General features: G+C 73.7%; 56 protein-coding genes (2 of these 56 only partly in view). 33 read left to right on the top strand and 23 right to left on the bottom strand.

Annotation, left to right across the window (positions count from 1 at the left end):
• Positions 1-189 carry the 5' end (the start) of an Orn/Lys/Arg decarboxylase N-terminal domain-containing protein gene (locus SMD11_RS32210; RefSeq protein WP_087929793.1) on the bottom strand. Its footprint begins 2,208 nt before the window's first position, so the window shows 189 of its 2,397 coding nt (coding positions 1-189); it begins with the start codon at positions 187-189; its stop codon lies off the left edge, out of view.
• Positions 190-450: 261 nt separating this feature from the next.
• Positions 451-903 (bottom strand): winged helix-turn-helix transcriptional regulator, encoded by a 453-nt coding sequence (locus SMD11_RS32205; RefSeq protein ID WP_087929792.1) that lies wholly within the window; start codon positions 901-903, stop codon positions 451-453.
• Positions 904-1,005: 102 nt separating this feature from the next.
• On the opposite strand from SMD11_RS32205, the gene SMD11_RS32200 reads away from it, so the two are divergent.
• Together SMD11_RS32200 and SMD11_RS32195 are read left to right on the top strand one after the other, a co-directional pair.
• The gene (locus SMD11_RS32200; protein WP_107421988.1) at positions 1,006-2,325 is read left to right on the top strand and encodes an MFS transporter; all 1,320 of its coding nucleotides are present in this window, start codon (positions 1,006-1,008) and stop codon (positions 2,323-2,325) included.
• Between the two features lie 219 nt (positions 2,326-2,544).
• A complete protein-coding gene (locus tag SMD11_RS32195; RefSeq protein WP_087929791.1) occupies positions 2,545-2,922 on the top strand; it encodes a peptidase inhibitor family I36 protein in 378 nt (125 codons plus the stop codon).
• A gap of 66 nt (positions 2,923-2,988) precedes the next feature.
• Here the strand turns inward: SMD11_RS32195 and SMD11_RS32190 are convergent, their stop codons facing one another.
• The gene (locus SMD11_RS32190) at positions 2,989-3,162 is read right to left on the bottom strand and encodes a cytidine deaminase (protein WP_199844003.1); all 174 of its coding nucleotides are present in this window, start codon (positions 3,160-3,162) and stop codon (positions 2,989-2,991) included.
• On the opposite strand from SMD11_RS32190, the gene SMD11_RS32185 reads away from it, so the two are divergent.
• From SMD11_RS32185 to SMD11_RS32160, 7 genes are all read left to right on the top strand, one after another.
• On the top strand, positions 3,161-3,721 hold the full coding sequence (locus SMD11_RS32185; protein WP_087929790.1) for an NUDIX domain-containing protein: 561 nt from the start codon (positions 3,161-3,163) through the stop codon (positions 3,719-3,721). The two genes, SMD11_RS32190 and SMD11_RS32185, sit on opposite strands and share 2 nt — an antisense overlap.
• A 334-nt stretch (positions 3,722-4,055) precedes the next feature.
• Positions 4,056-4,622, top strand: coding sequence for a fascin domain-containing protein (locus tag SMD11_RS32180; RefSeq protein ID WP_159395424.1), 567 nt, complete (start codon positions 4,056-4,058; stop codon positions 4,620-4,622).
• A 231-nt stretch (positions 4,623-4,853) separates the two neighbouring features.
• Positions 4,854-5,021: a hypothetical protein gene (locus SMD11_RS36030; protein ID WP_199844002.1), complete on the top strand. Its 168-nt coding sequence runs from the start codon at positions 4,854-4,856 to the stop codon at positions 5,019-5,021.
• A gap of 218 nt (positions 5,022-5,239) precedes the next feature.
• Positions 5,240-6,229 carry a type II CAAX prenyl endopeptidase Rce1 family protein gene (locus SMD11_RS32175; RefSeq protein WP_199844001.1) on the top strand — a complete coding sequence of 330 codons (990 nt, stop codon included), beginning with the start codon at positions 5,240-5,242 and terminating at the stop codon, positions 6,227-6,229.
• 141 nt (positions 6,230-6,370) lie between these two features.
• Positions 6,371-7,903 (top strand): APC family permease, encoded by a 1,533-nt coding sequence (locus SMD11_RS32170; protein ID WP_087929788.1) that lies wholly within the window; start codon positions 6,371-6,373, stop codon positions 7,901-7,903.
• Positions 7,904-8,085: 182 nt separating this feature from the next.
• Positions 8,086-8,910, top strand: coding sequence for a DUF1206 domain-containing protein (locus tag SMD11_RS32165; RefSeq protein WP_087929787.1), 825 nt, complete (start codon positions 8,086-8,088; stop codon positions 8,908-8,910).
• Between the two features lie 872 nt (positions 8,911-9,782).
• The gene (locus tag SMD11_RS32160; RefSeq protein WP_234366269.1) at positions 9,783-10,298 is read left to right on the top strand and encodes an ATP-binding protein; all 516 of its coding nucleotides are present in this window, start codon (positions 9,783-9,785) and stop codon (positions 10,296-10,298) included.
• A gap of 45 nt (positions 10,299-10,343) precedes the next feature.
• Here the strand turns inward: SMD11_RS32160 and SMD11_RS32155 are convergent, their stop codons facing one another.
• The gene (locus tag SMD11_RS32155; RefSeq protein ID WP_234366268.1) at positions 10,344-11,060 is read right to left on the bottom strand and encodes a TetR/AcrR family transcriptional regulator; all 717 of its coding nucleotides are present in this window, start codon (positions 11,058-11,060) and stop codon (positions 10,344-10,346) included.
• A 201-nt stretch (positions 11,061-11,261) separates the two neighbouring features.
• On the opposite strand from SMD11_RS32155, the gene SMD11_RS32150 reads away from it, so the two are divergent.
• From SMD11_RS32150 to SMD11_RS32140, 3 genes are all read left to right on the top strand, one after another.
• The gene (locus SMD11_RS32150) at positions 11,262-12,887 is read left to right on the top strand and encodes a CocE/NonD family hydrolase (protein ID WP_087930865.1); all 1,626 of its coding nucleotides are present in this window, start codon (positions 11,262-11,264) and stop codon (positions 12,885-12,887) included.
• A gap of 115 nt (positions 12,888-13,002) precedes the next feature.
• Positions 13,003-14,001 (top strand): ADP-ribosylglycohydrolase family protein, encoded by a 999-nt coding sequence (locus SMD11_RS32145; protein WP_087929784.1) that lies wholly within the window; start codon positions 13,003-13,005, stop codon positions 13,999-14,001.
• Positions 14,002-14,026: 25 nt separating this feature from the next.
• A complete protein-coding gene (locus SMD11_RS32140; RefSeq protein WP_159395423.1) occupies positions 14,027-14,233 on the top strand; it encodes a hypothetical protein in 207 nt (68 codons plus the stop codon).
• Between the two features lie 33 nt (positions 14,234-14,266).
• Here the strand turns inward: SMD11_RS32140 and SMD11_RS32135 are convergent, their stop codons facing one another.
• Entirely contained in the window at positions 14,267-14,584 is a 318-nt protein-coding gene (locus SMD11_RS32135; protein ID WP_087929782.1) for a hypothetical protein, read from the bottom strand.
• Between the two features lie 352 nt (positions 14,585-14,936).
• On the opposite strand from SMD11_RS32135, the gene SMD11_RS32130 reads away from it, so the two are divergent.
• Positions 14,937-16,946, top strand: a complete 2,010-nt coding sequence (locus SMD11_RS32130; RefSeq protein ID WP_087929781.1) for an ABC transporter ATP-binding protein — start codon at positions 14,937-14,939, stop codon at positions 16,944-16,946.
• Positions 16,947-16,949: 3 nt separating this feature from the next.
• Here the strand turns inward: SMD11_RS32130 and SMD11_RS32125 are convergent, their stop codons facing one another.
• Positions 16,950-17,678 (bottom strand): SDR family oxidoreductase, encoded by a 729-nt coding sequence (locus tag SMD11_RS32125; RefSeq protein ID WP_087929780.1) that lies wholly within the window; start codon positions 17,676-17,678, stop codon positions 16,950-16,952.
• Between the two features lie 190 nt (positions 17,679-17,868).
• Here SMD11_RS32125 and SMD11_RS32120 point away from each other — a divergent pair, with 190 nt between their 5' ends.
• From SMD11_RS32120 to SMD11_RS32110, 3 genes are all read left to right on the top strand, one after another.
• Entirely contained in the window at positions 17,869-18,525 is a 657-nt protein-coding gene (locus tag SMD11_RS32120; protein WP_234366267.1) for a response regulator transcription factor, read from the top strand.
• Between the two features lie 395 nt (positions 18,526-18,920).
• Positions 18,921-20,084, top strand: coding sequence for a serine hydrolase domain-containing protein (locus SMD11_RS32115; protein WP_087929778.1), 1,164 nt, complete (start codon positions 18,921-18,923; stop codon positions 20,082-20,084).
• Positions 20,085-20,187: 103 nt separating this feature from the next.
• Positions 20,188-22,947 carry a SpoIIE family protein phosphatase gene (locus SMD11_RS32110; protein WP_087929777.1) on the top strand — a complete coding sequence of 920 codons (2,760 nt, stop codon included), beginning with the start codon at positions 20,188-20,190 and terminating at the stop codon, positions 22,945-22,947.
• 8 nt (positions 22,948-22,955) lie between these two features.
• Here the strand turns inward: SMD11_RS32110 and SMD11_RS32105 are convergent, their stop codons facing one another.
• The 4 genes from SMD11_RS32105 to SMD11_RS32090 all read right to left on the bottom strand — a co-directional run bounded on the left by SMD11_RS32105 (position 22,956) and on the right by SMD11_RS32090 (position 25,305).
• On the bottom strand, positions 22,956-23,366 hold the full coding sequence (locus SMD11_RS32105) for a rodlin (RefSeq protein ID WP_087929776.1): 411 nt from the start codon (positions 23,364-23,366) through the stop codon (positions 22,956-22,958).
• A gap of 165 nt (positions 23,367-23,531) precedes the next feature.
• Positions 23,532-23,987: a hypothetical protein gene (locus SMD11_RS32100; protein ID WP_087929775.1), complete on the bottom strand. Its 456-nt coding sequence runs from the start codon at positions 23,985-23,987 to the stop codon at positions 23,532-23,534.
• 109 nt (positions 23,988-24,096) lie between these two features.
• A complete protein-coding gene (locus SMD11_RS32095) occupies positions 24,097-24,744 on the bottom strand; it encodes a CatB-related O-acetyltransferase (protein WP_087929774.1) in 648 nt (215 codons plus the stop codon).
• A gap of 126 nt (positions 24,745-24,870) precedes the next feature.
• The gene (locus SMD11_RS32090; protein WP_087929773.1) at positions 24,871-25,305 is read right to left on the bottom strand and encodes a hypothetical protein; all 435 of its coding nucleotides are present in this window, start codon (positions 25,303-25,305) and stop codon (positions 24,871-24,873) included.
• Between the two features lie 161 nt (positions 25,306-25,466).
• Between SMD11_RS32090 and SMD11_RS32085 the strand changes: the two genes are divergently transcribed.
• Positions 25,467-26,375 carry a phytoene/squalene synthase family protein gene (locus tag SMD11_RS32085; RefSeq protein WP_087929772.1) on the top strand — a complete coding sequence of 303 codons (909 nt, stop codon included), beginning with the start codon at positions 25,467-25,469 and terminating at the stop codon, positions 26,373-26,375.
• 365 nt (positions 26,376-26,740) lie between these two features.
• Complete coding sequence (locus SMD11_RS32080) at positions 26,741-28,048, top strand: vanadium-dependent haloperoxidase (RefSeq protein WP_234366265.1); 1,308 nt, start codon at positions 26,741-26,743, stop codon at positions 28,046-28,048.
• 34 nt (positions 28,049-28,082) lie between these two features.
• Here the strand turns inward: SMD11_RS32080 and SMD11_RS32075 are convergent, their stop codons facing one another.
• Positions 28,083-29,045, bottom strand: a complete 963-nt coding sequence (locus tag SMD11_RS32075; RefSeq protein ID WP_087929771.1) for an isopenicillin N synthase family dioxygenase — start codon at positions 29,043-29,045, stop codon at positions 28,083-28,085.
• A gap of 212 nt (positions 29,046-29,257) precedes the next feature.
• Here SMD11_RS32075 and SMD11_RS32070 point away from each other — a divergent pair, with 212 nt between their 5' ends.
• Positions 29,258-30,244, top strand: a complete 987-nt coding sequence (locus tag SMD11_RS32070; protein WP_234366264.1) for an Lrp/AsnC family transcriptional regulator — start codon at positions 29,258-29,260, stop codon at positions 30,242-30,244.
• Positions 30,245-30,307: 63 nt separating this feature from the next.
• Here SMD11_RS32070 and SMD11_RS35615 read toward each other — a convergent pair whose 3' ends face one another.
• Positions 30,308-30,712, bottom strand: a complete 405-nt coding sequence (locus SMD11_RS35615; protein WP_159395422.1) for a hypothetical protein — start codon at positions 30,710-30,712, stop codon at positions 30,308-30,310.
• Positions 30,713-30,732: 20 nt separating this feature from the next.
• Positions 30,733-30,915 (bottom strand): hypothetical protein, encoded by a 183-nt coding sequence (locus SMD11_RS32055; RefSeq protein WP_159395421.1) that lies wholly within the window; start codon positions 30,913-30,915, stop codon positions 30,733-30,735.
• Positions 30,916-31,092: 177 nt separating this feature from the next.
• Between SMD11_RS32055 and SMD11_RS32050 the strand changes: the two genes are divergently transcribed.
• The 4 genes from SMD11_RS32050 to SMD11_RS32035 all read left to right on the top strand — a co-directional run bounded on the left by SMD11_RS32050 (position 31,093) and on the right by SMD11_RS32035 (position 34,368).
• Positions 31,093-32,364, top strand: coding sequence for an aromatic acid exporter family protein (locus SMD11_RS32050; RefSeq protein WP_087930862.1), 1,272 nt, complete (start codon positions 31,093-31,095; stop codon positions 32,362-32,364).
• A 144-nt stretch (positions 32,365-32,508) separates the two neighbouring features.
• Complete coding sequence (locus SMD11_RS32045; protein WP_087929767.1) at positions 32,509-33,126, top strand: hypothetical protein; 618 nt, start codon at positions 32,509-32,511, stop codon at positions 33,124-33,126.
• 114 nt (positions 33,127-33,240) lie between these two features.
• Positions 33,241-33,696: a Crp/Fnr family transcriptional regulator gene (locus SMD11_RS32040; protein ID WP_087929766.1), complete on the top strand. Its 456-nt coding sequence runs from the start codon at positions 33,241-33,243 to the stop codon at positions 33,694-33,696.
• A 150-nt stretch (positions 33,697-33,846) separates the two neighbouring features.
• Positions 33,847-34,368 (top strand): DM13 domain-containing protein, encoded by a 522-nt coding sequence (locus SMD11_RS32035; protein ID WP_087929765.1) that lies wholly within the window; start codon positions 33,847-33,849, stop codon positions 34,366-34,368.
• An 86-nt stretch (positions 34,369-34,454) separates the two neighbouring features.
• On the opposite strand, the gene SMD11_RS32030 is transcribed toward SMD11_RS32035, so the two are convergent.
• The 3 genes from SMD11_RS32030 to ligD all read right to left on the bottom strand — a co-directional run bounded on the left by SMD11_RS32030 (position 34,455) and on the right by ligD (position 36,823).
• Entirely contained in the window at positions 34,455-34,994 is a 540-nt protein-coding gene (locus SMD11_RS32030; RefSeq protein ID WP_087929764.1) for a hypothetical protein, read from the bottom strand.
• 235 nt (positions 34,995-35,229) lie between these two features.
• On the bottom strand, positions 35,230-35,616 hold the full coding sequence (locus SMD11_RS32025) for an SH3 domain-containing protein (protein WP_199844000.1): 387 nt from the start codon (positions 35,614-35,616) through the stop codon (positions 35,230-35,232).
• A 118-nt stretch (positions 35,617-35,734) separates the two neighbouring features.
• The gene (gene ligD / locus SMD11_RS32020) at positions 35,735-36,823 is read right to left on the bottom strand and encodes a non-homologous end-joining DNA ligase (protein WP_087929763.1); all 1,089 of its coding nucleotides are present in this window, start codon (positions 36,821-36,823) and stop codon (positions 35,735-35,737) included.
• Positions 36,824-36,935: 112 nt separating this feature from the next.
• On the opposite strand from ligD, the gene SMD11_RS32015 reads away from it, so the two are divergent.
• Positions 36,936-37,997: an ATP-dependent DNA ligase gene (locus tag SMD11_RS32015; RefSeq protein ID WP_087929762.1), complete on the top strand. Its 1,062-nt coding sequence runs from the start codon at positions 36,936-36,938 to the stop codon at positions 37,995-37,997.
• A 54-nt stretch (positions 37,998-38,051) separates the two neighbouring features.
• On the opposite strand, the gene SMD11_RS32010 is transcribed toward SMD11_RS32015, so the two are convergent.
• On the bottom strand, positions 38,052-38,711 hold the full coding sequence (locus tag SMD11_RS32010) for an NADPH-dependent FMN reductase (RefSeq protein ID WP_087929761.1): 660 nt from the start codon (positions 38,709-38,711) through the stop codon (positions 38,052-38,054).
• Between the two features lie 221 nt (positions 38,712-38,932).
• Between SMD11_RS32010 and SMD11_RS32005 the strand changes: the two genes are divergently transcribed.
• Positions 38,933-39,685 (top strand): SDR family oxidoreductase, encoded by a 753-nt coding sequence (locus tag SMD11_RS32005; protein WP_087929760.1) that lies wholly within the window; start codon positions 38,933-38,935, stop codon positions 39,683-39,685.
• Positions 39,686-39,912: 227 nt separating this feature from the next.
• Here SMD11_RS32005 and SMD11_RS32000 read toward each other — a convergent pair whose 3' ends face one another.
• Positions 39,913-41,778, bottom strand: coding sequence for a glycosyltransferase family 2 protein (locus SMD11_RS32000; protein ID WP_087930860.1), 1,866 nt, complete (start codon positions 41,776-41,778; stop codon positions 39,913-39,915).
• 425 nt (positions 41,779-42,203) lie between these two features.
• On the opposite strand from SMD11_RS32000, the gene SMD11_RS31995 reads away from it, so the two are divergent.
• Complete coding sequence (locus SMD11_RS31995; protein WP_087929759.1) at positions 42,204-43,745, top strand: AMP-binding protein; 1,542 nt, start codon at positions 42,204-42,206, stop codon at positions 43,743-43,745.
• Positions 43,746-43,926: 181 nt separating this feature from the next.
• Positions 43,927-45,447, top strand: a complete 1,521-nt coding sequence (locus tag SMD11_RS31990; protein WP_087929758.1) for a carboxylesterase/lipase family protein — start codon at positions 43,927-43,929, stop codon at positions 45,445-45,447.
• Between the two features lie 30 nt (positions 45,448-45,477).
• Here the strand turns inward: SMD11_RS31990 and SMD11_RS31985 are convergent, their stop codons facing one another.
• A complete protein-coding gene (locus SMD11_RS31985; protein ID WP_159395420.1) occupies positions 45,478-46,323 on the bottom strand; it encodes a hypothetical protein in 846 nt (281 codons plus the stop codon).
• Positions 46,324-46,464: 141 nt separating this feature from the next.
• On the opposite strand from SMD11_RS31985, the gene SMD11_RS31980 reads away from it, so the two are divergent.
• From SMD11_RS31980 to SMD11_RS31960, 5 genes are all read left to right on the top strand, one after another.
• Positions 46,465-47,625: a methyltransferase gene (locus SMD11_RS31980; protein WP_087929756.1), complete on the top strand. Its 1,161-nt coding sequence runs from the start codon at positions 46,465-46,467 to the stop codon at positions 47,623-47,625.
• Between the two features lie 987 nt (positions 47,626-48,612).
• Positions 48,613-49,419 (top strand): hypothetical protein, encoded by an 807-nt coding sequence (locus SMD11_RS37145; protein ID WP_324614791.1) that lies wholly within the window; start codon positions 48,613-48,615, stop codon positions 49,417-49,419.
• 216 nt (positions 49,420-49,635) lie between these two features.
• Complete coding sequence (locus SMD11_RS31970; RefSeq protein ID WP_087929755.1) at positions 49,636-50,166, top strand: hypothetical protein; 531 nt, start codon at positions 49,636-49,638, stop codon at positions 50,164-50,166.
• A gap of 83 nt (positions 50,167-50,249) precedes the next feature.
• Positions 50,250-50,585 (top strand): winged helix-turn-helix transcriptional regulator, encoded by a 336-nt coding sequence (locus SMD11_RS31965; protein WP_199844106.1) that lies wholly within the window; start codon positions 50,250-50,252, stop codon positions 50,583-50,585.
• Between the two features lie 170 nt (positions 50,586-50,755).
• On the top strand, positions 50,756-51,379 hold the full coding sequence (locus SMD11_RS31960; protein ID WP_087929753.1) for a TetR/AcrR family transcriptional regulator: 624 nt from the start codon (positions 50,756-50,758) through the stop codon (positions 51,377-51,379).
• 70 nt (positions 51,380-51,449) lie between these two features.
• On the opposite strand, the gene SMD11_RS31955 is transcribed toward SMD11_RS31960, so the two are convergent.
• Both SMD11_RS31955 and SMD11_RS31950 read right to left on the bottom strand, forming a co-directional pair.
• Complete coding sequence (locus SMD11_RS31955; protein ID WP_087929752.1) at positions 51,450-52,670, bottom strand: FAD-dependent oxidoreductase; 1,221 nt, start codon at positions 52,668-52,670, stop codon at positions 51,450-51,452.
• Between the two features lie 146 nt (positions 52,671-52,816).
• Positions 52,817-53,302, bottom strand: coding sequence for a YidB family protein (locus SMD11_RS31950; protein WP_267896876.1), 486 nt, complete (start codon positions 53,300-53,302; stop codon positions 52,817-52,819).
• Between the two features lie 186 nt (positions 53,303-53,488).
• On the opposite strand from SMD11_RS31950, the gene SMD11_RS31945 reads away from it, so the two are divergent.
• Positions 53,489-54,301 (top strand): NAD(P)H-binding protein, encoded by an 813-nt coding sequence (locus SMD11_RS31945; protein WP_087929750.1) that lies wholly within the window; start codon positions 53,489-53,491, stop codon positions 54,299-54,301.
• Between the two features lie 248 nt (positions 54,302-54,549).
• On the opposite strand, the gene SMD11_RS31940 is transcribed toward SMD11_RS31945, so the two are convergent.
• Together SMD11_RS31940 and SMD11_RS31935 are read right to left on the bottom strand one after the other, a co-directional pair.
• On the bottom strand, positions 54,550-54,705 hold the full coding sequence (locus tag SMD11_RS31940; RefSeq protein WP_234366263.1) for a zinc-binding dehydrogenase: 156 nt from the start codon (positions 54,703-54,705) through the stop codon (positions 54,550-54,552).
• Between the two features lie 188 nt (positions 54,706-54,893).
• On the bottom strand, positions 54,894-56,062 hold the 3' portion of the coding sequence (locus SMD11_RS31935) for an MFS transporter (protein ID WP_418952498.1). 79 nt of this gene lie beyond the right edge of the window; 1,169 of the gene's 1,248 nt are visible here — the last part of the coding sequence; its start codon lies off the right edge, out of view; its stop codon occupies positions 54,894-54,896.

Genomic DNA, 56,062 nt, shown 5'->3' with positions numbered 1-56,062 from the left:
GTCCACCACGGCGGCGGCCAGACCGGCCTCGGTGCGCAGCACCGCACGGGCGTCCTCGCCCGTGGAGACCCAGCGCACCTCGAAGCCGTCGGCTTCCAGTTCCTTGTGGATCCTGCGCAGTTGCTCGGCGCCGGTACCCCCGCTTCCCGGGAGGTCGCGTACCGCGAACAGGACGGTTCCGTCTGTCATCGTGCCCCTCTGCGCATCTCGGCGTACGGTCGGCCGGCCCGCACCTCGCGTGCGGCACCGGAGTGACAAACGGATGACCTTCGGGACCGATTACCCGGCTGGGCCGAAACCACCCTGACGGGGGAATTCCGCGCGGCGGGGGGCTGTTGCCGTGACGCGCCGGGCGGCGGGGGCCGCGCGGGGGAAGGGCTTCAGGGGCGTGGCCCGTGACGGGACCGGGTCACGCGGGACGCTTTCCCGGGCATCACACCGAACGCTGATTCACGGGGCGGAGACCTTGTGGACGGTGGTGTCGTCGGGGTTCAGCCGGCGCCCGTCCGCGGACAGCACTTCCAGCGGGCGGAGGCGTCGGCCCTCTCGGCTGTCGAGCAGCTCCGAGTGCGGTTCGCCGGGGGCGAAGAAGTTCCGTTCGCCCCACTGCCGCAGTGCCACGATGACGGGGAAGAGCGCCTCACCCTTCGGGGTCAGGACGTACTCGCGGTAGGCGCTGCCGTCCGAGGCGGGGACGGATTCGAGGACGCCGCCGGCGACCAGGGTGCGCAGGCGCGCGGTGAGGATGTTCTTGGCCACGCCGAGGCCGCGCTGGAACTCCCCGAAGCGGCGGCTTCCGTCGAAGGCGTCCCGCACGATCAGCAGGGACCACCAGTCGCCGATCGCGTCCACCGACCGGGCGACGGGGCATTCGCTGTCGTCGAAGCGCGTCCTGGTCACCATGGCGTCGTCCCTCACTCTCACAGTGGTTGCAACACGCTACCAAGATGACTACCGTCACCGCCATCGGTGGCAAGATGAAACCAGATATGCGGAGGAGTGCTGATGCCCGGCAACTGTGAGGCCGTGACACGACCGGCCGAGGCCCCGAGCGGGGCAGGCTCCGCGTTCGTCCTGTCTCGTCGCGTCGTCATATTCTTCGCCGTCGCCTGCGGGGCCGCGGTGGCCAACGTCTACTTCTCCCAGCCGCTCCTGGTGACCATGGGTCACGACCTCGGCATGAGCCCGGCGCTCGTCGGCAGCGTCGTCACCCTCACGCACGCCGGATACGGCCTGGGGCTCTTCTTCCTGGTGCCGCTGGGCGACGTGGCCGACCGCAGGCGGCTCGTCGTGGCCCAGCTGCTGCTCCTGGTGGCGGCGCTGGCCGTGGTGGCCGTCGCCCGCACAGCGGCGATGCTGCTCGTGGGCATGGCCGCGACGGGGCTCCTCTCGGTCGTCACGCAGACGCTGGTGGCCTTCGCGGCGTCGCTGGCCCCTCCCGCCGGGCGCGGACGGGTCGTCGGCCTGGTCACCAGCGGCGTGGTCAGCGGGATCCTGCTCGCCCGCACCGCATCCGGCCTCATGGCCGACCTCGCCGGCTGGCGCTCCGTCTACCTCGCCTCGGCGTGCCTCACCGCGCTGCTCGCCCTGGTCCTGCACCGGGTGCTGCCGCGTCACAGTCCCGTCCCGGCGGCCACCCTGCGCTACGGACAGCTCCTGCGCTCCACGGTCACCCTGTTCGCACGGGAACGGCTGCTGCGGCTCCGGGCCCTGTTCGGGCTGCTGGTCTTCGCCGCCTTCAGCACCCTGTGGAGCAGCGTCGCGCTGCCGCTCAGCGAGGCCCCGTACTCCTGGTCCCACAGCGCGATCGGGGCACTGGGGCTGATCGGTGTCGCCGGCGCGTCGGCCGCGACCGTGGCGGGCCGCCTGAACGACCGCGGACTCTCCCGGCGGACCACCGGCATCGCCCTGGCACTGCTCACCGCCTCGTGGCTGCCCCTGGCCTTCACCCGCGGTTCGCTCTGGGCCCTGGTCGTCGGGGTGATCGTCCTCGACCTCGCCGTGCAGGCGGTCCACGTCACCAACCAGACCCTGATCTACGCGCTGCACCCGGACGCGGGCAGCCGGCTCATCGGCGGGTACATGGTCTTCTACTCCCTCGGCAGCGCCACCGGCGCCCTCGCCTCGACCTCCCTCTACGCGGCGGCCGGCTGGGGCGCCGTATGCGTGCTGGGTGCCACGTTCAGCTGCCTCGGGCTCGTGCTGTGGGCCTTCACACGACACGGCGGCGCGGCGGAACCGCTCCGGGCGCGTGCGCGGCACGAGGCGGCGCTCGGCCCGGCCGCGCCTCCGGTATGCGCGCCTCCGCACACCGGCGGGCGGTGACTCAGGGGACGAATGAGCTGAAGAGGGCCACAGGAGCGGACCATACTGAGGGCGTTTTCACACGGCCGGCCGACTGAACCCGTCGGCGGGCCGTGTTCTCCCGCTCGCGCGCGGTCCTTCTCAGCCGGTTCCGAGCAACAGCCGGTTCGGAGCGGCAACCAGGTCACTCCCGGCCGCCCACGAGGAACACCAGGAACACCAGGAAGAGGAGTTTCATCCATGCGCCGTATCCGCTCGTTCGCCGTCGCCGCGGTCGCCCTGGCCGCCACCCTCGGTGTCGTGCCCACCGCTACGGCCGCCCCCGCGGCGCCCGCGCGCCAGGCCGCCTTCACCTGCGCCCCCGGGCACTTCTGCATCTACAGCGACTGGAACGGCGGGGGCACCCGTTGTCAGTGGTCGCAGGAGAGCAAGGCGAACACCGCCGACGACTGTTCCTTCATCCAGCGGGGCCAGAACGTCCGTTCCGTGTGGAACGGCACCAGGCACCGTGTGCAGTACTACACGCAGACCAACCACAACAAGCGCGTCGGCTCCACGCCCGCCATTTCCGGCGGGAACCTCCAGGGCAGCTACCAGATCCGCTCCTTCAAGGCCTAGCCGGCCCTCGCACCCACCGCCCCGCCCACCGAGCCCGTGGGCGGGGCACCCCACGACCGGCTTCGGTCACCCGGAGGCGCGGGCGTTCCCCAGGGCCACCAGTTCGGCGCACGGCCCGCCGGTGAAGTGGTAGACGTTGACGCCGCCGTACAGTGCGCCGTCGGCGGCGCGGACGGCGGCGCCCATGGTGTGGACGCCGCCTTCGCCGTCGGTGTTCTCGTCCACGAGGAGGCGCCCCATGTCCACCCCTGCGCACGAGCCCAAGGACCCCGAGCTGGTCCGCTTTCTGCGAGGCCTGCCCTCGCCCCTGGTCGCCGTGGACGCGCTCGTGCGGGACGAGAGCGGCAGGCTGCTGATCGTCGAACCCACGTACAAGCCGGGCTGGGACATCGTCGGCGGCTTCGTCGAGCACGAGGAGCTGCTGGTCGCCCTCGCCAGGGAGGCGGAGGAGGAACTCGGCCTGCGGGAGCTGCGCGTCGGCCGCCTGCTGGCCGTGGACAACCTGCCCGCCGCCGGTTACGGGCGCCCCGTGGTCGTCCTCATCTTCGCCGCGCGCCTGGAGGGGACGGTACGGGCCGAGGATCTGACCCTGCAACAGAACGAGATCCGCGCGGCCGAGTTCGTCACCGAGGACGTGGCACTGGAGCGGTTCCCGGGCCCCCTGCGCCGCCGGGTCGTCGCCGCCCTGGAGGCCGAACGCGGCGCGCACACCGCCTACCTCCGCGACAGTCATCCCGTGGCCCTCGGCGACCACGGCCACGACGCGACGCCGCCGCCGGCGCGCGAGGACGGCCGGTGAACGCCTAGGCCGCGCGGCGGACGGGTTGTACGTTGCCTGGTGCTGCCACGGCTCCCCCGGCAAGGGGCGGCCGGTCATCTCGGAGGTCCTTCCCGGCAGTTCGCACAGCCGGATCGCCCGACAGAGGTCGGGAACGCGCGGCAATGCCACCAGCCCTACGGTTCGCACGAGTCGAAGACCGAGCGGAACGCTGTCCCCGGGTCACGGGGATCGCCCGGTCGGACCCGAGCCACCGGGACAACCGCACGCCCGGAAGGGAACTCACAGGCACTCCGGAAGGGGAATCATGGCAAGACCGTTTCGTGTCACAGGCGCCGCGAGACGTATGGGCGTCGTGGCAGCGGCTCTCCTGGCTCTCGCGGGCGTAGCCGCCCCGACCGCGTGGTCGTCGGCCGCGCCCGCGAACCGCGGCACGACGCAAACCCTGGCGGACGTGGTCGCGGACCGCGCGAAGACCCAGGTGTCCGCCGCCTGTTATCACCATGTGGTCATCACCTCGCACACCAACGCCCGGCTCGTCTCGGCCGAGCTGGGCTACGGCGGCGACAGTTACGGCATGCTGAGGGCACGAGCGACGGCGATCGGGCCCTGGGAGCGGTTCACCGTCTGCTTCAACGACTGGCACTGGACCATCCAGTCACAGGCCAACGACCGGTACGTCTCGGCAGAGCTCGGATACGGCGGTGACAGCTACGCGATGCTGCGAGCGCGGGCGACCGCCGTAGGCCCCTGGGAGCGGTTCTCGCTCAACTACTGCGGGCAGGGCTGCACGACCATCACCTCGCAGGCGAACGACCAGCTCGTGTCGGCCGAGATGGGTTACGGCGGCGACAGCTACGGCATGCTGCGCGCACGGGCGACGGCCCTGGGACCGTGGGAGCGGTTCTCGGCCCCTCTCTAGAGCCTCTCCAGATCGCGCGTGAGGGGCCGGCCGGCCTCTCACGCGCCGGCTTAGGCAGGCGGCGGGCTCGTCGCAGGCGGCGGTCCGTGCCCTCCGCGGCCGGGCACGACAGCGGCGGCCACCCGACGCGTCCCTCAGGTCACGCCCCGTAGCCGACATGCGCCCTCCGCCCGCACACGCCAGTCTGGTGGTAGCCGATCCTCCGAGATCCCCGTAACAGGAGGCAGGACCGTGGGCAAGAAGCAGACCCGGCAGAACCGCGGCGCGCGTACCGGCGGACACGAGCACCGCGCCACCGTGGAGACGAAGGAGCAACCGAAGGCACCGGTCACCCGGGAGGTGAGGCCTTCCACCCCGGAGGTCGCCCACAAGCAGCCGCGGAAGTTCGGGCACAACTGACCTCCGGCGGGCGGGGGCACGACGCCGTGCCCCCGCCAGCCGGCCGGTCCTGAGGCGTATGGGCGAGCCCTACGACCCACCAGGTCACCCGGCTACATCGAAGGATGGACCAACGAGTCATCAGCGCTGGTGAGGCCCCTGACGGAACCGGCGGCGACGATGGGTGGAAGTCCGGTACACCGGTCCACCGCGTCGACGCCGTGTCAGGAATCCACCGCATGCCCGAGCCCTCCCGCCCCGCCGCCTCCCCCTCGTACCTCACGGCCCTGCGCCGCGCCCTGTTCGGCGGTCTCGTCATGGCCACGGCCCTCGGTCTCGGTACGGCCCTGGGCCCGGCGGTCGCCGGGGCCGTCGGAGCCACCGGCCTCGTGGCACGGCTGATACCGGCCGCGCTGGTCAGCGCGCTGGCCGTGCCGCTCGTCCTCGTCGTCGCGCGCCGGGGCCGCCGCGCCCCGGCGGCGCTCGGGTTCGGCGGTGCCGGGGCGAGCGCGCGGGCCTTCCTGACCGGTGCGGGCGTGACCGCGGTGGCGGCCGCGCTCGTCCTCGGGGCGGGTACGGCCGCGGGCATGCTGCGCTGGTCGAGCCCCGACCCCGTGGCGCTCGCCGGGTTCGTCGTCTCGAACGGGGTGGTCGCCCTCCTGCTGGAAGCCCTGCCGGAGGAGACGTCGCTGCGCGGCTACACCTGGACCTCGCTGCGCGAGCGGTTCGGCGGCGTCGCCGCGTCGCTCGGCACGACGGCGGTGTTCCTGCTGGTCCCAGGGGCTTCGACCGTGGTGCAGGCGGGGGTCTCGCGGCTGATCGGCGCCGGTCCGGTACCGGTCGGCCTGGCGCCGGGGGGTCAGCGGGCGGCCGACTACCTGGTGCTCGTGGCCGTGTTCGGGCTGACTCTCGTCGCGGCGCGGGCGGCGGTGGTCCGGGCCCCGCTGTGGGCCGCCATCGGCACCCACCTCACCTTTCTGACCGTCAACCGGGTGGTCTGGGAAGGGGATCGGCGCCACGCGGGCTGGTCCGCGGAGCAGACGGCACCGGACGCGGTCCTCCTCGTCCCCGCGTATCTGGTGGTCGCCGCCGCCGTGTTCGCGCTGTGGCGGTGGACCGGGCGGCGGCGCGCGAACCGGGCGCCGGCCGGCCCCCTTCCCCGGGCCGACGCGCGCCCGTCCGCCGGTGCCCTGCCTCACCCCCAGGTCACCGGCCGGGGAGAATCCTGATCACGAGCCGCGGGGGAACCGCCCGCGCGGCCGTCCCGGCGGGGTTCCGCCGGATCGGGAACGAGGAGGGGTCCGGTGTCGGATCGTCAGCCGGCAGGGGGTGAGCCCGTCGCGCCGACGGTGCTCGAACAGGAAGGCCGCTTGCACCGGCATCTGGGGTTCTGGGGGCTGACCGCGATCGGCTTCTCGAACATCGTCGGTTCCGGCTGGCTTTTCGCCGCCATGTACGCGGCGCAGACGGCCGGGCCCGCCGCCCTGCTGTCGTGGGTCGGCGCGGGGCTGCTGTGCGGTCTCGTGGCGCTCGTCATGATCGAGCTGGGCGCGTCGCGGCCGGAGGGCGGCGGTACGGTGCGCTGGCCGCTGTACGCGAGCGGCCGGCTGGTCGGCACGCTCGTCGGGTGGTCGGTGCTGCTGTCGGTGGGCGGCACCGCCGCCGAGATCAGCGCCATCATGCAGTACGCCGACCACTACCTGCCGGACATCTACGCGGGCCGCACGCTGAGCCCCTTCGGCCTGGGCGTCGCCGTCGCGCTGAGCGTCCTGCTGACGGCGCTGAACTGGTTCACCGTGCGGGCGTTCGCCCGGCTCAACAACCTCGTCTCGGTGTTCAAGGTCCTCGTGCCGGTCGTCACGGTGATCGCCCTGTTCGCCTCGGGCTGGCACTCGGGGCGGCTGACCGACCACGGCGGATTCGCGCCCTACGGGTACGCCGCGTGCCTCTCCGCGCTCGCCGGCGGCGGCATCGTCTATTCGGTCAACGGCTTCCAGGCACCGCTGGACTTCTCCGGCGAGACGCGCAACCCGCGCCGGACCCTCCCGGCGTCCGTGCTGACCGCCATCGCGCTGGCCGTGCTGATGTACCTGGCCCTCCAGCTGGCCTTCCTCTTCACCGTCCCCGAGAACCTGCTCGGGCACGGCTGGAAGGGCGTCAGCTTCGAGTCGCCCTTCGGGCAGCTGGCGCTGATCCTCAACCTGCACTGGTTGTCCAGCCTGCTCTACGCGGACGCGGTGGCCTCCCCCGGTGGTTCGGCGTACGTGGGCGTGGCCCTCAACGCCCGGCACACCTACGCCCTCGCCAAGAACCGTACGATCCCCCGGGCCTTCATGCGGGTCAGCGAGCGCTACGGCATCCCGCACCGGGCGCTCCTGCTGAACCTCGTCGTGATCGTCCTCTTCCTGCTGCCGTTCGGCGGCTGGCAGAACATCGTCAGCGTCATGGGCGACATGTACCTCCTCATCTACGCCGCCTCCGCGGTGGCCGTCGCCGTCTTCCGGGCCGGTCCGGGCGGGGAGAGGATGGCCGGGTGGGTGCCGGGGCTGCGCTGGATCGCGCCCCTGAGCTTCGTGGTGTCCAGTGAGTTCGTGTACTGGTCGGGCTGGCACGACCTGCGCCTGGCGCTGCCGCTCGTGCTGGCCGGGCTGCTGCTGTTCCTGGCGATGTGGCGCACCGGGCACAACGAGCGGTCGCTCGCGGCGGAGCTGCTCACGGGCGCCTGGCTGGTCGTCTATCTGGGGGCGCTGACGGCCCTGTCGTGGCTCGGCACCTTCAAGGGGTCGGGCCGGCTGCCGGCGCCGTACGACTCGGTCACCGTCGCCGTCGTCGCGCTGGGCATCTTCTTCTGGGCTGTCCGCTCGGGCACCAGGCAGCTGGCCGCGCCGCACACCCCCGTCTGACCTCGCCACCCGCCCCGTCCGCCGGTATACGGGCGAACCGCGCCGCCGCCCGCCCTCGCGTCCCCGGTGCCGCGACCGGTCCGCCGGTACGGTCGTTTCCGCCCGGGTTCCGAGGGCAGACGGGTGCGAGGACGGACGGTTCGTCCCGGCGGACGGGCGGGCCCGACCCGAAGGGCGACATCATGAGACGGTGGCCGGACGGCGGCACGGCACGGGCGGCGCGCGGGACGGGGACGGTCGTCGCCGCCCGCGCCGGGCTGGCGGCGCGCGGGGTGATCTACCTCCTCGTCGGGACGCTGGCGCTGCGCATCGCCCACCTCGACACCGGTGAGCAGGCGGACCGGGGCGGAGCGGTCCAGGAGCTGGCGGAGCAGCCCTTCGGCCAGGTGCTGGTGTGGGCGGTGGGCATCGGCATGGTCTGCATGGCTCTGTGGCGGCTGTCGGAGGCGGTCTTCGGCGCGGCGGGACCGGACGGCGGCAAGGCCCGCAAACGGCTGCTATCGGTCGTGCGCTTCGTGTTCTACGCCGCCGTGGCCGGTTCGGTGATCGCCTTCGCCGCGGGTGAGCGGGGCAGCGGCGCCGGTTCCACCGACGAGCAGTCGCGCGACGCCACCGCCCGGGTGCTGGACTGGCCGGCCGGTCAGTGGCTGGTGGCCGGGGCGGGGGCCGCCGTGGCGGCCGCGGGCGTATGGATCACGGTGCGGGCGGTCACTCGCGCGTACCGCGACAAGCTCGACCTCGCGCGGATGTCCCCGGCCGGCCGCACGGCCATGGACGTCCTCGGCGTCGGGGGCGGGGCGAGCCGGGGGCTCGTGTTCGCCGCCGCGGGCGGGTTCGCCGTCAAGTCGGCCGTCGCCTACGACCCGGAGCAGGCCAAGGGGCTGGACGACACGCTCCGGACCTTCGCAGGGACCCCGGCCGGTCCGTGGCTGCTCGGCGTGGTCGCGGCGGGGCTGGCCCTGTTCGGGCTGTTCTCCCTCGCGATGGCCCGCTGGCGGCGTCTCTGATCGCGGGCGGCCGGCTCATGACGCTGTCGGTCCACCCGGCCCGGACCGCTTCCCCGCCGGGCGGGGCGTGGTCCTGGGCGAGGACGGGTGACGCGCCGGGCGGTCGCGGACGGCTCGGCAGCGTGCGGGTCAGTGCGGTGCCCGCCGCGTACCCTTCCCTCTCGCCCACCATCTCGCCGCCCCAGACGGCCGGGTCGGCGGGGGTCTCGACGTAGAACCCGCCGCCCGAGTCCGGCTGCTCCAGGGATACGCCGATCCGCCCGACGCGACGCGGTGCGACGCCGGGGTCGGGGATGCCGTCGAGGTGGGTGGGCACCTCCTGACCTACCGTCAACTCGGTGTATCTCCAGGGGCCGTCGCGGCGACCGACGGCAGCACGCGCCGGAGCACGGGCAGCGCGCGGGCGGTGGCCTCGCGCAAGATGCCTACGCGTCGCCGGGTGCCCGGACCACCTCGCCTGCCGCTCCGGTCGCCGTCCGCTCGCGGCGAGTTCGTCGTCCACGATCTTGACGAGCTGCGCCCGTTCGTCCGGGGACAAGAACCCCTCTACGGACCGCAGGGCCAGCGTCTCGTTCAGGTGAATCACGACCGGCTCCTCTTCGGTTGAGGACCGGGTGACGCCTCTCCGGCAGTGTCGTGCGACAGCGGCCGGACCGGGGAGGCGCGTACCGGCCTGACGCCGGCGGTGGGGCGGGGCGGCGGACCGTCGGCCGCGCGCCTTTGCCGTCACGGCGGGTGGACGGGCGCTAGCCTTGGGGAATTCTTCGATACGAGCCGGCGGACGGGGAGATGGCCGAGCTGATGCGTGTCGCCCGCCGAGCCCTTACCAGGAATCCCGCGGGTCAGCGGCAGGCCGACGCGGGGGCGGCCTGGTGAGGTGGCGTCGCGAGCGCCGGCCGACGGCGGCGGGCGAGCACGGGCCCGCGCCGGTCTGGCGTCGCCTGCTGACGGTGCCGGCGGCCCCGGAGGCCGTGCGACAGGTGCGGTGCGACACAGGTGACGCGCTCACGGAGTACGGGATCGGGCGGGACACCGCCTTCGCGGGCGCCGTCCTGCTGGTGGTCAGCGAGCTGGTCGCCAACGCCGTGCGGCACGCCGGGGACCACTCCCCCACCGTGGACGTGACCGTCGCGGTGGGGGCCGGGCAGCTCGTCGTCGGCGTCGCGGACCGGGATCCCCGCCTCCCCGACCTGTCCCCCGAGGCACTGGGCGACGGCCTGCGGACCGTCACCGATCTGACGGCCGCCTACGACGGCACCCTGCGCGTGGAGCCCGCCGCGCACGGGCACGGCAAGGCGGTGGTGGCCCGGTTCCGGGTTCCCGGCGCTCCCCGGGGGTCCTCCCCGGCCCGGCCCCTGCCGGACGCCCTCGATCGCCGGACGCGCTGAACCTCCGGCCCGGCGGCGGCCGGGAGGGAGCGGGGCCCAGGGGCCTCAGCCCGCGTCCAGGCCGTCGACCATGCGGTCGAGGAGCCGGGCGAACGTCTCGTCGGGCGTGGTCGGCCGCGCGGGCGCGGCGAGGACCTCGGCGAGCTCCGGGTGGCCGCCGTCGGCGGCGACGGCCGCGAGGTAGCGCGCCTCGGCCGCCGCCCGGTCCGGCTCCCCGGCGACCGCGGACTGCGCGACCTCGTGCGCGACGTGCCCCGCGACGAAGCCGGTCAGCAGGCTGAAGACCTCCAGCCGCGCGCCGCCGTCCAGCCGGGTGGGCCGCAGGGCGGCCAGTACGACTTCGAGGAAGTCCAGGGTGCGGGGGCCGAGGGTCCGGCGGCCGGGCAGCGCTGCGGGCAGCCAGGGGTGACGGAGCATCAGGGCGCGCTGGGCGTGGGCGACGGCCTTCAGATCGGCCCGCCAGTCGCCGGTCGGGAGCCCGGGCATCGTGTGCTCGCCGCTGACGTGGTCGATCATCAGCTCCACCAGCGTCTCCTTGTCGGGGACGTAGCTGTAGAGCGACATGGCGCCCGCGCCGATCTCCGCGGCCACGCGCCGCATCGTGACGGCGCCGAGCCCCTCGGCGTCCGCGAGGGCGACGGCGGCCGCCGCGATCGCCTCACGGCTGAAGGCCGGCGGGCGCCCCCGGCGGGGGCGCGCGGGGCGCAGCCAGAGCTCTTCGGGGTCGACGCGCGGGGCGTCGGACGCGTCACCGCGGGCCACGGTGTCCTTCCTTCCGTTCGCTGCCTGAGCAGGGGTGCTTGCCGTGTCCATCCAAGCAGGCATTATTCTCGTACACTGTACGGAATTACCTGCCGACCGTGAACAGGGGAGAGACCCATGGCGCCACCGCACACGCAGGACGTCGCACCGAGGACCACCTGGACCGGGCCGTCACGCAAGCCGCCGCTGTCCTCACGGCTGATGCGGGCGACCTGGCGGGGCCTCCCCGCCCGGCGGCACGACGTCGGCTGGGAGCCGGGGCTCGCCGTACCGGCCGCCGACGGCAGCCCCCTGCTCACGGACCACTACTTCCCGCGCGGGCGGGGCGACTTCCCGACCGTCCTGGTGCGCTCGCCCTACGGCCGGGGCCTGCCCTGGGCGCCGATGTACGGCCTCCTCCTCGCCGAGCAGGGGTTCCACGTGATCCTCCAGAGCTGCCGCGGCACGGGCGGCTCGGGAGGGACCTTCGACCTCTGGCACAACGAGGCGGCGGACGGGCGGGCCACCGTGGCCTGGCTGCGCGAGCAGCCCTGGTTCGACGGGCGGCTGGGCACGGCCGGCCCCAGCTATCTGGGGTACGTGCAGTGGGCGCTGGCCCTCGATCCGCCGCCGGAGCTGCGGGCCATGGCGGTCCAGGTCGGCCTGCACGACCCGCACGCCCTGTTCCACTCGCACGGCGCGCTCCGCCTGGAGAACGCCCTCGCCGTCGGCGTCGGCATGACTTATCAGCACCAGGGGATCGGCACGTTCCTGCGCGCGACGCTGCGCCTCCAGCGCCACATGCGCGAGATCGCCCGGAAGCTGCCGCTGCGCGAGTCCGTCCGGCCCGGCCTCGGGGGCGGCATACCCTGGTTCGACGAGGTGATGGCCCACCCGGACGCCACCGCCCCCCACTGGGAGGGCGCGTCCACGGCCGACGCGGCCGACCGGACGGCGGTGCCCGTCGGCCTGATCTCCGGGTGGCACGACGCCCTGCTCGACCAGACCGTCGAGCAGTACGGCCGGCTGCGCCGGGCCGGTTGTGCCACCAGCCTCCTCATCGGCCCCTGGACGCACACCTCCGCGCTCCAGCGGGGCTGGCCCGAGGTGTTCGCCGAGACCCTGGCCTGGCTGCGCGCGCACCTGTGCGACGACCCCTCCGGCCTGCGCCCCACCAGGGTCCGCGTGCACGTCGGCGGCCGGGACGGCGCCTGGCGGGACCTCGACGACTGGCCCGCTTCCCCGGCGGGGGAGCCCTGGTTCCCGGCCCCCGACGGGCGGCTCGCCGCCGAGGAGCCCGCGGACCCCGGTCCGCTCGCGTCCTTCCGCTACGACCCGGCCGACCCCACCCCCTCCGTCGGCGGCCAGCTCCTCTCCCCCGCGGCCGGAGCCCGCGACAACAAGGCCCTGGAGGCCCGCGAGGACGTCCTGACCTTCACCGGACCCGTGCTCACCGAGCCCCTGGAGATCCTCGGACCGGTCTCCGCGCGGCTGCGGGTGTCCACCGACACCGGGCACGCCGACGTCTTCGCCCGGCTGTGCGACGTCGACGGGAAGGGCCGCTCGACGAACGTCTGCGACGGGCTGGTCCGGCTCGACCCGAGGCGCGAGGACCCCTCGGTGACGACGGTCCCGATGAGCTCGACCGCCCACCGCTTCGCCGCCGGGCACCGCGTCCGCCTCCAGGTCAGCGGGGGCGCCCATCCGCGCTTCGCCCGCAACACCGGCACCGGCGAACCGGTGCCCGACGCGACGGGCCTGACGCCGGTGCGCATCACGCTGCACTCCGGCTCGGCCCTGATCCTGCCGCGGGCCGGGGCGACCGGGCCGGGCGACGCCCAGGAGTGAGGCGGCGGTCCTCCGGAACGGTGGCGCGGCGCCTCCACCCGCCACCGTTCCCTCGCCCGCGCCCCGGTAACGCCCGGCGCCGACCGGGCGCCGGGGCGGCTCGTAAGGTGAGGACATGAAGGCGACGGGGGCACTGACCGGGCTGGCCATCGGCGACGCGCTGGGCTTTCCCACCGAGTTCGACGACGTACCGTCGATCCTGGCCACGTACGGGCCCTGGCGGCGGATGGACCTGCCCCGGCCCGCGTTCGTCACCGACGACACCCAGATGACCCTCGCGCTCGGGCGCGCCCTGCGGACCGCCATGGAGGACAGTCCGCTCACTCCGGAGCGGCTCGTCGGTCCGCTGCGCGAGGAGTACGTCGCCTGGTGGCGCTCCCCCGACAACAACCGCGCCCCGGGCAACACCTGCCTCACCGCCTGTGAACTGCTCAGCAGGGACGGGCTCCCCTGGCAGCGGGCGAGCATCACCGGGTCCAAGGGCTGCGGCGCCAACATGCGCGTCGCGCCCCTGGGGCTCGTCCCCGGGCTCACCGGCGAGCAGCGCGCCGGGGCCGCGCAGCTCCAGTCCGCGCTCACCCACGGGCACCCGACCGCGCTCGCCGCGAGCGATCTGACCGCCCACGCCGTGCACCTGCTGGCGCGGGGCGCCCGGCCGGCCGGGCTGACGGGGCTGCTGCGCGCGTACGCGACCGGGAACCGGACGCGCTACCACGCGCATTGGCTCGGCGACCTGTGGGAGCACGCCCAGGACGCCGGGCCGGAGAGCTTCATGGCCCGCGGCTGGGACGAGTGTCTCGGCGCCCTCGACCGGCTGGACGCGGCACTGCGCGCACCCGACCCCGAGCGCGACCCCTGCCTGACGACGGGCGCGGGCTGGATCGCCGAAGAGGCGCTGGCCACCGCGCTCCACTGCTTCCTCCTCTTCCCCGGCGAGCCGGTCACCGCCCTGCGCCGGGCCGCCTGTTCCTCGGGCGACTCCGACTCCGTCGCCTGCCTGGCCGGCGCGTTCGCCGGCGCGCACCTCGGGGCGGGGGCGTGGCCGCGGGAGTGGGCCGAGCGGATCGAGTACCGGGACGAGATCGTGGCGCTCGGCGCCCTGTGGGACGCCTGATGGCACGTCAATTCGGCGTCACGGAATGGCCGGTGCCGGACGCCACTCCGTGGCCCCGGCACTGATCTCCGTCATGACCCTCGCGGCACCCGCCACCACCCTGGTCACACCGGACATGATGGTCGCGGTGCTGCGCGGTCCCGGCCGCCGCCCCCTGACGGGTCCCCCGCTGACCGCCGCGGAACTGTCCTTCCCGCACACGCCAGGCAGCCCACAGGCGATCAGGCGCTGACAGACCTTCGACGTCCAGGACTTTGACGAAACGTCAATTCTTCGGAGCCTTGGCCTTCGGGTGCTTGACCTTGTGATCGGCCTTCGGATGCTTGGCCTGGGCCGGCTTGGACTGCGGCCGCTTCGTCTGCGGCGGCTTGACCCAGCCCTTCTTCACCAGCTCGTCGCAGTGCCACTTGGCGTGGGCCGGGGTCTCCCCGCGCTTCTTGGCGACGCGGAAGCAGTCCGCGTAGCGGAAGGGCGGCTGGTCGCCGCGCGCCTCGGGGCGGGACAGCGAGGCGGCCCCGGCCGCCGGAGCCACCGACGCGCCCATCCCGCCGGCCACGAGGGTCGCGGCGAGGACAATACTCATCCGACGCACAGCACTTCTCCTTCTCCCACGCCGGAACACGGCGCTCCGGACACGTTCAGAGACGTCCCCCATGCTTCATCGGAGAGCCTCCGGCGAACAAGGCGACTCGCCACAACGAACCGGGGCACGCATACGCACAAGGGAGCTCACCCGGAAAATGCCGCGAAACTGGCCCGTAAGTCCGCCACCATGGTGGAAGGGGGATGTACGGGCCCACGCGCGTGCGCCGCCCGCGGAGGGGGCCACCCGCGAACCGGCCCCACCCGCACCGCCTCTTTCCGCTCCCACGTCCGGAAAGGCCCGTCATGACCGCACGCACCGAGGAAGCCCGCCCCGGCACGCCGAAGGCACGATGAGGTTCCGGCGCACGGGCGAACCGGCCGGACTCCCCCTGTCCGAAAGCGAGAAGCTGCTCTTCGGCGGAGCACTGCGGTACGACAAGTCGTACACCCGGAACGAAGCGCCGCTCACCCACCTGTCGTTCTGGTCGATGGCCCGTCAGTTCCCCGCGATGATGGGCATGGTCGGCCGGGCCGCCTGGCGCGAGGACCCCCGGGCCCTCCTGACGCTGCTGGCGGCCGAACTGGGGCAGGGCCTGATGCGCGCGTTCGTCCTGGTTGCCACCAACCGGGCGCTGGTGGCCCTCTTCTCCGCGGAGCCGACGGCCGACCGGCTGCGGCAGGCGGCCCCCGCGCTCGTCGGCGGGATGGCGGTCACCGCGGTCGCCGCCCTGCTGTCGGCCGTCTCGGTGGCCGCCACCGGGCGGCTGGAGCCCAAGGTGGAGCGGGCGTGCACGGCCCGCTTCTACCGCGCCGCGGTCCGGGTGGAACTGGCCGCGATGGAGGACGAGACGGTCCACCGCGCCCTGGACGCGGGCCGCTACGGCACCGACTCGGTGCGCAGGATGCTCGGCTCCTCGGTCACGGTGATCAACGCGCTGGTCGGACTGGTCGCGGCGGCCGGCGTCCTGGCCCTCCTGCACCCCGTCCTGGTGCTCATGCTGCTCCTGATCGCCGCCCCGAAGGGCTGGGGCGCGGTCGTCTCCGTCCGCCGCCAGTACGTCTCCATGCACGCCTGGCTGGAACACCGGCGGGCGATCGACGTCATCACCCACACGCTCGTCCAGCAGGACACCGCCCCGGAGATCCGCGTCCACTCCGCGGGGCCGCTGCTGGTCGGCGCGTACGACGACATGGCCGCCACCGTGGGCACGGAACAGCAGCGCCTGGCCCGCGCGGAGGCCGTGACGCAGACGGCGGCGTCCTCGGTCTCCGGCCTCGCGGCCCTCGGGGCGTACGCGGTGCTGTGGCTGCTGCTGGCCCGGGGCGGCATGCCGCTGGCCGTCGCCGGTACCGCGGTGATCGCCGTACGGACCGCCGGGGCCGGCCTCGACTCCGTGGTGATGCAGCTCAACCGCATGTACGAGGAGTCCATGTACCTGCGCGACCTGGAGGAGGCGTGCCGCCTCGCCGAGCGGCACGCCATCCCCACGGGCGGCACACCGCCGGCCGGCGGGATGACCGAGGTCCGGCTGGAGAAGGTGTCGTTCACCTATCCCGGCGCGCCCGCCCCGTCCCTGCGCGAGGTGAGCCTGACGATCCCCCGGGGCAAGGTGGTGGCCCTGGTCGGGGAGAACGGCTCCGGCAAGACCACCCTGTCCAAGCTGGTCGCCGGGCTCTACGTGCCGACGGCGGGCACGCTCCGGTGGAACGGGGTGGACGTCCGGGACGCCGACCGGGACGCGATATTCGACCGGGTCGCCGTCCTGGGGCAGGACTTCCCGCACTGGCCGATGACCGCCCGCGCCAACATCCACATCGGGCGCAGCACGGTCCCCATGGACCAGGGCCGTGTCCGGCGGGCGGCCGTGGCGGCCGACGCGGACGGTGTCATCGAGTCGTTGCCCCACCAGTGGGACAGCCTGGTCCTCAAGGGGTTCGAGCGCGGCACCCAGCTCTCCGGCGGGCAGTGGCAGCGCCTGGGCAGCGCCCGCGCCCGCTACCGCCACGCGCCCCTGCTGATCGTCGACGAACCGACGTCGGCGCTCGACCCCAAGGCGGAGATCGACGCCTTCCAGGCGCTGCGCTCCCTGACCGCCGACGGCACCACCGTCCTGCTCATCACCCACCGTCTCGCCGCCACCGCGAGCGCCGACCTCATCTATGTCCTGGACAACGGCAGCCTCGTCGAACAGGGGAGCCACGAGGAACTCATGGCCCTGGAGGACGGCGCGTACCGCTTCGCGTACGGGATCCAGGCCGCCCAGTACGGCTTGAAGCCGTCTCCCGGCGGCCGCGCTCCCGGCCCGGCCCGCCCGGCCGACGCCGTGTCACCGGCGCCGCCGGGGGCGGACACGGCGTAGGCGTCAGGCGGGTTCGAAGTGGAACGCGTTGATGTAGCAGTTCCGCGGCTGGCCGATCGCGAAGGTGACGCAGTCGAGCAGGGACTTCGCGGTGAGGGGGTCCTGGGGGCCGTCGGGGGCGGCGTCCCACTCGGGCGACAGGATGTCGGGGGTGTCGAAGTCCGGCGGGAACAGGGAGATGACGCGGACGCCCCGCGGGCGCAGCCGGCGCGAGAGGGACTCGGTGAAGCCGGCCTGGGCGTGCTTGGCCGCGTGGTACGCCTCGTGGGCGGTGGGGTGTGACGCGTTCGGGACGCCGCATATGGAGACCATGGTCACGATGTCCGGCCGCTCGGAGGCCAGCAGCAGCGGCAGGAGGTTCCTGGTCACGAGCACCGTGCCGGTGGCGCCCGAGGCGAGGGTGTCGACCACGTCCTCGTCGGACGCCGAGAGCAGGTCCGGCTCGGCCAGCCAGCGGGCGCCGTTGTTGACGAGCACGTCGACGCGGTCGGTGCGTTCCCCGACCGCCCGGGCGAAGGCGCGGACGGAAGCGGGGTCGGCGAGGTCGCAGGCGAAGGCGTGCGCGCGGGTGTCGCCCCGGGCCAGGATCTCCGCGCGGGTGCGCTCGGCCGCCTCCTGGGTGCGGGCGGCGAGGAACACCTCGGCCCCGAGCTCGGCGAAGCGCAGGGCCACGGCCCGGCCGAAGTCGCGGCCCGCGCCGGTGACGACCACGCGATGGTCGGTGAGGTTCATGAGGGGGCTCCGGTGGGAAGCGGGGGTCCGGGCGACGGGGCGGGCCCGGACCACCGGTGGGACAAGGGACGGGTGGGGGATCCGTCCGGACAACCGCCCCGCGACAAGATCCATTCCGGCCGCCGTCACTTCACCCGTCCCACCCGGTACGACTGCTAATGTCCCAAAGGTGAGTGAAGGTGACAGATGCGTGCCCCGCGTGCTGATCGTCGATGATCACCCGCTCTTCCGGGACGGCCTCAAGGCCGCGCTGGAGAGCGCGGGCGGTGCCGTCGTCGTCGCCCAGGCCGAGACCGGGAGCGAGGTCCCCGAAGCCGTCGCCCAGCACGAGCCGGACATCGTCGTGATGGACCTCTCGCTGCCCGACATCTCCGGCATCGAGGCGACCCGGCGGCTGGCGCGGAGCCACCCGGGCCTGCCCGTCCTGATGCTCACCATGTCCGACGACGACAGCAGCCTCCTCTCCGCCCTCCAGGCCGGCGCCCGGGGTTACATCGTCAAGGGCGCGGGCTCGGAGGAGGTCCTCCACGCGGTGCGCACCGTCGCCGCCGGCGGCGCCGTCCTGGGCTCGGACATCGCCGCCCGTCTGACGACCCTTCTGACCGCCAACCCGCACCACCACACCGAGCACCTCTTCCCCACCCTCACCACGCGCGAGATCGAGGTGCTGGAGCTCATCGCCCAGGGGCTCGACAACCGGCACATCGCCCGCCGGCTCGTCCTCTCCGAGAAGACGGTCCGGAACCACATCACCCATATCTTCGACAAGCTCCACATCAGCAACCGCGCCCAGGCCGTGGCCAAGGCCCGCGACGCCGGGCTCGGGAGCCCCGAGCGGGACGCCTGAGGCGGCGCGTCACCCCTCCGGGCACCTCGGCGCGTTCGAAGCGCGGCAGGACGACCCCGTCGCCGAAGGCCCGCGCCCCCGCGAGTCGTAACGCCGTCCGGGTGTCCGACCCGGTCGATCCGGCGGTCCGGCCCCTCGACGAAACCGTCCAGGGACACCGTCATCCTCAGGACGATCTCCCGCATCGCGGTCCTCGCCGACGGAATCGGGAGGGCGCACCGGGGTCGCGCCGGCCGCCGGAGCGCGAGCCCCTCGTTTCCAGCCAGCATCTCGCACCCGAAGGGGGAGGTTTGGCGGGGAAACGGTGTTTTTCCCCATTCCTCGTCACGATCATTGATGGGTGACCGCGCCGTGGCCCGACGGCCGGTCCCGGCATGAGACACCTGGGGAGAGTGATGGGGTTGCGCACGGTACGAACCACCCTTGCCGCGGTCGCGGCGGCCGCGATCGCGGGAGCGGCGCTGCTGGCACCACCGGCGGCGAGCGCCGCACCCGCGCGTCCCGGGGCCGTGGGGGGCCACGAACGCACACGGGCGGCGGTGGACGCGGCGGTCGACGCGGGCGCTCCCGGCGTCCTCGCCCGGGCCCGCGACACGGGTGGCGCCTGGTGGGACGCGGCCGGCGTCGCCGACGGAAGGACCGAGCGGCCGCCCGCCGCGCGGGACCGGTTCCGGGCCGGCAGCATCAGCAAGACGTTCGTCGCGACGGTCGTCCTCCAGCTGGAGGCCGAGGGCCGGCTGAGCATCGACGACACGGTCGAGAAGTGGCTTCCCGAGGTCGTCCGGGGGAACGGCAACGACGGCCGGAAGATCACCCTCCGTCAGCTTCTCAACCACACCAGCGGGATCTTCGAGTACACCGGGGACCCCGCGGCCCACGCCGGCGGCATGGAGTACCTGGAGCACCGCTTCGACTCCTGGAAGCCCCCGCAGCTCGTCGCCCTCGCCATGAAGCACGAGCCCTACTTCGCTCCCGGCACCGACTGGAAGTATTCGAACACCAACTACGTCCTGGCCGCGATGGCCGTCGAGCGGGTCACGGGACACCCGTACGAGACCGAGGCGCGGCAGCGGATCCTCGAACCGCTCGGCCTGCGCTCCACCGTCCTCCCCGGGACGGACACCGGCATGCCCGCACCCGCGGGCCGGGCCTACACCGCCTTCCCCGACGACCCCGGCAGGGGGGTCCACGACGTCACCGAGATCAACCCCTCCCTCTTCTGGGCGGACGGCGATCTCGTCACCAGCGCCGCCGACCTCGACCGCTTCTACACCGCGCTGCTGCGGGGCAGGCTGCTGCCGCCCGCGCAGATGAAGGAGATGACCACCGCCCACCCGCTCCCGGGCGACGGCCCCTTCACCGGTTACGGCCTGGGGCTCGCCCGGTACCGGACGTCCTGCGGTACGGAGCTGTGGGGGCACAACGGCAGCGTCCCCGGCACCCAGGCCATGGCCTTCGCCACCCGGGACGCGGAGCACCTCCTGGTCACCTACTTCAACACCAACGTGTTCCTGCTGACGTCGCGGGCGGACGACATCGCCGACGCGGAGTTCTGCTGACCCGGTCCGCCGGCTCCCCCGCCGGCTCCCGCGCGGCGTGATCTACGTCTCGTCGCGGTCCGCGTCGTTCGCGCCGGGCCAGGGCCCGGGGTAGACATGGGATATGGCCCGACTCCGGGACCGCTCCCCGGGATCCTCGGGCCGCCGGTCCGCCGGTCGGCGCCCAGGCGGCCGGGGAGAGCGGCGGCCGGGGCGCCCGGGCCGGCGTGCCCTGTCGGCGGGGCGGCTCCGGGCGGCGGCCCGCGGCCGCAGCCTGGCCGGGCAGATGTTCCTGCTCCAGGTGCTGATCGTGCTGCTGATCGTCGTGGCGGCCGTGGTCACCCTGCTGCTCCAGGCCCGGAGCGACCGCTTCCAGGCGGCGCGCGACCGCTCGCTCGCCGCCGCCGAGGCCTTCGCCCACGCGCCCGGTCTGGTGCGGACGCTGCAAGGCCCCGACCCGAGCGCCGTGCTCCAGCCGCTGACCGAGGACGCCCGCAAGCGGGGCGGGGTCGACTTCATCGTCGTGACCGACCGTGACGGGAAGCGCTACACGCACCCCAGGCCGGACCTGATCGGCCAGCGGTTCATCGGCACCATCGCGCCGTCGCAGGAGGGCCGGGTCACCGTCGAGAGCGTCGACGGCCCGCTCGGCGAGGAAGTGCAGGCCGTGGTCCCGGTGAAGGACGACCGCGGCACGGTCGTGGGCCTGGTGTCCTCCGGGATCAAGGTCACCGCCGTGAGCAGCGCCTTCGACCGCCAGCTGCCGGTGGTCCTGGGCACCGGGATCGTCGCGCTCGCCCTGGCGACGGCCGGCACGGCCCTGGTCAGCAGGCGGCTGCGGCGCCAGACGCACGGGCTCGGCCCGGCCGAGATGACCCGGATGTACGAGCACCACGACGCGGTCCTGCACGCGGTGCGCGAGGGCGTGGTCATCGTGGGCGGCGACGGCCGGGTGCTGCTCGCCAACGACGAGGCGCACCGCCTCCTGGACCTGCCCCCGGACGCGGAGGGGCGGCCCGTCGCCGAGCTCGACCTCGACCCCCGGATGGCCGAACTGCTGGCCTCCCGGCGCGTCGCCACCGACGAGGTCGTCCCGGTCGGGGACCGGCTGCTGGCGGTGAACAACCGCCCCACGGACAGCCAGGGCGGGCCGCCCGGCAGCGTGGCCACCCTGCGGGACTCCACCGAGCTGCGCGCCCTCGCCGGGAAGGCCGAGGCCGCGCGGGGGCGGTTGCGGCTGCTGTACGAGGCGAGCGTGGCCATCGGCACCACCCTCGACGTCGAACGCACCGCCGAGGAGCTCACCCGGGTGGCCGCACCCGGGTTCACCGACTACGCCACCGTCGACCTCTCCGAGCCGGTCCTGCGCGGTGAGGAGCCCAAGGCGGGCACGGGGGGCGAGGCGCCGGAGCTGCGCCGGGTGGCGCTCAACGGAGTGACGGACGACCATCCGCTGTACGGGGCGGGCGAGCTCGTCACGTTCGCCGCGCCCACCCCGCAGGCCACGGGGTTCATCAGCGGGCATCCCGTGCTCGTCCCCGACCTGGGGGCCTCCGCCGGCTGGCGCACCCAGGACATCGAGCGGACCCAGGCGGTCCTGGACTACGGCTTCCACTCCCTCATCACCGTGCCGCTGCGGGCGCGGGGGGTTCTCATGGGGATCGCCAACTTCTGGCGCACGCGGGACAGCGAGCCCTTCGAGGAGGACGACCTGTCCCTGGCCGAGGAGCTGGCGGCCCGGGCCGCGGTGTGCATCGACAACGCGCGCCGCTACACCCGCGAGCACGCCATGGCGGTGACCCTCCAGCACAGCCTGCTGCCCCGGGGGCTGCCCGAGCAGAACGCGCTCGACATCGCCTACCGCTATCTGCCCGCGCAGGCCGGGGTCGGCGGCGACTGGTTCGACGTCATCCCGCTGCCGGGCGGCCGGGTCGCCGTGGTCGTCGGCGACGTGGTCGGCCACGGGCTGCACGCCGCCGCGACCATGGGCCGGCTGCGGACGGCGGTGCAGAACTTCTCCACCCTCGATCTGCCGCCCGACGAGCTCCTCGGACACCTGGACGAACTCGTCGGCCGCATCGATCAGGAGTCGTCCGCCGACGACGGGGAGGCTCCCGTGGCCGGCGCGACCTGTCTTTACGCGATCTACGATCCGGCGTCCGGGATCTGCTCGCTGGCCCGCGCCGGGCACCCGCTGCCCGCGCTGGTCCACCCGGACGGCACGGTGGAGTTCCTGGAGATCCCCGGCGGCCCGCCGCTCGGCCTGGGCGGTCTGCCCTTCGAGGCCGCGGAGCTGCGGCTGCCCGAGGGCAGCAGCCTCGTCCTGTACACCGACGGCCTCATCGAGGACCGCAGGCGGGACATCGACGTCGGCCTGGAGCTCCTCGGCCAGGCCCTGGCGGCGCCCGGCCGGTCGCCCCAGGAGACCTGCGAGGCGGTGCTCGCCGCCCTGCTGCCCGCCCGTCAGAGCGACGACATCGCCCTGCTGGTGGCCCGCACCCGCCTGCTGGAGCCCGACCGCGTCGCGGAGTGGGAGGTGGCCTCCGACCCCGCGGCCGTGGCCGGGGCGCGCGCCGACGTCACCCGCCAGCTGGCCCGGTGGGACATGGACGAGGCCGTGTTCACCACCGAGCTGATCCTCAGCGAGCTGATCACCAACGCCATCCGGCACGGCACCGGCCCGATCCGGGTGCGCCTGCTCCGCGACCGCAGCCTGATCTGCGAGGTCTCGGACACCAGCAGCACCTCGCCCCACCTGCGCTACGCGGCGGCGGAGGACGAGGGCGGCCGCGGCCTGTTCCTCATCGCCCAGCTCGCCGAGCGCTGGGGCACCCGCTACACCCCCGAGGGCAAGGTCATCTGGGCGGAGCAGCCGCTGCCGTGACCCGCGGCTCAGTGCTTGTGGGAACCGCTCTTGTTCCCGGAGCCGTTGTACGCGACGAGCGAGATCTCTTCGAGGAGGTGCGCGAGCGGGTCGTCGCCGTCGCTGATCGTGGAGTTGTCGGTGCACTGCTGCTGTTGCTGCGACGTGAGGATCGGCACGTCCTGGACGCCGACGTTGATGAGCAGGGCGAGCGACTGGACGCCGAGCTTCCCGACGCCGATGCACAGCTTGTTCAGGCTGTCGGAGACCGCGCTCATCTGCGGGCTCATCTTTCCGCCGGTCGCCGTGTTCCCGTAGCCGGTCAGCGCGCCGTTGCCGTTCGCGACGTCGCTCCCGTCGCCGACCGCCATGGCGGGGGCGGTGGCGACCGCGGCCGCCGTAGCCGTCAAGGCGACTGTCGCGAGGACCTTCTTGAGCACGTCCGTGCCTTTCGACCGAGGGGTTCCGCCGGAGCGGATGGCGACCTGCGTAACTCGGGCGCGGGGGCGAGGTTCCGCCACCTCACCCGTTCGCCCCATCGGCCGCCCCCGGAGGACCCCTCTGTGTTATTTAACGGCGCTGTCCGGCGGAGCCGCCGGCGCGCGTCACCTCCCGGTCGCGACGACGCTGTAGACGCAGAGGCCGATCAGGGCGGTCATGCAGGCGATGACCAGCCAGGAGCCGAGGCCCGTGTGGCGCTCCTTGCGCGCGCGGCGCGGCTTGGCCGAGGCGCGGGCCCGCCGGTGCCCCGCCGGTGCTCCCGGCACGGGGTCGGCCGCGGTCTCGGCGAGGAGGCGGCGGCAGGCCGCGGCGAGTTCGGCCGTACCGGCCGAGAGCGGCACGACCGCCTCGGAGCGGGCCGGGGCCGTGGTGCCGCCGTCCAGGATGCGGCCCGCGCGGACGAGGATCTCGTCGTGGCCCCCGGTGGGCGCGAGGCTGATCCAGCGCCGCACGTGCTCACCCCGGATGACGACCTGCCCGGACCGGTCCCGGTACACGATGTGCTCGCGCCAGAGCACCCCGGCCAGCTCCCCCGCGGTCTCTCTGAGTCTTGCCTGCACGCCTCTCCCCCTCCACCACCGACAATCGAACAAACGCTGCATTCTAGTGTGCGGGCCGCGTTCGTTCACAAGGCGTCAGGGGGCGGGTACGGGCGGCGGGTTCGGGACGCTAGCCCTTCCCGGGCGCGGCGGCCTCCAGCGCGTCGACGCTGCCGGACATGAGGGTGCGCACGTGCTCCGTGAGGTGCTCCGCCGGCCAGTCCCACCACGCGAGGGCGAGCAGGCGGGCGACGTCGTCGCTGTCGTAGCGGGTGCGGATCAGCTTCGCGGGGTTGCCGCCGACGATGCCGTAGTCCGGGACGTCGTCGACGACGACGGAGCCGGACGCCACGATCGCGCCGTGGCCGATGCGCACGCCGGGCATCACCGTGACCCCGTGCCCCAGCCAGACGTCGTTGCCCAGGACGGTGTCGCCCCGGCCGGGCAGCCCGGTGATCAGGTCGAAGTGCTCGGCCCAGGAGCCGCCCATGATGGGGAAGGGAAACGTGGAGGGGCCGTCCATACGGTGGTTGGCGCCGTTCATGATGAAGCGGACACCCGTGCCCAGCGCGCAGAACTTCCCGATGACCAGCCTCTCCGGCCCGTAGTGGTAAAGGACGTTGCGGGTCTCGAACGCCGTGGCGTCGTCGGGGTCGTCGTAGTAGGAGTACTCCCCCACCTCGATCAACGGCGATGTCACCAGGGGCTTGAGCAGCACGACACGCCGCTGTCCGGGCATCGGGTGCAGCACTGTCGGGTCAGCGGGTACAGCGGGCATCACGGACCATCTCCGAATTCACCGAAGTCACACGTCACATACGCACTCCATGATCGCAGCGGCCTCGGCGGACCGGGACGCGCCCCCGCCGGGTCCCGCTCCGTCCGACGGCGGCGTCCCTGCGGCTCAGCGCTCGCAGGTGATGTCGTACAGCTTCATCGGCTTGCTCGCGTCCAGCCCCACGTACGCCGTGAAGTGGCCGTCGGAGCTCCCGTTCCACCGCGTGGTGATCGTGGACCATCCGACGCCCGCGGACTGGGCGGTGGTGACCTCGCCGACGGAGATGCCCCGCGGCTCGTTCTGCGCGCACAGCAGCAGGTCGTAGTCCTTGGTCTCCGCCGCCTTCTTCCGCAGTTCCGGGGTGACCTTGTGCTGCCGGTCCGCACGGCTCGGGCCGTGCTGTCCGTAGAAATCCACCAGGAACGACCGCACCTGCTCGGCCGTGTACTGCTTCGACCGGGCGGTGGCGGGCGACGCGCCGGCGAAACCGGCTCCCAGGACGAGGGTGAGCGCGCATCCCGCGGCGACGGCCGTGGAACGCCGGCGAATGGACCGGGTCATGGGAGACCTCCTCTTTCCGCTTCGTCCGTACAGACACGGGAGCGCGGCGGATGGTTGCGTACGCGGGATCCTCGGCCGGCCCCCGTACCACCGGGCGCCGCGCGGGCACGGGCGGTCGGTAGGCTCGACCCGCTCCGCACCACTCGCAGGAAGATCTCCCCATGCGCACCTGGGACAGGACCCTCACCGCCGCGGGCGTCGACGACCCCGCGCTGCGCGACGCCTACACCCGGCAGCGCGCCCTGGTCTCCGCCTACCGGCGCCACGCCTACGCCGCCGTGCGGCTGTTGCTGCCCCCGGTGCTCGTCCCGCACGTCATCGCCGCCACCGCGTTCATGCACCACACCGACTCGCTCCTCGACGCGAGCCCCGCGGGACCCGAGGGCGACGACGGTTACGCGGCGTGGGAGAAGGAGGTCCGTGACGGGCTGGCGACCGGGGAGAGCGCGCATCCGGTGCTCCGCGCCCTGCTGCACACCGTCTCCGCCCACCCCGTTCTGCGGCCCCACGTCGAGGAGTTCCTCGCCGGCGCGCCCCTGGACCGGCACTTCACCGGCTTCGCCGACGAGGCGGACTACCAGCGGTACGTCGACGCGTACTCGCTGCCCGCGTTCATGCTCATCGCCTGTCTGCTCCTGGAGCCGGACGCCGACGCGGACGACGCCCGGGGGCTCTGCCGCGCGTACATCGACGGCAGCCAGCGCCTCGACTTCGTCAACGACCTCGCCGACGACCTGCGGGACGGCCGGCTCGCGCTCCCGGCCCGGGACCTGGAGCGGCACGCCGTGACCCGGGCCGACCTCGAACACGCCCGTGACACACCGGGGACGCGCGCGCTGCTCCACGACCATCTCGGCCGGGCCCGCCGTGACCTGCTGACGAGTCGCCGTCTGCCCGAGCTCGCGCCGCCCGCCCACCGCTCCTTCGTCCGGGCGGCGATCGCGCTGGAGGTGCGCACCGCCGACGCGGCCGCGGCCAAGGGCACCGGCCTGCTGCGGGGCTCGGCGCGGCCCTCGGTCCGGGCGGCGCTGCGGATCCTCGCCCGGGAGTACCGGCGGCGCGGCCGCTGACGGGCCCGGCCCTCGACCGGCATCGCGCCGCTGACGAGCGCGCCGGGAGCGGCGTCACCGGCGGCCGTGGGGCGTGGGGCGCCCGCCGGTACGGAACCTCAGGGTCCGGCCCGCCAGGCGCGTCCGACCCGGCCGGTTCGTCGAACTGCGGTGGCTCCCATCCCTCGTCCGGGTGATCTTCGGCCGTCCGGCCCGGCGACGGCCCGTGGCGGGGGCATACCTCGCTGGCGGAGAAGGGGTGGAGGGTCCCGGGCGGGGCCGCCTCGCCGCGCCGACCGCACCGGTCCCTCCACCTCCGTCACATGGGTCCGCAGTCGGTCCGGTCGTACCGGTGCGCCGCCGCACCGGTGTGTGAAGGAGGCTCTGTGCAGGGCAAAGGTTCCGTCTCCGCTCCGTTCCGTACGACCGCGAGAGCCGTCGTCACCGGTCTCACGGTCTGCGCGCTCATGGCCGCTCCCGCGGTGGTGCAGGCCGGTGCCACGGAGCACACCCCGGCGGGGGACCCGGCCAAGGAGGCTCTCGCGGAGTGGAGCGCCACCGCGGTCGCCACGGTCGAGACCGACGCGAAGCGCCCCGTCCCCGAGACGTTCCTCTGGCACGCCTTCGTCTCCACGACCGTGTACAACGCGGTCGTCGGCATCCAGGGCGGCTACACGCCCTACCGGTGGAACGGGCACGGGCCGCGTTCCGCGTCGGTCCCCGCGGCCGTGGCCACGGCCGCCCACCGCGTGCTGCTGGAGTACTTCCCCGCCTCGAAGTCCCGGCTCGACACCGCCCTGGCCGCCTCGCTCGCCAAGGTCCCCCACGGGCGCGGCAAGGACGAGGGCGTCGCCTTCGGTGAGCGGGCCGCCGCCCACACCATCGCCTCGCGGAAGGACGACGGCCGCGGCGCCCAGGTGACGTTCGGCTCCGCCACGCCCGGCCCCGGCGTCTGGCGGCCCACCCCGCCCGCCCACGACGCCTTCGCCACCGCCTGGATGGGCAGGGTGAAGCCGCTGCTGCTCAAGGCGCCCCGGCAGTTCCGGCCCGGTGCGCCGCCCTCGCTCACCTCCGCCCGGTACGCCAAGGACTTCGCCGAGGTCAAGGCGATCGGCCGGAAGACCGGGTCGACCAGGACGCCGGAGCAGACGGACACCGCGATGTTCTTCTCGGGCAACCTGCACTTCCAGGAGGCCCTCCGGGACACCGCCGCCCGGCACGGCCTGGGCGTCGCCGAGCAGGCGCGACTGCTGGCCGGGGTGAACTCCGCGATGGCCGACGCGATCGTCACCGCCTGGGACTCCAAGATCCACTACCGGACGTGGCGGCCGGTCACCGCCATCCGCGAGGCGGCCCACGACGGCAACCCGGCGACCGCGCCGGAACCGGCCTGGGAGCCGCTGATCGACACCCCCGCGCACCCGGACTACCTCAGCGGGCACGCGACGGTGGGCGGGGCGCTGACCCGGTCGCTGGCCATGCTCCTCGGCACGTCCCGCATCGACCTCCGCGTCCGGTCGGTGGTCACCGGCGCCACCCGGACCTACACCCACGGGGACCGGTACAACCGCGACGTCGTCAACGCCCGCGTCTGGGAGGGCATCCACACCCGCACCGCCGACACCGTCGGGAACCGCACCGGACAGCGGCTCGCCGCGTGGGCCCTCACCCGGTACTTCCGGCCGGCGCGCTGAGCCCCGTGGTGCTGCCGGAGCCCCGGTCCGGCGGTCACCTCAGGGCGATCTCGGCGACCTTGGACCGGACGTAGGCGCGGGCCGTCACCGGAGGGTGGCGCACCCGGCCGACCGGGGCCGGGAGCGACTCGACGACGGTGTGCGGGTCGCAGTCGTAGAAATAGACGAGGGACATCAGTTCCTCGGACGGGGCGTCGGCGGGCGGGGCCAGGACGCGGTGGCGGCCGGAGCGCCAGCGGTCGCCGGTCCAGCGGGCCATCAGGTCACCGATGTTGACGGTGAGCGCCTCCGGGTCGTAGGGGGCGTCCTGCCAGCCGCCGTCCTCGGTGTGGATCTGGAGGCCGCCCTTGCCGGGCTGCCGGTCGAGGACGGTGACGGTGCCGAAGTCGGTGTGCGGGCCGACGCGGAACTGCCCCGGGCGCGGCGCTCCCGTGGTGGCGATGGCCGGGTACCAGTTGAGGGTCAGGGTCCAGTCGGGGCGGGTGGTGTGGCGGGTGAAGAAGTCCAGCGGCCGACCCAGGGCGACCGCCAGGAGTTCGAGCAGTTCGTCGGCGAGCACGCGCATGGACCGTACGTACCGCGCGACGAGGGGGCGCAGTGCCGGGGGCCAGTCCTCCGGCAGCGGTCCGGGTCCGGGGCCGGGGCGCCCGTCGGTGGCGTCGTACGGGCCGGGGGCCGCCGACCAGGTCTCCACCAGGTCGGGCGGTGTCGGCACGCCGTCCGCCCGGCCGGTGGCCACCGCTCCCGGACCGCTCCAGCCGTACCGGCCGGCCTCCGCCAGGAACGGCAGCTTGTCGCCGGCCGGCTGACGGAAGAAGGCGCGGGCCGCGGCGCGGATCTCGGCGGGCAGCTCCGGGTCGACGCCATGACCGGTGACGAGCAGGAAGCCCGCCCGCCCGAGCGCCCGGTCGACGAGCGCGGCGAGACGCTCGCGGCTCCGGTGGTCGCCGGTACGCCACGGCGAGAGGTCGATCGTGGGGATGGTGGAAGTGCTCATGCTGCCCTTCTTCTCCTACGTCTTTCCGCGTCCGGGGTGGTGAAGCGGTCGTGCGGCCATGGTCGTCCGGGGAACGCGGACCACCCAGCCATCCGCCGGGAAACGGGCGGAACAGGCGATTCCGGCTTGCGGGGCGGGAGAATGCGGCAGCTCCGCGGGCGCGATCGGTGCCGGACGCCTATCGTCGGACCCTGTCGACGGACACGAGGCGGGTGGACGCGGGGGAGGACACGGTGGTGGGCTCGGGCACTCTCGACGCTCTGGAACTGGGCCTGTTGCAGGCCCTCCAGCTCGACGGACGGGCGGCGCTGAGCCGCATCGCGCGCCGGCTCGGCGCCTCGGAACGCACGGTGGGCCGCCGCTACAGCCGGCTGTGCACGCTGGGCCTGCGCGTCGTCGGCCAGCCCGTCCCGGCCCGGCTGGGCATGACGCGCTGGCTGCTGCGCGTCCGCTGCGCTCCCGACGCCGCGGACTCCGTCGCCCGGGCCCTGGCCCGCCGGGCCGACACCAGCTGGATATCGCTCGCCTCCGGGGGCACCGAGCTGTACTGCGCCCTCACCAGCGCCACGCCGTACGAGCGGGACGCCCTGCTCCTGGAGCAACTGCCGCGCACCCCGCAGGTGACGGGGGTCGACGCGCACTGCCTGCTACGCCTGTTCACCGGCGTCACCAGCACGTGGTACGCCAACGGCGTCCCGTTCGGCCCGGCCGGCGGGGGCGCGCCCGCACCGGCCCAGGGGTCCGCCGCACCTCCCGAACCCCTCGCCCTGGACCCCACCGACCGTGCCCTCCTCACCGAGCTGGCCAAGGACGGCCGGGCCGGCCTGCCCGAGCTCGCGGCCGCCACCGGCCGCTCGCCCTCCAGCGTCCAGCGCCACCTCGAACGCCTCAGGGCCCAGGGCGCGCTGGGCTTCTCCGTGGACTTCGCGCCCCGGCACCTGGGCTACCACCTGATGACCCACCTCTGGCTACGGGTCGTCCCCGGCGAGGTCTCGGCCACCGGCCACGCCCTGGCCGCCCACCCCGAGATAGCCTTCGCGGCCGCCACCACCGGCCCCCACAACCTCGTGGCCACCGGCGTCTTCCGCGACGCCCACGACCTCCACCACTACCTCGACCGCCGCGTCGGCGCCCTCCCCGCCGTCCAGGCCGTGGAGACCGCCCCCATCCTCCGGGAGGTCAAACGGCTCGCCGTCTGACCGGCGTGGCCGGACCGCGGCAGCGACCGGCCGTTTCCTCGCGCGGAGAAGTCCGCGCCGAGGTCAGCGCAGCTTGGAGCGGCTGCCTTCCGGGCGGGTGGACGCGCGGCTGCGGCGCCGGGCGTCGACGACGGCGTCGGAGGGCTCCTTGTCCATCCACTTCCTGGCCCGGGTCCAGGCGCCTTCGGCGTACAGGCGGCGCAGGGCCCGGGGGATGCGCGCGGCGGCGCGGCGGCAGGTGGGTTCGCCGCAGTGGAGCGGGGAGGCGGTCGTGCCCAGGAGGGGGTAGGTCATCGTCCTGGGGGGCATGTAGACGCATCCGCAGATCACGCAGGTGAAGACGGGGCGCATCGGTCCGGACGTCCGGTCCGGTGTCTCCCCGGGCGGGCGTTCGGTGCCGGCGACGGGCTCGGGGGCCGGTTCCGGGCCGGGCTCGGGCTGGAATTCGGGATCGGGGTCGGGTCGCACAAGAACCTCTTCCCCTCCGGCTAGCCAGACGTGCTGCCTGTGCCGCCGCAGAGAGTGCAGGACGAATAGCTGGTGTGGGTGACCGGCCGCTGATGGCCGTTCTCATCGGTCTCGACGCTGTACTCGATCTTCGTGGTGATGCCTTCGCCCTCGCAGGCCGCGCATATCTGCTCCCGCTGTCGCGGCATCAGCACTCCCATCACCAGCCCGAGGGTCCCGAGGCACCCGAGGATAGCGAGGAGTGCGCCGCCGTCACACCCCGCGACCGGATCCCCGGGAGGCCCGCGGCGGTCCACCCGGCACGGGGCACGCCCGGTCGGCGACCACGCGGGTGGCACGGCGCCCCGTACGTGTCCGTACCGCCGCGGACCGGGAAGGGGCTGGACGTGCAGAAGGCGCTGAAGAGACGAGGGCTCCCCGATCCGCTGACGACCCTGGTGCGCCGGGGCCGGGAGCCCACGGTGGTCCAGACCGTGCGCTCGACCCTGGCCGCCGTGATCGCGTACGTGGTGGCCCTGTGGCTGAGCAAGGAGCCGGCGCCGCTCACCGCGCCGCTCACCGCGCTCCTCGTCGTCCAGGTCACCCTCTACTCCACCCTGACCACCGGGATCCGCCGGGTGAACTCCGTGGTCGCGGGCGTGCTGATCGCCATCGGCTTCAGCGTGCTCGTGGGGCTGACCTGGTGGAGCCTCGGGCTGATCATCCTGTCCTCGCTGGTCATCGGCCGCTTCGTCCGGGTGGGCGAGTTCGTCCCCGAGGTCGCCATCAGCGCCATGCTCGTCCTCGGCGTCACCCGGGTGGCCGAGACCTCCTGGGACCGCGTCCTGGAGACGCTGATCGGCGCGGTCGTCGGGCTGCTCTTCAACGTGCTGCTGGTCCCGCCCGTGTGGGTGCAGCCCGCGGGCGAGGCGATCGAGGACCTGGCCCGGCGCATGCGCGGCCTCCTGGAGGACATCGCCGAGCAGATCAGCGGGCACACGCCCGTCGCGGAGGCGGCCGCCCGGCTGCACCGGGCGCGCCGCCTGGACCACGACATCGTCGAGGTCGACGCCGCCCTGCGCCAGGCGGAGGACAGCCTCCGTCTCAACCCCAGGGTCAAGGAAGGGGTGCTCCACCGCGTCGTGCTCCGCACGGGCCTCGACACGCTCGAGATCTCGGCGGTCGTCCTGCGCGTGGCCACCCGTACCCTCACCGACCTCGCCAAGCAGCGCACCCGCGAGACGCTGTTCCCCTCCGACGTCGCCGCGAGCCTCCAGGAGGTCTTCACCCATCTCGCGCGCGCGGTGGAGAGCTTCGCCGTCGTCATCACCAGCCAGGTCACCGCCAACGCCGAGCAGGCCGAGACCCGCCTCGCCGAGGAGCTCGCCACCGCCCGCACCACCCGCGACCACGCGGCCGGCCTCCTCCTCCACCAGGTGCTCGAACACCCCCGGCAGTGGCAGCTGCACGGCGCGCTGCTCGCCGAGATCGACCGCATCCTCGACGAGCTCGACATCCAGAAGCGCACCCAGCGGCTGGTGGAGGAGCTGGACCGGCACACCCGCCGGCACCACGACCGGCGCAGCGTGCTCGCCACGCTCAGGAGGCATCTCCGCCGCCGGGACCACAGGGGCGGCGGCTCCACGGAGCCGTCCCGCCGGACCCTTTCATGACGCCTCGTCATTTTTAACTGGCGAAGCGTCAAAATCGCGTGCGCGTACGCCGGATGGACCTCCTCGGATTGCGGGGTCCCGGAAGGGCCCGCAAGGTGATCAGACGATCCCGGCCCATGAGGGTCCGGCCCGAAGGAGAGCCCCATGAACCTCCCCCGCCGAACCACGCTTCTCGTCTCCGGGGCGCTGTGCGGCGCGCTCGCCGTGACCACCGCCGCCACCGCCCAGCCCCCGGCCGGGGCGCCCGCCCCCGCCGGGGCCCCGGCGGCGCCCCCGGCCGAGGCCCGGGTGCCGTCGCCGGAGGCCCTGCGCAAGGCCGCCACCGAGGGGGCCAAGGCCATCGACTCCAATTTCTACACGCAGGCCGCCCGCCGGGTCGTGGACGAGTGCGAGCAGCCGCGGTCCGGCACCGCGAAGCCCGGCCCGTCGTGCGCGAACGTCAAGAAGCACCTCGGCGCCCTCGCCACCGCCCGCGCCACGCTCGAACAGCAGTCCCGGGCGGCCGCACCGGACCTCACCGCCGTCACCACCTCGACCACCGACGCCGTCGCCGCCACGGCGCACCTCGCCAAGGACGGCGTGACCCCGGGCGCCCACTCCCCCGGGCGCACCCGGGCCGCCGCCGACGGCGCGGGCGGCCCGGACGGCCTGCTGCCCGTCGTCACCAGGCTCGTCAGCGGCCTGGTGAACACCCTCGGCAAGCTCGTGAGCGGGCTCGACGGGCTCGTCAACGGGCTGCTCAAGGGGCTTCTCGGCAGCTGACCGGCTCCCTGGTGCCCCTGGCGGCTCCGGAGCCCCTGGCGACTCGGGATGCCTCACCCGTCCGGCCGTGGCTCAATGGACGTACCAGGTCGGCGGGGGCTAGGAGGCTCGGCCATGTCCACTGCGAAAAAGCTGCTCAGGACCCTTCCCGCGGAGTACCGGGACCGCCTGATGACGCTCGCCCGGGAGGTCTCGTTCCCCGAGGACACCCGGATCTTCGAGGAGCAGGGCAGGGCCGACCGTTTCTGGATCATCCGGTCCGGCGCCGTCACGCTCGACCTCACCCTGCCGGGACGGCGGGTCGCGGCGGTGGAGACCTTGGGCACGGGGGACCTGCTGGGCTGGTCCTGGATGTTCCCGCCGTACGAATGGGGGTTCGGGGCGGAGGCGCTCAGCCCGGTACGGGCCTACGAGTTCGACGGCGCCGAGGCGCGGGCGCTGTGCGAGGAGGATCCGGCACTCGGGTTCGCCGTCGTCCGCGCCGTCGCCGAGATCCTCGGCCACCGTCTCCAGTCCGCCCGCACCCGGCTGCTCGACCTCTACGGACCGCACAGCTCCGCCCCGCTGTGACCGGCCGCGACCGTCCGTGGCCGCGAGGCACCCGGTCGGCACCCGCGCGTAAGAACCGGACGTAAGACTTTCGTCATCTGTTTCCCGGAGTATCCACCGCGTCCCGGCCCGTTGGCATGGCTGAAAGGCACATGGCTTCAGGAGGCTGGAATGGGACGCGTACGGCGGATGCTGAGCAGGCGGGTCGTGATCGGGGTACTGCTCGCCGGGGTGCTGGCGGTCGGTGCGGGAGTGGTGTGGTTCCAGCCGTGGAAGCTGTGGGTGGACACCACGGTGCGCGAGGCCGCGCCGGTGGCGGCCGAGGCCGGGTCCCGCGGGGCCCGGACGCTGGCCGAGGGAGAGCTGATCAGCCACGAACACACGACCACCGGGAAGGTGCGGGTGCTGGAGCTGCCGGACGGGACCCGCACGCTGCGGCTGGAGAACCTGGACACCAGCAACGGGCCGGACGTGAAGGTGCTGCTCAGCGACGGCCCGGTGAAGGAGGGACGGGCCGGCTGGCACGTCTTCGACGACGGGGCGCACCGGAGCCTGGGGTCGCTCAAGGGGAACAAGGGGGATCAGAACTACGCGCTGCCGGCGGGGCTGGACCTGGGGCGGTACGGGAGCGTGAGCATCTGGTGCGACCGGTTCGACGTGTCGTTCGGGGCGGCGAAGCTCACGCGCGTCTGACGCCCTCCGGCACGTCCGGTACGGTCCCGGGGCGCGCCGCCGTACGGCGGGACGGGCGGGAAGAGCCCCGCCCGTCCCGCCTCGGCCTACCGCGCCGTCACCTCCGTCGTCGCCGCCACCGGTGCCGTCCCCGACACCACGCACTCGACCGTCACCCCGAACACGTGCACCGACGCCTTCCCCGGTGCGAACGTCGCCGCGCCCGCCGCGTCGAGCTTGACGGAGGCCTTGCCCCCGGTGACCTTCACCGTGGTGCCGCTCGGGACGACGGCGGCGTTGGTGAAGCCGGTGGCGGTCACGCTGCCGGAGGCCGTGCCGCCGAGGACGATGTCCATCTCACCCGTCACGCTCCTGGCCGGGAGGGTGAGGGGGGCCTTGATGCTGGTGGTGACGTCCACCGAGAGCTCGGCGGTACCGCCCGCCGGCACGCTCGCCGGGGCGGTCATGGAGACCTGGATGGGCTGGACGTCGGCGGGGGCGCCGGGGCCTGTGCATGTGTAGCCGACGGACACCGTGGCGGCCACGGCCGCCGGCGCGGCCAGGACGGCGGCTCCGGTCGTCAGTGCGGCGGCGAGGGCCGCGACCGCCGTCGTCCGCTTGCGGTGCGAGCTCGTGGGCGTACTCATCGCGTGCTCCCTTCCGGTTCCGGGGCAGTGGGGTGCCGGGCGGAACCGAGAACAGGAAGAATGGCGTGGACACGTCATCAATGACACGTGGTGGTGCGGAAGTCAACAGACGAGGAGACGGCGCCGGGCCGACGCCCCGGTGAGAAGCGGGCGGTGGACGGTGAACGGCTGACGGCGCACGGGCGGGCCGGGGCTGATGCGCCCCGGCCCGCCCGTCGGCCACCGCCGAGGGGGATCACCCCATGGCGGCCCGTGTCTTGGGCGCGTTCTCCGGCACGCCGCGGTTGACGTCCTTGCACAAGGGAACGGCGCCGGCGGGGGTGATGTACGCCGAGTTCACCCATGTGGCACGGTCCCGCAGCAGGTACCAGACGTTGTTCCCGCCGATGTTCTGGGCCCGGACCTTGCACCGCAGCCCGACCTTGACCCCACGGAGGAGCGTGCTCCGCACCGAGGAGTCCGTGCTCGGGAAGTGACGTTCGTTCACACCCGACACGCTGACGACCGTGCCGCTCGGCCGGGCCGGCACCGGAGCCGACTGGGCCGGTCCGGCGGCCAGCACCGCCCCGGTCAGCGCGGCGACCGATACGGCCATGCCACGGGCCACCAGTGTCTGGGTCATTGCAGCTCCCTTGTCCTACGGAGTGGTCAACGCACAGCCCACGTTTCCACGGGACGAAGGCGGATAAACCTGATGAAAACCCATACGGCCTCATGGGTACGCGCCCTCGGCACGGTGCTCAGCCGGTGGCCGGCTCCGGCCCTTCCCCGGCTCCGTCGCCGCCCCCGGACCGCTTGCGGGCGCCCCCTTCGCCCGTACCCTCCTTGCGGGCCCGGCTGGGCTGGACGCGCTTCGGCTCGCCCTTCATCTTCGGGTGCTCCGGCGGGTAGGGGAGGTCGCCCAGGCCGTGCTCGCGCTCGTCCCGGTCGGCCAGTTCCAGGGCCGCCTCCAGGCCGCAGGGTTCGTCACCCATTCCCGCGTGCACATCACCCACCTCGGCGTACCGCCCGGGCATGCTGCCCAGGTCGAAGTCCCGGGGCACGGCACCGGGCACCTCCTCCCACGTCAGCGGGGCGGAGACCGGGGCGTGCGCGCGCGGGCGTACGGAGTAGGCGCTGGCGATGGTGCGGTCGCGGGCGGTCTGGTTGTAGTCCACGAACACCTTCTCGCCGCGTTCCTCCTTCCACCACGCCGTGGTGATCGTCCGCGGCGACCGCCGTTCCAGCTCCCGCGCCACGGCGATCGCCGCCCGCCGCACCTGCGTGAACGTCCACCGGGGCGCGATCGGCACGAAGACGTGCAGGCCGCGCCCGCCGGACGTCTTGGGCCAGCCCGTCAGCCCCAGACCCGCCAGCACCTCGCGCAGGTCGAGGGCGGCGCGCACCGCGTCCGCGTAGTCGGTGCCCGGCTGCGGGTCGAGGTCGATGCGCAGCTCGTCGGGGTGGTCGGTGTCGGCCCGCCGCACCGGCCAGGGGTGGAAGGTCAGACAGCCCAGGTTGGCCGCCCACAGCACGGCCGCGATCTCCCCGGGGCAGATCTCGTCCGCGTAGCGGCCGCTGGGGAAGGAGATGCGTCCGGTCGGGATCCAGTCGGGGAGGTTCTTCGGGGCCCGCTTCTGGAAGAACGACTCGCCGCCGACGCCGTCGGGATAGCGCTCCAGGGTGGTCGGCCGGTCGCGCAGCGCGCGGACGACGCCGTCGGCGACGCTCAGGTAGTAGGACGCCACGTCGTATTTGGTGAAGCCGCGTTCCGGGAAATAGACCTTGTCGGGGTGGGAGATCCGCACCGTCCGCCCGCCCGCAGAGAGCTCCACCGCGTCACCGCCCATGCCCCCACGCTAAGCGCGCCTCCCGCGCCCCACCACTCACGGCCGCCGGAGCGGAGCCGCGCGGGCTGCTCCCGGCGGGCGAGGGGGCCGGGGAGCCCGCACAATCGCGGTCATGGAACTCCCGGTGATGCCCCCGGTGCGGCCGATGCTGGCCAAGACGGCGTCCGCCATCCCGCCCGGTATGCAGTACGAGGCGAAGTGGGACGGCTTCCGGGCCATCGTCTTCCGCGACGGCGACGCCATCGAGATCGCCAGCCGCACCACGAAGCCGCTGACCCGCTATTTCCCCGAGGTGGTCCGGGCCCTGCTGGCACAGCTCCCCGCCCGCTGCGTCGTGGACGGCGAGATCGTCGTCGTCCGTGACGGGCGGCTGGACTTCGACGCCCTGCTCGAACGCATCCACCCGGCGGCCTCCCGGGTCGCCCGTCTGGCCGAGCTCACCCCGGCCTCGTTCATCGCCTTCGACCTGCTGGCACTCGGGGACGAGTCGCTCCTGGACCTCCCCCAGAGCGGCCGCCGGGAGGCCCTGACCACCGCGTTGCGCGACGTCGCGGCGCCCGTGCACGTCACCCCCGTCACCGACGACCTGGACGTCGCCCGGGCGTGGTTCGAGCGGTTCGAGGGCGCCGGCCTGGACGGCGTCGTCGCCAAGCCGCCCGGCCTCCCCTACCGGCCGGGCGAACGCGTCATGACCAAGGTCAAGCACGAGCGGACCGCCGACTGCGTCCTCGCGGGGCTGCGCCTGCACAAGAGCGGGCCCGTCGTCGGCTCGCTGCTCCTCGGCCTCCACGACGACGCCGGGCGGTTGCAGCACGTCGGCGTCTGCGCCTCCTTCCCCATGCGCCGCCGCGCGGAGCTGATGGAGGAGCTGGAGCCGCTGCGGATGGCCGACGTCCACGGCCACCCGTGGGAGCGGTGGACGGACCCGGACGCGCAGGCCGGCGGCCGGCTGCCGGGCGGGCCCAGCCGCTGGACCGGCACCAAGGACCTCTCCTGGATCCCGCTGCGCCCCGAACGGGTCTGCGAGGTGGCCTACGACCACCTCCAGGGCGACCGCTTCCGCCACACCACGCAGTTCCGCCGCTGGCGCCCGGACCGGGAGCCCGCCGACTGCACGTACGCGCAGCTGGAGGAGACGGCCCGGTACGACCTGGCGGACGTCCTCAGCCTCTGACGCGCCTGGTGAACGGGCCCCTGGTGAACGGTTCTCCGGCGGGGGCCGCGGCGGTCAGTCCTGGGCGCGCTGGGTGACCGGCGCGTCCGTGCAGTCGCCGAGGAACTCGTACCACCGCCGCTGGAGGCACACGTAGCGGGTGTCGGCCTCCACGAGCTGGAGGAACGCGGCCACGGACTCCGCCAGCCGCCGCTGGAGCGCGGGGTCGGCCAGGTCGCCTTCCTCGGTGAACCCCTCGTGCGCCTTGGCCAGGCTGAACATGTCGGGGTAGACGCGGGTGCCGAGGTGTTCGAGCGGGATGCGCAGCGACCACAGGCCGCGGTTGCCGCCGACCATGGACGGGGAGGCGGAGACCAGCAGCGCGTGCTTGTCCTTGAACGGTTGCGGCCGCACGCGGGAGACCCAGTCGACGGCGTTCTTCAGCCCGCCGGGCAGGGAGGCGTTGTACTCGGGCGAGGCGATCACCATCGCGTCGGCCCGGGCGATCCGGTCGCGCAGGGCGAGCGCGCCGGCCGGGATGCCCTCGGCCGTCTCGGCGTCACCGTCGTAGACGGGCATGGCGAATTCGCCCATCCGGGCGAGGTCCGCCTCGGCGCCGGCGTCCCGGACCAGCCGGGCGACGAGCGCCGCCAGCCGGGCGTTGAGCGAGTCGCCGCGCAGCGACGCGCCGAAGACCAGTACGCGCGTGGGGCCGGGCGGTGTGTCGTCGGCCATGGTCGGGAGCCTCCTCGGTGACCGGGGTGGAAGGGACGTCCGTACGTCCCCTCACAGCCTCCGGCCTGGGTTGCGGCCGCGCACGCGGGAGAGCGTCCCGGGGGCCGTACGGACCGGGGCCGCGCGTCCGGCGAGCCGGGGCCGCCGGGCGGGTAGGGGGCTCCGGACGGCACACGACGGGCAGGCGCGCGGCGCGGCCCGCCGACGGAAGGGGATCCACCGTGGAGATCGAAGGTTCGGTCGTACTCGTGACGGGCGCCAACCGTGGCATCGGGCGCGCGCTCGTCGGCGAGTTCCTCGCCCGTGGGGCCACGCGGGTGCACGCGGCGGCGCGGAACCCGGCGTCGCTGGCGGCGGTCGTCGCCGAGGACCCGGCGCGGGTGGTGCCGGTGGCGGTGGACCTCTCCGCGCCGGACACGATCACCGCCGCGGCGGAGGCGGCGCCCGACGTGACGCTGCTCGTCAACAACGCGGGCTCGCACGGGATGGGGCACCTGCTCGACATGGACCTCGCGCTCGTCGAGGAGGTGATGCGGACCAACTTCCTGGGGACGCTCCGCGTCCTGCGGGCGTTCGTCCCGGTGATCGAGCGCAACGGCGGCGGCGCCGTCGTCAACGTCATCAGCATCGGCGCGTTCGGCGCCACGCCCGCGCTGGGCGGCTATCCGGCGTCGAAGGCGGCGCTGCACTCGATGACGCAGGCCGTCCGGCAGGACCTCGCGCCACGGGGCATCGGCGTCCACGCCGTGTTCCCGGGCCCGGTGGACACGGACATGCTGGACTACGTCATCGGGCACGAGCCGGCGTTCGGCGACTTCCCGCGGGCGACGTCAGCGGAGGTGGCGCGGGCGACGCTCGACGGTCTCGCGGCGGATGCGGAGGATATCTTTCCGGACAGCTTCGCGGTGGGGGTGGGGGAGTTGTGGCGGAGCGATCCGAAGGGGGTGGAGCGGAGGTTGTCGGGGATCAGCTGAGGGGCGTGTTCGGCGGGCCGGGGGTGCGGGTGCGGGTGCGGGTGCCGCTGCGCGGGGCTCCGGGGCTCCGCCCCGGGCCGGACGGGCTGATTTTCAGCCCGTCCGGCGCTTGAGGACACCGCGCGGAGCGCGGAAAAGGGGGTCTGGGGGCGGAGCCCCCAGTTACGGGAAGGGGCGGGGTGGGGAAAAGCCCCGCGCAGCGGCACACCCCGCCCCACCCCCACCGCTCAAGCCGGCTTCCGCTGCCCGAAACACGGAGCCCCCTCCGCCCCCTCCCCCGACGCCGCCGACGTCGGCACCGGCGCCAACTCCGCTCCCAACCCCCCACCGCCAGACCCCCCATCCCCCATCCCCCACCGCCGCCGCATCATCCCCGCCCACCAAACCCCCACCGGCCCCACCGCCGTCACCAACGCCAGCACCGCCCACACCCGCATCGCCGGATACGCATGCCCCCACACCACCGACGCCACCAAACACAACCCGAACACACCCGCCCACCCCAAATGCGTCCGAAAAGTCCCCACACAATCCGGCGACGCCGAATCCCCCTTCGGCGTCACCACAAAACCCGACCGCCGCCGCAACAACGCCTGCCCCAACGCCCGCGCATACAACGGCGCCGACACCGCCGACATCACCATCCCCGCCACCCCCGACGAACCCACCGGCTCATGCGGACTCACATTATGACGACGATTCACCACATACAACGCCACCTGCAACGCCGCCGCATCCCCATACAACATCAACCACACCTCCGACGGCACACTCACCCCCGCCGCACCACACCCCAAAAACAACACACACGACACCCCACCCAACACCCACGTCAAACCCGCAATCGGATAAAACGCCACCAACAACAAATAATTCCACAACCTCCCCGGCGACAACGACCACACCACCCGACCAAACTGACACAACAACGTCTCAAACGTCCCCCGCGACCACCGCAACTGCTGCGAAAAGAAATCCGTCCACGACGACGGCCCCTCCCCCACCGCCAACACATCCGGCGTATACACCGACCGCCACCGCCCACCCGTCACCGGATTCCGCCGCCGATGCACCTCCAACCCCGTCGCCATATCCTCCGTAATCGAATCAAAAAACCCACCGATCTGCCGCAACACCCCCACCCGCACACAATTCGACGTCCCCACAAACATCGGCGCACCGTACCGATTCCCCGCCCGCTGCACCAACGCATGAAACAAAAACTGCTGACTCTCCGCCCCCTTCGTCACCCGCGACACATAATTCCCATACACCTGCGGCCCCACCACAAACGCCACATCCGGATCCCGAAAATACCCCAGCATCCGCTCCAAAAAATTCGGCAACGGCACATGATCCGTATCCACACACGCCAAAAAATCATAACCATCACCATGCGCATCCAACCACGCATTGTAATTACCATGCTTCGTCCGCGCCCGAAAACGACCCGACGGACGATTCCACCGCGCCACCCCCTTCCGCGAAAAATGCCGCACCCCCAACCGCGCACACAACGCCCGCGCCCCCGGATCATCACCCTCATCCAGCAACCACACATCCACCACCCCCTCATACCGCACCCCCACCGCCCCCTCCAACGTCGCCGCCACCATCCCCAACGGCTCCTTCCCCGGCACAAAACTCGTACAGAAAGCCACCCGACCCCCCGGCTGCGCCACCACCGGCACCGGATCACACGCCACCCACGACGCATGCGCCACCGACACCACATTCACCACCCGAAAAACCTCAACCAACCCCACCGACACCAACATCAACCCATCCACACACCCCCACCACCCACCCCGCACCACCCAATGCACCGGCCACAACAACCACACCAACAACCCCACCGACACCAACGGCGCCAACCCCACCAACAACCCCACACGCCAGACAGCCCCCGCTTCCGCGCGCAGGACCGCGTCGACGTCCGTGGTGCCCGCCCCCCGGCGCCCCATCAGCCGCCGGTACCCCACCCGGTACACACCGGTCGGCGGCTCCTCCAGCGGCCCCGCCAGCCGGCTGTACCGCTCGTAGTCGTAGCCACCCCCGCTCCCCACCGCCCCCGCACCGTCGGAGCCGGGCATCGAGACCTCGCCCGCCGGACCCGGTACGCCGCCCCCGGGATCCGATCCGCCCTCACCGCTCACCGCGCTGCGCCCCGACACCCGCACACCACCCACCGCAACCACCACCCACTCCCCCACCCCACTCACCATTGGACGAACTATCAGATCAGTAGCAAAAACCTAACAATCCGCCCATGACTCATACGACCATCACACCCGACACACCCCCACAACCACCCACATAGCGCACAGAAGCGGCGTGTCACCCGGACCACCCGCGCGGCCGATATCGCCACGAAACTCGGGACGTTGACCGGATATCGACGTTTCGACCAAGGGATTTCAGGCAGGGGCCTCGGCCGACTTTGAGCCCGCGATCATGGGCGACTATCATGGAGAATTGGTTGCCTTAGTCAACTGATGCCCCCTGAAAGGAAATACGCATGACCGTCGCAACGCGGCAATTCCGCACACACGTGGAGCGGAATCTCGATGTCCTGGGAGCCGAGCCCGGCCGAACCGCCGTGCTGCACAAGGACCGCCGCATCTCGGGGGGTGAACTCCGGGGACTCGTCTACCGGATGGCACGGGCGTTGCGCGCGCAGGGCGTGCGCCGGGGCCAGGCCGTCACTCTGCTCAGCGGGAACCTGCCGGAGACGATCGCCGCGCGCTACGCCGCCAACCTCATCGGCTGCCCGGTCAACCACCTGTACAACAAGCTGTCGGCGGAGGTGCAGACCACCATCGTCCGCGACATCGAGACCCAGGTGCTGATCGCCGACCCCGCGTACGCCGCGCGGGCCGCCGAGATCACCGGCCGGGCGCCCGTCGCGCACGTACTCACCCTCGGTCCCGCGGACATCGGCCGGAGCCTGCTGGACCTCGCCGCCGAGGAGTCCGCCGAGCCCTTCCCCGGGCTGGCCCGGCCCGGCGACATCTGCACCATCCGCCACACCGGTGGCACCACCGGGCACCCGAAGGCGATCTGCACGTCCTTCGCCCAGGCGCCCGCGCAGGAAGAGGCCATCCCGGACTGGGCGGGCCCCGTCCGCTACCTGCTGTGCACCACCCTCGCCCACGCCGGCGGCATGATGGCGGACCACGCCCTGCGCTCCGGCGGCAGCGTGCGGCTCCTGGAGGACTTCGACGCCGCCACGGTGCTCGCCACCATCGAGCGGGACCGCATCACCCACACGTTCCTGCTGCCGCCCCTGCTGTACCAGCTGATGGACCACCCGGACGCGGCCCGCACGGACACCTCCAGCCTCACCCACATCTGGTACGGCGGCTGCCAGTCCTCCCCGGCCCGGATCGCCGACGCGGTGCGGCGCTTCGGCCCGGTGCTCAACCAGTTCTACGGGCAGAACGAGGCCGGCGGCATCAGCCGGCTCTCCGCCGAGGACCACGACCCCGACCGCCCCGAGCTGCTGCGGTCCGCCGGCAAGGCCCTGGACGGCGTCGAGATCGCCATCCGCGACGAGGCCGGCGCCGACCTGCCGCGCGGCGAGCACGGCGAGATATGCGTGCGCTCCACGGGCATCATGCAGGGGTACTGGAAGCAGCCCGAGCTGACCGCCGAGGTGCTGCGCGACGGCTGGCTGCACACGGGTGACATCGGGTACCTCGACGAGGAGGGCTACCTCACCATCGTCGACCGGCTCAAGGACATGATCGTCGTGGTCGGCGGGCACGTCTACACGACGGAGCTGGAGGACCTCCTCAACTCCCACCCGCAGGTGCGGCAGACCGCCGTCTTCGGCGTCCCGGACGCGAACCGCATGGAGCGCGTGCACGCCGCCGTCGTACGGGAGCCCGGCTGCGACCTCGACGCGCGGACGCTGCGCGACATGGTCCGCGAGGCGCGGGGCCCGATGTACGAGCCGGAGCGCGTCCACTTCGTCGACGCGCTGCCGCTCACCGACGCGGGCAAGCCGGACAAGAAGCTGCTCCGCCGTCAGGCGGAGTCGGAGCCGGCCGCCGCCTGACCCGGCTCCCGCGCGCCGGCCCCCGATCCGACGACCAGGAGGCGAGGGGTCACGGCGTGTCGCACACCGAAGTGCCGGGCATCCGGTAGGTCGGGTGGTGGCGGGCGCGGTCGATCGTGTCCGCCGTCACGCCGGCCCCCCTGGGCGGTGTGACACCCCGGACAGTGAGAAGGAGCGGCCCATGACCGGCACCGGTGTGCAGGTCCGTACCACCGCCGGCACGGTGGCCGGACTTCGGGACGGCGAGGGGCTCGCGGTGTTCCGCGGCGTGCCCTTCGCCCGTCCTCCGGTGGGCACTCTGCGGTTCGCCGCGCCCCGGCCGCCCCTGCCCTGGGCCGGGGTGCGGGACGCCGCGGCCTTCGGGCCGTCCGTGCCGCAGTCCGGGCCCGCGCCGGTGCCGGGCCCGGCCGCCGGGGAGAACTGGCTGACGGTCAACGTCTGGTCGCCCGACCCGGGTGGTGGCGCGGGCCTGCCGGTCCTGGTGTGGATCCACGGCGGTGCCTACGCCGCCGGGTCCGCCGCCGATCCCTTGTACGACGCGGCGCTCCTGGCCCGGCAGGGCGGTCTGGTCGTCGTCACGCTCAACTACCGGGTGAGCGCGGAGGGGTTCGCCGCGCTCGAGGACGCCCCGGCCAACCGCGGTCTGCTGGACCAGATCGCGGCGCTGCGCTGGGTACGGGAGAACATCCGCGGTTTCGGGGGCGATCCGGACCGGGTCACCGTGTGCGGCCAGTCGGCCGGGGCGGGGTCGATCGCCTCGCTGCTGGCCGCCCCGCCGGCCCGGGGCCTCTTCCGCCGGGCGATCGCGCAGTCCGTGCCGGGCCTGTACTTCACCCCCGCGCTCGCCGCCGACATCGCCGCCGTCCTGGCCGGCCGGGTCGACGCGAAACCCACCGTGGAGAGCCTGTCGGCCGTCGCGCCGCAGCGGCTGGCCGACGCGGCGGGCGCGCTCACGATGGAGCTGACCGGGCACGTGGGCCGCTGGGGCCGGGCCGCGCGGGGCGCGGCGCTGTTCGCGCCGGTGGTCGACGGCGACCTCGTCCCCGACGTGCCCTGGCGCGCGGTGCGCGACGGGCGGGCGGCGGACGTGGAGCTGATGGTCTGCCACACCCGGGACGAGTTCCGGCTGTTCATGGTGATGACCGGACGGCTCGGCGGGATCACCGAGGAGGAGGCCACCGCGGCCCTGCGGGCCTTCGCCCCCGGCCCGGGCGGTGAGCACGCCTACCGGGAGAGCTTCCCCGGCGCCTCCGCCGGTGCCCTGTTCGAGACGGTGTACGCCGACGCCCTCTTCCGGATGCCGAGTCTCCGGCTGGCCGAGGCGCACTCCGCCGCGGGTGGCCCGGCCTATCTCGCCGAGCTGTGCGGGCGGTCGCCCGCGCTGGGCGGTGCCCTGGGCGCGTGCCACAGCCTCGACGTGCCGCTGCTGTTCGGCACGTTCGGCAGCCCCGCCGGGCGGGGTCTGCTCGGCGAGGGCGCGCCGTCCGCCGGGACCGTCGCGTTCGCCGACGGCCTCCGCCGCGCCTGGACGGCGTTCGCGCACGACGGGGATCCCGGCTGGCCCGCCTACGAGCCCGGGCGGCGGCTCACCCGGCTGCTCGGCCCGGCCTCGACCACCGCCCCGTACCCCGAGGAGACCTCGCGGCGGATCTGGGACGGCCACGGGATCGAGCCGTTCGACCTCGTGCGGCCCCACCGGTAGCGGTGGGCGCGCCTCGCGACCGGGAAGCCGTCAGGGGCGCGGGGGCGTGAGCTGCGGCGGGGCGTCCGGGGAGCCGTCGCCGGGTTCGGCGCGGAGTTCGGCCGCCACCGCGTCCGTACGCGCGCGCAGGGCCCGTACCCGCTCGGCGGCCGGGGTGCCCACGGCCGGTGCCTCGGCCGGCAGGACGGGGACGCCGTTGGCGCGCGCGGTGGCCAGCAGGCTCTCCGTCACCTCGGGCTGCTGGGCGAGGAGCGCGGTGGTGAAGACGTTGGCCCGGATCGTCTTCTTCACGCCGAGCGTGCCGCGGTAGGTGATCTCGCAGGCGATGTCGACGGTGTCCATCCGCTGTTCGGCGGCCTGCTCCAGGGCGGCGAGCATGACGGTGGCCAGGCCCTCGACCACCTTGGTGACGACCCATTTGCGGCCGGGCAGCATCGGGAGGACGTCCCTGATGCGGTCGATCTCGGCGTCGAGGACGTCGGTGGTCATGGCGCTGAAGGCGTCGTGCAGCTGGAGGTGGACGACCTTCGACCAGGGGATGTCCTCGCCCTCGAAGCCGACCGAGTCGGGGCCGAAGCGCAGGGCGCCGATGCCGTCGAGGCGGCGCAGCACCTTGGCGGTGACGGCGGGCACCCGGGGGTGCCGGCAGATCAGGGCGCCCAGCGAGAACTCCCACTCCACCGGTGTGGGCGCGGCGGGCGCGGGCAGCGAGCGGAGCACGGAGAGCACCCAGTCGCCGGAGGCCGTGGTGCCGGCGCGGCCGGCGTCGACGCCCCGGGCGACCACGCCCCGGCCGGCGGCGACGGCGTCCTTACCGGCGGTCACCGCCGCGCTCACCGAATCGCCCAGATTTCTTACGCGATTGACTATCCCCATGGCTCTGCCCCCGGTTTCACCTGCGACAACGTTCTTTTGGCGGGGCGACACTCTACCTACGGCGGAGAGTGCCGGGCGCCGCGCGCGGCCGCGCCGCCGGGTTTGGCCGGTGTGCGGTGGACTGGCTAGCCTGAGGGCACGATGAACCGTTTCACGACGCCACAGGGTGAGTACGAACTCACCCGTTTCCCCGAGGACCCCCGCGACCGGCTCCGCGCCTGGGACTCGGCCGACGAATACCTGCTGCGCCATCTCGGGGGTATCGACGGCGATCCCGTGGACCTCTCGGGCACCGTGGTCGTCGTGGGCGACCGGTGGGGTGCCCTGACCACCGCCCTCGCGGCGTACGGCCCGACGCAGATCACGGACTCCTATCTCGGGCAGGAGGCGACGCGGGCGAACCTGGCGCGCAACGGCGTCGCGGACGGCGCGGTGCGGCTGCTGTCCACACGGGACACCCCGCCGGACCGGATCGACGTGCTGCTGGTCCGGGTGCCCAAGAGCCTGGCGCTGCTGGAGGACCAGCTGCACCGGCTGGCGCCGCGGGTGCACGCGGGCACGGTCGTGGTCGGCACGGGGCGGGTCACCGAGATCCACACCTCGACGCTGACGCTGTTCGAGCGGATCCTCGGGCCGACACGGACGTCGCTGGCGGTGAAGAAGTCGCGTCTCATCTTCTGTTCGCCGGACCCGGAGGGGACCGCCGCCCGGGGCGCCAACCCGTGGCCGCACCGCTACGCCCTGCCCGACGGCGTCGGGGTGGTCTCCGGCCGGACGGTCACCAACCACGCGGGCATCTTCTGCGCCGAACGGCTGGACATCGGCACCCGTTTCCTCCTCCAGCACCTGCCGGAGCGCCGCGGGCCCGAGCGGGTCGTGGACCTGGGCTGCGGCAACGGCGTGGTGGGCACGGCGGCGGCGCTGGCCAACCCCGAGGCCGAGGTGGTGTTCATCGACGAGTCCTACCAGGCCGTGGCGTCGGCGGAGGCCACGTTCCGGGCGAACGCGGGTACGGCCGCGCCGGCGGAGTTCCGGGTGGGCGACGGTCTGTCGGGGGTGCCGGCGGACTCGGTGGACCTCGTCCTCAACAACCCGCCGTTCCACACCCATCAGGCGACGACGGACGCGACGGCCTGGCGGATGTTCGAGGGCGCCCGCGAGGTGCTGCGGCCGGGCGGTGAGCTGTGGGTGGTCGGGAACCGGCACCTCGGCTACCACGTGCGGCTGCGGCGGCTCTTCGGTCACTCCGAGGTCGTGGCGAGCGACCCGAAGTTCGTCATCCTGCGGGCCGTCAAGCGCTGAGACGTTCCCGCCCGCGCGTCCGTCATGAGGCTTCGCGCTCACAGCGGACGACGATTCCTTCCGTGCGGCGCACGGCCCCGGCGCGTCTCCGGGGCCGTGCGCCGCACGTGTATTCCCGGTCGCGCCGAGAAGTGATCCAGATCATGGTTTCGGCGTCGGCGAATGGAATGGACGACGCGCCTCCGCATGGCATGATCATGCAGATCATTACCGACGGGTAATCACTTACCCGTCCGATGCCGTGCAGACGCGGACCGAAGGTGCAGACCAACCCCCTCGGCCCGCCCCCACCTCACGCTCTCGAGGATCCAAGGTGCGCATTCCCAGCAGAACCATCGCTTTACCCGCTCTGACCGCCGCGTCCCTCCTCGTCGCCGGATGCTCCGCCCCCGGGCCCGCCACCACCGCCTCGGGCGGCGGTACGGAACCGGCCGCCACCACACCGCCCCCGGCCGCGGACCGGCAGCTCGCCGTCAAGGCGGCGATACCCGAGGGGTCCGGCGCGCCCAGCGCCGTGGCCCATCCCTCCGGCGGTGGCCGGCAGGCGGAGAAGTCCTCGCTGAAGGTCGCCTCGTACGACCGGAAGAGCGGACGCGCCGTCATCTCCGGGGCGGCGAAGGGCGCGCGGAAGCCCTCTCTCGCCCACCCGTCGCCGTCGGCCCCGGCCGGCTCGGCCGCGCCCTCGGCCCCCTCCCCGGGGGCCGGACGGAACTCCTCCGTGGCCGTCGGCGACATCATCGCCAGCGCGCCCACGCCCGGCGCCCCCGACGGTGTCCTGGCCAAGGTCACCCAGGTGCTGGGCAGCACCGACAAGGGCACCGAGGTCAACACGGCCCCGGCCACCCTGGGGGCGCTGCTCGGTGACGCCAAGGCCGACGGCAAGGTGCCCGTCGACCCGTCCGCCGTCACGGTCGAACCGCTCGTCAAGGGCACGAAGGTGTCCTGGGCGAAGACCGGCGACGTCCGCTTCGGGCCCAAGGCGGGAAGGTGCCCCTGGGCAGTCTCCGGATCGACGTCGGCACCTCGATCGCCACGGCGAAGGACGCGCCGGCCTCGGCCGCGGCGTCCGCGTCGGGCTTCGTCCAGCTGGCTCCGGAGGTCGACTTCTCGTACGACGGCCGGGGTGGTTCGGGCCTCTCGCCCGGTGCCGCGTCCCTGGCGCTCGCCGGCGACTGGACCTCGGGCTGGGAGCTCAAGGGCCAGGCGGCGGCGAGCACGGACGCCAAGCCGCTGCGGGTGCCGTTCGCCAAGCTCAAGGCCACGCCCGTCATCCAGGTGGGCCCGGTGCCGGTGGTCGTGAACGTCGGTCTGACCTGCTACCTCCAGGTCGACGCCGACGGTCGCGTCAACGTCGACATCAAGCAGGACCTCAAGGGCGGGTTCCGCGTCGGCGGCGACTACACCCACGCCAAGGGGTGGACCCCGGTCAACACCTCGGACATCACGGCCACCTCGCCCCGGGCGACCGTGAGCGCGGCGGGCAAGGTCAAGGCCACCCTCGGCACGGAGGCCAGCCTCGGCCTGTACGGCACGGTCGGCGTCACCGCCGACGTCGCGCCGTACCTGCGGGCGGAGGCCGAGGGCGAGGCGTCCGCCGCCATGGACGGCAGCGCCTCGGCGTCGGGCAAGTGGAAGGCCTTCGGCGGCCTGGATCTGAGCGGGGCCCTCCAGGTCCAGCTGAAGATCTTCAACACGCCGGTCTTCGAGAAGCCCGTGCCGCTGGGCGCCCTGCACCGTGAGTGGAAGATCGCGGAGGGCGCGGGCGCGGTGTCCACGGGGGCCCGCCGCCGCTGACGGACCGGTCGGCCGGACTCCCACCAGGGAGTGCGGCCGACCGGCAGTCGGGTGGTGCGGTTTCCGGCCGCGCGCTGGGGTGCGCGTGCCTTGGCGCGGCCGGGACGGGTGTGCTGCGGGAGCCTCCCACGACGGAGCGACTCCCGCGTTCCGCACGGGTAGACAGCAGCGGAGCGCGAGCGTAGGCGCGACCGTGGCTGTGCGGAGGGGTGGGAAATGTTCGGTGTGCGTGGCGCCGTGGTGGCGGTGTGTTCCCTGGTGCTGACGGGCATGTCAGCGGCGCCGGCGCCGGCCTCGGAACCCGGCAAGGTGATCGCCTGCGAGGGGGCGGAGAACACCACCTACAGCCCGGGGCTGACCCTTCTGCCGAAGCGGGTCTCCCTCAAGGCCGTCAGCGACTACAGCTGCCACGGTCTCGGCCCGACGCCGGCCCCGGCGGCCGGGCTCAGCGTGGGCGACTCCCCCGGTGCCTCGTGCCTGACGGTGAACTCGGCCCGGGTACGGGAGCGGGTGCGCTATGCCGACGGGCGGAAATCGCTGATCGTCTACGGGGAGTCGACCGCCGTCCGGGTCGCGGGCCTCACGGTCGTGACGCTCACGGGACGGGTGACGGAGGGGCTCGGCGCGGGCGGCACGGCGCACCGCACGGTCCGGATGCTGCCCGCGGAACCCCCGACGGCGTGCCTGACACCGGCCGGGCTGGGAGGCGTCACCGGAGTGGGCGCGCTGAGGATCCTGGCCGGATGAGAACGCGGGGAGGAGGCGGCACCGTCGTCCCGCGCGGCGCCGTCGAGGTGACCGGGCGGCCCGGGGCCGAGGCGTGCCCGGTCATGGAGGTCCTCCACCATGTCGCGGGCAAGTGGAGCATCGGCATCCTGGTGGCCGCGGGGCGGGGCCCGGCCCGGTTCACCGAGCTGGAGCGGGCCGTCACGGGCATCAGCCGACGGGTCCTCACCCTCAATCTGCGCAGGCTGGAGCGGGACGGCCTGCTCGACCGCACGGTCTATCCCACCGTGCCGCCCCGGGTGGAGTACAGCCTCACGCCGCTGGCCGAGGAACTCCACGTCGTCCTGAGCGGACTGGTGGGCTGGGCGGAGCGCCACGGCACGGCCGTCGCCGCCGCCCGCGCCGACCACGACGCGGCGGCCGCCGTCCGAAGACCCTGACCCGCCCCCGACCCACCGGGGCCACGGCCCGGCCGGCCGCCACGGGCGGCTGCCGGGCCGGCCGCACCGCGGTGTACGGTCGGGTGACCGGCGGGCCGGCCGTGGGGCCGGCCGGTGCGGCGAAGGGACGCGCGGACCACCGCGCGAGGAACAAAAAGGGTGACCGCACGATGACTTCTCGCCGGACCGCCGGCTCCGACGCGCCGACCTTCCGGGAGCGGGCCCGCCGGCAGCAGATCATCGAGTGCACCGTCGACCTGATCTCCACGCGCGGCTACCCGGCGACCTCGCTGTCGGCGATCGCCGAGGAGGCCGGCATCTCCAAGGCCGCCGTCCTCTACCACTTCTCCTCGAAGGACAACCTCACCCGCGCGGCGCTGGCCCAGGTGCTGGAGCGGTTCACGGAGTACGTCACCGCGCGCGTGGAGAGCGAGCCGGACCCGCTCGCCGCGGTCGTCGCCTACGTCCGCGCGATGATCTCCTACCAGCGGGCCAACCGCCGCCATGTGCGGGTGATCACGGAGATGCTGCTGGACGACGCCGGCGGCACCCGGCTGAAGACGCCCGGGTCGCACGACACCCACGACCGCCTGGGGCGCCTCGTCGCGCTCCTGGAGGCGGGTCAGCGGGCGGGCCGGCTGCGTGACTTCGACCCGCGGACGGTGGCGCTCGCCGTCGGCGGAGCCATCGACGGGGTGATCTCGCACTGGCTGGCCCATCCCGACCTCGACCTCGAAGCGGCGGCCGACGAGCTGGAGACGTTCACCCTGCACGCCATCCGGCGCGGCGACTGAGCCCCGGGACCCGCCGCGCCGGGGCCCGGCCGGGCGGCTCGTACCGCCTGCTCAGGCTCGTACCACCTGCTCAGCCCCGTGCGAAGGCGGGCGCGCGCTCGGGCCGTATACCGACCCCGCCGAGGTAGGCGGTCACGCCCCGCAGGGGCGGCACCCCGCGCAGGAGCCGCAGCGGCACCGGCAGCCGGTCGCCGCCGAGGGTGCCGTCGAGCGCCTGCCGGAGGAGCGCGTGCTCGCTCCGCTGGGACCGCTGGACCAGGGCGGTGGGCAGCGCGCGCCGCTTCTGCACGCGTGCCAGGTCGGCGGTGGTCACGGAGCCGCGGCGCAGCGGCCCGGCGAGGATCCGGGCCGCCGCGACGGCGTCCTGCACCGCGAGGTTGACGCCCACTCCCCCGACGGGCGACATGGTGTGGGCGGCGTCGCCGATACACAGCAGGCCGTCGCGGTACCAGCGCCGCAGCCGGCCCATCGTCACGCGGAGGAGCGCGACGTCGTCCCACGAGCCGATCGTGCCCGTGACCTCGTCGTCCCAGCCGCACAGGGCGCCGAGGCGGTCCCGGAACCACTGGATGCCGTGCCGGCGCAGCTCCTCGTCGGTGCCTTTCCTGATGAGGTACGAGGTCTGGTGGTAGTCGCCCCGGTCCATCGTGACGGCCGCCTGGCCGTCACCGAAGCGGGCGAGGACCCGGCCGTCCGCGAGGCCGCCGCGCGGCGCGTCGACCCGTACCTGCCAGACGTCCATGGGGACGTCGAAGGAGTCCTGCCGCAGGCCGGCCTCCCGGCGGACCACCGAGTGCCGGCCGTCGCAGCCGACCGTGAGGTCCGCGGCGAGCTCACCGGGGGTGCCGTCCTCGGCGACGTAGCGGACCCCGGTGACGCGTCCGCCCTCGGTGCGCAGTCCGGTGACCGCCGTGCACCGGCGCAGGGTGAAGGAGGGTTCGGCCTCGGCGGCGGACGCCAGCAGGCCGAGGAAGTCCGACTGCGGGACCATGGCGATGTACTTGTGCGCGCCGGGGATGCGCCGGAAGTCGGCCATGACGACGGTGGCGTCGCCGATCCGCATGCGCATCTCCTCCAGCTTGGGGAAGGGGATCCGCGCGAACCGGGCGCCGAGGCCGAGCTCGTCCAGCAGCCGCAGGGTCGAGGGGTGGACGGTGTCCCCCCGGAAGTCCCGCAGGAAGTCCCGGTGCTTCTCCAGGACGGTCACCTCGACGCCCGCCCGGGCGAGCAGCAGCCCGAGCATCATCCCCGCCGGCCCGCCGCCCACGACACAGCACGTGGTGCGTTCCATCGTTCCGCCTCCCCTTCTCCCACTCAGGTCTGACCGATCGGTCAGTAATCTAACCGATCGGTCAGGCAGGTGGCGGGCGGGGGTGGCGGCCCGTCAGCGGCCGGTGTTCTCCAGGACGGTGGGCCCGGCGCCGGTCCGGCCCGTGGCTACCCGCGGCCGAGGAAGTCCTCCAGGGACCCCTGCGGCACCTCGCCCTGCGGGGTGAGCTTGTCGACCGCCTCGGGGAGGACGCGGGCGATCTCGTCGGCGGCCTGTTCGGGCGAGACGCCGGCCTGCTGGGCGACGTGGTCCAGCGTCTGGGTGGGCAGCGCCTGCGCCACCTCCGGGCCGCTGACGTCCTCGTTCTTCCCCGTGCCCACCCATGTCTCGGCCTTCGCGCCGAGACCGCCGTCACGGAGCTGGTTGAGCAGCCCCGCGAGCGGGTTCCCGCCCCCGTCGCTGCCGAGCGTCCCGAGGAGGGCGGCGAGCAGGTCCGCGCCACCCTTGCCCCCGCCCGCACTTCCGCCGCCGAGCAGTCCGCCCAGCAGACTTCCCAGGTCGTTACCCGCCATGTCTCCTGCCTTTCCTGGAAGCGTGCCGGGCCCGGCGGCGTACGCGCTTCCGCCGCCGTCACCCGGCCGGTGACTCCCCACACGCCTACCCGCGAGGGCCCCGCCCAGCGCGGTGGGCGTGGCATGTTCACCCGGACACGTGCCGGGCCGCCGGCGCCCTCCGCGCGGGCGGCCCCGGAACAACCCCGGCACAGTCCGGACGATCTCCTATGCATCCCGTCCTTTCGCCCATGGAGTCGCATCCGGCCCGCCGGTTGACTGTGCGTCATGACAGAGATCCTCGTTCTCGGCGCCTCCGGCAAGACCGGCAGCCGCGTCGTCCCCCGCCTCACGTCCCTCGGCCACTCCGTGCGTACCGCCTCGCGCTCGGGCTCCACCCGCTTCGACTGGGCCGACCGCACCACCTGGGCCCCGGCCCTCGCCGGCGTGGAGGCCGTGTACATCGTCCCGACCGAGACGCTCGGCCTGCCCGAGCGGGCGGCCTTCGTGGCGGCCGCCGAGGAGGCGGGCGTCCGGCGGCTCGTCCAGCTCTCGGTGCGCGGCATCGACGAGGACGGGGTGCCGCCGACCGAGGCGGCGGTCCGGGAGTCCGGGCTGGAGTGGACGATCCTGCGTCCCTGCTGGTTCGCGCAGAACTTCGCGGCGGCGGACTTCTTCCTGCCGGAGGTCCTCGCGGGCGAGGTGGCGACGCCCGCGGGCGACGGCCGCGAGCCGTTCATCGACGCCGAGGACATCGCGGACGTGGCGGTGGCGGCGCTCACCGCCGACGGTCACGACGGACGGACCTACGAACTGTCGGGGCCGGAGACGCTGTCGTTCGCCGAGGCCCTGGCGCTGATCGGCGAGGCGGCGGGCCGCGACGTCCGCCACCGGCACATCGCGCCGGCCGTCTATGCCGAGAACCTCACCGGCGCGGGCATCGCCCAGGAGGACGCCGAGGCCGTCGCGGGCTTCCTCGACGGCATCAGCAAGGGCGCCGACGACTTCTTGAGCGACGGTGTGCGGCAGGCCTTGGGCAGGGAGCCGCGTTCCTTCCGGGATTACGTGAAGGCGACGGCGGCGGAGGGCGTCTGGTCGTAGGCGGCCGGCGTACTCCCGGGACGCGCGCTCCCGGTGCCGGGGCCGTGGACGTCCGGCCGCTCCCCCGCTCGGTGGATTCGCGGGTGCCATGCACCCGAAGGGGGCCGGCCGCCGACGTTCTCCGCAGCCCCGGTCCCGGCACCGGCGGGGGCCGGTCGTTCCCTGGACGGGCAGGCCCTGAGGGAGCGTGGGACCCGCGGTGAGTTGCCGGTCGAGCGCGAGGGCCGGCCTCCGCGTCCTGGACGTGGTCAAGGAAACCCCGGCCCCGTGCCCTTGGAATCCGCCCCCGCGGGCTCCCGCCCGCAGGGAACGAGGACGATCTTCCCCTTCACCCGCCCGCTCTCGATCAGCCGGTGCGCCGCGGCCGCCTCCGTCAGCGGCAGGGCGCGCTCGATGTGCCTCACGGGACTCCTGACGGTTATTCAAGACTGGTCGGAGGAGCACCAGGACGCCGTACTCGCGGCCCGCCGCACCTATGACCGGCGGGTGGAGGCCGAAGTGGAGCCGGTAGGACCGGCCGGCGGCCCGCGACCCGCCCAGGACTCCGGGCGCCCTGCCCGGTGGACAGCGCCCTCCGGGCCGGACGTCACGGTCACATGAGGGAAACGCTCTCGGCGGGTTCCGCCCGGCCGTGCCAGACGCCGCGGCATCCGCAGGCCAGCGCGCAGGCGAGCGCGCAGGACGCCGCGGCCAGGAGGAAGCCGTGGGCGGGCGTCCCCGCCAGGAGTCCGGCGACGGCGGCCCCCGCCGACATGCCCGCCGCGCCGGCCGCGTTGAGCCAGCCGAACGACTCGGTCAGTGAGCCGCGCGCGGCGATGCCGTCCAGGGTCTCGTACTGCGCGGTGATCGCCGGGGTGAGGGCGAGCCCGGCGAGGGCGAGCAGGGCGCCGAGCGCCCAGAGGTTGCCGACCGCGGCCGGGACCGCCCAGCCGGCCGCCAGCGCCGCGAGCAGGAGCGCGAGCCGCCGGGCGGGGCCCGCCCGCCAGCGCCGGCCGCCGTAGCCGAAGCCCCCGATCAGGCTGCCGCAGGCGAGCGCGGCGATCAGCGGGCCGGAGGCGTGGCGGTGCCCGGCCGCGTCGGCGGACGCCACCAGGGACATCTCGGTGAGGTTGACGCTGCCCATCAGCAGGAAGCCGATCAGCAGCAGGGCCAGCTGGGCGGGGTCGCGCAGGGGGCCGGGGCGCGGCGCACCGTCGGGCAGCCGCCGGCCGGAGACGGCGGACACGCGCGCGGAGGCGGCGACGGTGAGGCACCCGGTGACGGTGGCCGCGGCCGCGCAGAGCAGGCTTCCGGCCGCGCCGGTCAGCGCCGCGATGCCGGCCACCAGGGTCGGTCCGATGACGAAGGCGAGGTCCATCACCAGAGATTCGCAGGCGAAGGCCGCTCTCTTGGCGTCGGGCTCGTCTGCCAGCGCCGTCGACCACAACGCCCTCATCACGGCCCCGAGCGGTGGCAGCAGGACGCCGGTGGCGGCCGCCAGGGTCACGAGCACGGCCGCGCCGGCGTCGCGGCCGGCCAGCAGGGCGAAGGTGACCAGTACGCACGCCTGGCCGAGGCCGGTGGTCAGCAGTACGGGCCGCGGCCCGACGCGGTCCGCCGCCCGGCTCCACAGCGGCACGCACACCGCAGCGGTGATCAGATAGCCCCCGGCCGCGAGCCCGCCCATGGCGTAGGAGCCGGCGGTGTCACGGAGCACCAGGATGAAGGCCAGACCCAGCATGCCGACGGGCAGCCGCCCGACCAGCCCGCCCAGCGCCAGCC

The organism is Streptomyces albireticuli (assembly GCF_002192455.1).
Classification (GTDB): Bacteria; Actinomycetota; Actinomycetes; order Streptomycetales; family Streptomycetaceae; genus Streptomyces; species Streptomyces albireticuli_B.
The sequence above is the reverse complement of the archived record's forward strand: the minus strand, read 5'-3'. Positions and strand labels throughout refer to the sequence as shown.

Bases quoted from the DNA above. Each gene is read 5' to 3' on its own strand.
- SMD11_RS32205 (WP_087929792.1), bottom strand. From the start codon at position 903: ATGGTGACCAGGACGCGCTTCGACGACAGCGAATGCCCCGTCGCCCGG.
- SMD11_RS32200 (WP_107421988.1), top strand. From the start codon at position 1,006: ATGCCCGGCAACTGTGAGGCCGTGACACGACCGGCCGAGGCCCCGAGC.
- SMD11_RS32195 (WP_087929791.1), top strand. From the start codon at position 2,545: ATGCGCCGTATCCGCTCGTTCGCCGTCGCCGCGGTCGCCCTGGCCGCC.
- SMD11_RS32185 (WP_087929790.1), top strand. From the start codon at position 3,161: ATGTCCACCCCTGCGCACGAGCCCAAGGACCCCGAGCTGGTCCGCTTT.
- SMD11_RS32190 (WP_199844003.1), bottom strand. From the start codon at position 3,162: ATGGGGCGCCTCCTCGTGGACGAGAACACCGACGGCGAAGGCGGCGTC.
- SMD11_RS32175 (WP_199844001.1), top strand. From the start codon at position 5,240: ATGCCCGAGCCCTCCCGCCCCGCCGCCTCCCCCTCGTACCTCACGGCC.
- SMD11_RS32165 (WP_087929787.1), top strand. From the start codon at position 8,086: ATGAGACGGTGGCCGGACGGCGGCACGGCACGGGCGGCGCGCGGGACG.
- SMD11_RS32150 (WP_087930865.1), top strand. From the start codon at position 11,262: ATGCGGGCGACCTGGCGGGGCCTCCCCGCCCGGCGGCACGACGTCGGC.
- SMD11_RS32145 (WP_087929784.1), top strand. From the start codon at position 13,003: ATGAAGGCGACGGGGGCACTGACCGGGCTGGCCATCGGCGACGCGCTG.
- SMD11_RS32140 (WP_159395423.1), top strand. From the start codon at position 14,027: ATGGCCGGTGCCGGACGCCACTCCGTGGCCCCGGCACTGATCTCCGTC.
- SMD11_RS32135 (WP_087929782.1), bottom strand. From the start codon at position 14,584: ATGAGTATTGTCCTCGCCGCGACCCTCGTGGCCGGCGGGATGGGCGCG.
- SMD11_RS32130 (WP_087929781.1), top strand. From the start codon at position 14,937: ATGAGGTTCCGGCGCACGGGCGAACCGGCCGGACTCCCCCTGTCCGAA.
- SMD11_RS32125 (WP_087929780.1), bottom strand. From the start codon at position 17,678: ATGAACCTCACCGACCATCGCGTGGTCGTCACCGGCGCGGGCCGCGAC.
- SMD11_RS32115 (WP_087929778.1), top strand. From the start codon at position 18,921: ATGGGGTTGCGCACGGTACGAACCACCCTTGCCGCGGTCGCGGCGGCC.
- SMD11_RS32110 (WP_087929777.1), top strand. From the start codon at position 20,188: ATGGCCCGACTCCGGGACCGCTCCCCGGGATCCTCGGGCCGCCGGTCC.
- SMD11_RS32095 (WP_087929774.1), bottom strand. From the start codon at position 24,744: ATGCCCGCTGTACCCGCTGACCCGACAGTGCTGCACCCGATGCCCGGA.
- SMD11_RS32090 (WP_087929773.1), bottom strand. From the start codon at position 25,305: ATGACCCGGTCCATTCGCCGGCGTTCCACGGCCGTCGCCGCGGGATGC.
- SMD11_RS32085 (WP_087929772.1), top strand. From the start codon at position 25,467: ATGCGCACCTGGGACAGGACCCTCACCGCCGCGGGCGTCGACGACCCC.
- SMD11_RS32075 (WP_087929771.1), bottom strand. From the start codon at position 29,045: ATGAGCACTTCCACCATCCCCACGATCGACCTCTCGCCGTGGCGTACC.
- SMD11_RS32045 (WP_087929767.1), top strand. From the start codon at position 32,509: ATGAACCTCCCCCGCCGAACCACGCTTCTCGTCTCCGGGGCGCTGTGC.
- SMD11_RS32040 (WP_087929766.1), top strand. From the start codon at position 33,241: ATGTCCACTGCGAAAAAGCTGCTCAGGACCCTTCCCGCGGAGTACCGG.
- SMD11_RS32035 (WP_087929765.1), top strand. From the start codon at position 33,847: ATGGGACGCGTACGGCGGATGCTGAGCAGGCGGGTCGTGATCGGGGTA.
- SMD11_RS32030 (WP_087929764.1), bottom strand. From the start codon at position 34,994: ATGAGTACGCCCACGAGCTCGCACCGCAAGCGGACGACGGCGGTCGCG.
- SMD11_RS32025 (WP_199844000.1), bottom strand. From the start codon at position 35,616: ATGACCCAGACACTGGTGGCCCGTGGCATGGCCGTATCGGTCGCCGCG.
- ligD (WP_087929763.1), bottom strand. From the start codon at position 36,823: ATGGGCGGTGACGCGGTGGAGCTCTCTGCGGGCGGGCGGACGGTGCGG.
- SMD11_RS32015 (WP_087929762.1), top strand. From the start codon at position 36,936: ATGGAACTCCCGGTGATGCCCCCGGTGCGGCCGATGCTGGCCAAGACG.
- SMD11_RS32010 (WP_087929761.1), bottom strand. From the start codon at position 38,711: ATGGCCGACGACACACCGCCCGGCCCCACGCGCGTACTGGTCTTCGGC.
- SMD11_RS32000 (WP_087930860.1), bottom strand. From the start codon at position 41,778: ATGCCCGGCTCCGACGGTGCGGGGGCGGTGGGGAGCGGGGGTGGCTAC.
- SMD11_RS31995 (WP_087929759.1), top strand. From the start codon at position 42,204: ATGACCGTCGCAACGCGGCAATTCCGCACACACGTGGAGCGGAATCTC.
- SMD11_RS31990 (WP_087929758.1), top strand. From the start codon at position 43,927: ATGACCGGCACCGGTGTGCAGGTCCGTACCACCGCCGGCACGGTGGCC.
- SMD11_RS31985 (WP_159395420.1), bottom strand. From the start codon at position 46,323: ATGGGGATAGTCAATCGCGTAAGAAATCTGGGCGATTCGGTGAGCGCG.
- SMD11_RS31980 (WP_087929756.1), top strand. From the start codon at position 46,465: ATGAACCGTTTCACGACGCCACAGGGTGAGTACGAACTCACCCGTTTC.
- SMD11_RS31970 (WP_087929755.1), top strand. From the start codon at position 49,636: ATGTTCGGTGTGCGTGGCGCCGTGGTGGCGGTGTGTTCCCTGGTGCTG.
- SMD11_RS31965 (WP_199844106.1), top strand. From the start codon at position 50,250: ATGGAGGTCCTCCACCATGTCGCGGGCAAGTGGAGCATCGGCATCCTG.
- SMD11_RS31960 (WP_087929753.1), top strand. From the start codon at position 50,756: ATGACTTCTCGCCGGACCGCCGGCTCCGACGCGCCGACCTTCCGGGAG.
- SMD11_RS31955 (WP_087929752.1), bottom strand. From the start codon at position 52,670: ATGGAACGCACCACGTGCTGTGTCGTGGGCGGCGGGCCGGCGGGGATG.
- SMD11_RS31945 (WP_087929750.1), top strand. From the start codon at position 53,489: ATGACAGAGATCCTCGTTCTCGGCGCCTCCGGCAAGACCGGCAGCCGC.